The 57,671-nt window shown below is 42.8% G+C and carries 45 protein-coding genes and 1 CRISPR repeat array (2 of these 46 cut by a window edge); of the genes, 10 read left to right on the forward strand and 35 right to left on the reverse strand.

What is annotated here, in order from left to right; translation table 11 throughout:
- The 7 genes from FAY33_RS08675 to FAY33_RS08705 form a co-directional block, all read right to left on the reverse strand.
- Nucleotides 1-1,306: the 5' portion of a glycoside hydrolase family 88 protein gene (locus tag FAY33_RS08675; protein WP_143320800.1), read on the reverse strand. 860 nt of this gene lie to the left of the window's left edge; the window shows 1,306 of its 2,166 coding nt (coding positions 1-1,306); its start codon is at nt 1,304-1,306; the stop codon falls past the left edge of the window.
- A gap of 20 nt (nt 1,307-1,326) precedes the next feature.
- Complete coding sequence (locus tag FAY33_RS08680; protein WP_143320802.1) at nt 1,327-4,458, reverse strand: glycosyl hydrolase; 3,132 nt, start codon at nt 4,456-4,458, stop codon at nt 1,327-1,329.
- 12 nt (nt 4,459-4,470) lie between these two features.
- The gene (locus FAY33_RS08685; RefSeq protein WP_143320804.1) at nt 4,471-6,009 is read right to left on the reverse strand and encodes an extracellular solute-binding protein; all 1,539 of its coding nucleotides are present in this window, start codon (nt 6,007-6,009) and stop codon (nt 4,471-4,473) included.
- Between the two features lie 50 nt (nt 6,010-6,059).
- Nucleotides 6,060-6,968 carry a carbohydrate ABC transporter permease gene (locus tag FAY33_RS08690; RefSeq protein ID WP_143320806.1) on the reverse strand — a complete coding sequence of 303 codons (909 nt, stop codon included), beginning with the start codon at nt 6,966-6,968 and terminating at the stop codon, nt 6,060-6,062.
- A 17-nt stretch (nt 6,969-6,985) separates the two neighbouring features.
- Nucleotides 6,986-7,936: an ABC transporter permease subunit gene (locus FAY33_RS08695; RefSeq protein ID WP_143320808.1), complete on the reverse strand. Its 951-nt coding sequence runs from the start codon at nt 7,934-7,936 to the stop codon at nt 6,986-6,988.
- 309 nt (nt 7,937-8,245) lie between these two features.
- Nucleotides 8,246-10,558, reverse strand: a complete 2,313-nt coding sequence (locus FAY33_RS08700; RefSeq protein ID WP_143320810.1) for a helix-turn-helix transcriptional regulator — start codon at nt 10,556-10,558, stop codon at nt 8,246-8,248.
- Between the two features lie 19 nt (nt 10,559-10,577).
- Nucleotides 10,578-12,317, reverse strand: coding sequence for an ATP-binding cassette domain-containing protein (locus tag FAY33_RS08705; RefSeq protein WP_143320812.1), 1,740 nt, complete (start codon nt 12,315-12,317; stop codon nt 10,578-10,580).
- Between the two features lie 499 nt (nt 12,318-12,816).
- A CRISPR array of direct repeats spans nt 12,817-13,900; the repeat unit is 32 nt; unit sequence ATTTCAATCCACGAAGCCACGAAGGCTTCGAC.
- Between the two features lie 525 nt (nt 13,901-14,425).
- On the opposite strand from FAY33_RS08705, the gene pdxA reads away from it, so the two are divergent.
- From pdxA to FAY33_RS08725, 4 genes are all read left to right on the forward strand, one after another.
- On the forward strand, nt 14,426-15,427 hold the full coding sequence (gene pdxA / locus FAY33_RS08710) for a 4-hydroxythreonine-4-phosphate dehydrogenase PdxA (protein WP_347562675.1): 1,002 nt from the start codon (nt 14,426-14,428) through the stop codon (nt 15,425-15,427).
- A 19-nt stretch (nt 15,428-15,446) separates the two neighbouring features.
- The gene (locus tag FAY33_RS08715; protein WP_143320816.1) at nt 15,447-16,745 is read left to right on the forward strand and encodes a four-carbon acid sugar kinase family protein; all 1,299 of its coding nucleotides are present in this window, start codon (nt 15,447-15,449) and stop codon (nt 16,743-16,745) included.
- A gap of 33 nt (nt 16,746-16,778) precedes the next feature.
- A complete protein-coding gene (locus FAY33_RS08720) occupies nt 16,779-18,146 on the forward strand; it encodes a GntP family permease (RefSeq protein WP_143320818.1) in 1,368 nt (455 codons plus the stop codon).
- A gap of 69 nt (nt 18,147-18,215) precedes the next feature.
- A complete protein-coding gene (locus FAY33_RS08725; RefSeq protein ID WP_143320820.1) occupies nt 18,216-18,968 on the forward strand; it encodes a DeoR/GlpR family DNA-binding transcription regulator in 753 nt (250 codons plus the stop codon).
- 84 nt (nt 18,969-19,052) lie between these two features.
- Here FAY33_RS08725 and FAY33_RS08730 read toward each other — a convergent pair whose 3' ends face one another.
- The 8 genes from FAY33_RS08730 to FAY33_RS08765 all read right to left on the reverse strand — a co-directional run bounded on the left by FAY33_RS08730 (nt 19,053) and on the right by FAY33_RS08765 (nt 29,280).
- Entirely contained in the window at nt 19,053-21,095 is a 2,043-nt protein-coding gene (locus FAY33_RS08730) for a beta-galactosidase (RefSeq protein WP_143320822.1), read from the reverse strand.
- 44 nt (nt 21,096-21,139) lie between these two features.
- Nucleotides 21,140-21,955 (reverse strand): carbohydrate ABC transporter permease, encoded by an 816-nt coding sequence (locus FAY33_RS08735; protein ID WP_347562672.1) that lies wholly within the window; start codon nt 21,953-21,955, stop codon nt 21,140-21,142.
- Nucleotides 21,939-22,832, reverse strand: a complete 894-nt coding sequence (locus FAY33_RS08740; RefSeq protein WP_143320967.1) for a sugar ABC transporter permease — start codon at nt 22,830-22,832, stop codon at nt 21,939-21,941. The genes FAY33_RS08735 and FAY33_RS08740 overlap by 17 nt, the downstream gene beginning before the upstream one ends.
- 18 nt (nt 22,833-22,850) lie before the next feature.
- Nucleotides 22,851-24,128: an extracellular solute-binding protein gene (locus FAY33_RS08745; RefSeq protein WP_143320824.1), complete on the reverse strand. Its 1,278-nt coding sequence runs from the start codon at nt 24,126-24,128 to the stop codon at nt 22,851-22,853.
- A gap of 223 nt (nt 24,129-24,351) precedes the next feature.
- On the reverse strand, nt 24,352-24,864 hold the full coding sequence (locus FAY33_RS08750; RefSeq protein ID WP_143320826.1) for a ferritin: 513 nt from the start codon (nt 24,862-24,864) through the stop codon (nt 24,352-24,354).
- A gap of 182 nt (nt 24,865-25,046) precedes the next feature.
- A complete protein-coding gene (locus tag FAY33_RS08755; RefSeq protein WP_143320827.1) occupies nt 25,047-26,417 on the reverse strand; it encodes an aldehyde dehydrogenase family protein in 1,371 nt (456 codons plus the stop codon).
- Nucleotides 26,418-26,654: 237 nt separating this feature from the next.
- Complete coding sequence (secF, locus tag FAY33_RS08760; protein ID WP_143320829.1) at nt 26,655-28,817, reverse strand: protein translocase subunit SecF; 2,163 nt, start codon at nt 28,815-28,817, stop codon at nt 26,655-26,657.
- Nucleotides 28,818-28,836: 19 nt separating this feature from the next.
- A complete protein-coding gene (locus FAY33_RS08765; protein WP_143320831.1) occupies nt 28,837-29,280 on the reverse strand; it encodes a hypothetical protein in 444 nt (147 codons plus the stop codon).
- Between the two features lie 201 nt (nt 29,281-29,481).
- Between FAY33_RS08765 and FAY33_RS08770 the strand changes: the two genes are divergently transcribed.
- Complete coding sequence (locus FAY33_RS08770; protein WP_143320833.1) at nt 29,482-29,976, forward strand: ECF transporter S component; 495 nt, start codon at nt 29,482-29,484, stop codon at nt 29,974-29,976.
- Here the strand turns inward: FAY33_RS08770 and FAY33_RS08775 are convergent.
- The 5 genes from FAY33_RS08775 to FAY33_RS08795 form a co-directional block, all read right to left on the reverse strand.
- Nucleotides 29,971-30,927: a hydroxyacid dehydrogenase gene (locus tag FAY33_RS08775; RefSeq protein ID WP_143320835.1), complete on the reverse strand. Its 957-nt coding sequence runs from the start codon at nt 30,925-30,927 to the stop codon at nt 29,971-29,973. The genes FAY33_RS08770 and FAY33_RS08775 overlap by 6 nt on opposite strands.
- A complete protein-coding gene (locus FAY33_RS08780; protein WP_143320837.1) occupies nt 30,924-32,090 on the reverse strand; it encodes a glycerate kinase in 1,167 nt (388 codons plus the stop codon). Before FAY33_RS08780 ends, FAY33_RS08775 begins: the two co-directional genes overlap by 4 nt.
- A 98-nt stretch (nt 32,091-32,188) precedes the next feature.
- Complete coding sequence (locus FAY33_RS08785) at nt 32,189-33,088, reverse strand: dihydrodipicolinate synthase family protein (RefSeq protein WP_143320839.1); 900 nt, start codon at nt 33,086-33,088, stop codon at nt 32,189-32,191.
- Between the two features lie 19 nt (nt 33,089-33,107).
- Nucleotides 33,108-34,043 (reverse strand): 2-hydroxy-3-oxopropionate reductase, encoded by a 936-nt coding sequence (garR, locus tag FAY33_RS08790; RefSeq protein WP_279231856.1) that lies wholly within the window; start codon nt 34,041-34,043, stop codon nt 33,108-33,110.
- A gap of 150 nt (nt 34,044-34,193) precedes the next feature.
- Nucleotides 34,194-36,065, reverse strand: coding sequence for a PrpR N-terminal domain-containing protein (locus FAY33_RS08795; protein ID WP_143320843.1), 1,872 nt, complete (start codon nt 36,063-36,065; stop codon nt 34,194-34,196).
- Nucleotides 36,066-36,334: 269 nt separating this feature from the next.
- Between FAY33_RS08795 and FAY33_RS08800 the strand changes: the two genes are divergently transcribed.
- The 5 genes from FAY33_RS08800 (at nt 36,335) to FAY33_RS08820 (ending at nt 41,885) form a co-directional block, all read left to right on the forward strand.
- Nucleotides 36,335-37,009 carry a polyphosphate polymerase domain-containing protein gene (locus tag FAY33_RS08800; protein ID WP_143320845.1) on the forward strand — a complete coding sequence of 225 codons (675 nt, stop codon included), beginning with the start codon at nt 36,335-36,337 and terminating at the stop codon, nt 37,007-37,009.
- A gap of 20 nt (nt 37,010-37,029) precedes the next feature.
- A complete protein-coding gene (locus tag FAY33_RS08805; protein ID WP_143320847.1) occupies nt 37,030-37,698 on the forward strand; it encodes a DUF4956 domain-containing protein in 669 nt (222 codons plus the stop codon).
- 23 nt (nt 37,699-37,721) lie between these two features.
- Nucleotides 37,722-39,701, forward strand: coding sequence for a CotH kinase family protein (locus FAY33_RS08810; protein WP_143320849.1), 1,980 nt, complete (start codon nt 37,722-37,724; stop codon nt 39,699-39,701).
- Nucleotides 39,702-39,886: 185 nt separating this feature from the next.
- Nucleotides 39,887-40,573: a response regulator transcription factor gene (locus FAY33_RS08815; protein WP_143320851.1), complete on the forward strand. Its 687-nt coding sequence runs from the start codon at nt 39,887-39,889 to the stop codon at nt 40,571-40,573.
- Between the two features lie 4 nt (nt 40,574-40,577).
- Complete coding sequence (locus FAY33_RS08820; RefSeq protein WP_143320853.1) at nt 40,578-41,885, forward strand: HAMP domain-containing sensor histidine kinase; 1,308 nt, start codon at nt 40,578-40,580, stop codon at nt 41,883-41,885.
- Between the two features lie 168 nt (nt 41,886-42,053).
- On the opposite strand, the gene fsa is transcribed toward FAY33_RS08820, so the two are convergent.
- From fsa to FAY33_RS08895, 15 genes are all read right to left on the reverse strand, one after another.
- The gene (gene fsa / locus FAY33_RS08825) at nt 42,054-42,707 is read right to left on the reverse strand and encodes a fructose-6-phosphate aldolase (RefSeq protein WP_143320854.1); all 654 of its coding nucleotides are present in this window, start codon (nt 42,705-42,707) and stop codon (nt 42,054-42,056) included.
- Between the two features lie 33 nt (nt 42,708-42,740).
- Nucleotides 42,741-43,115: a VOC family protein gene (locus FAY33_RS08830; protein WP_143320856.1), complete on the reverse strand. Its 375-nt coding sequence runs from the start codon at nt 43,113-43,115 to the stop codon at nt 42,741-42,743.
- Nucleotides 43,116-43,125: 10 nt separating this feature from the next.
- Nucleotides 43,126-43,764: an RpiB/LacA/LacB family sugar-phosphate isomerase gene (locus FAY33_RS08835; RefSeq protein WP_143320857.1), complete on the reverse strand. Its 639-nt coding sequence runs from the start codon at nt 43,762-43,764 to the stop codon at nt 43,126-43,128.
- A complete protein-coding gene (locus FAY33_RS08840; protein ID WP_143320858.1) occupies nt 43,761-44,696 on the reverse strand; it encodes a transketolase C-terminal domain-containing protein in 936 nt (311 codons plus the stop codon). The genes FAY33_RS08835 and FAY33_RS08840 overlap by 4 nt, the downstream gene beginning before the upstream one ends.
- A 3-nt stretch (nt 44,697-44,699) precedes the next feature.
- Entirely contained in the window at nt 44,700-45,515 is an 816-nt protein-coding gene (locus FAY33_RS08845) for a transketolase (RefSeq protein ID WP_207706012.1), read from the reverse strand.
- Nucleotides 45,516-45,545: 30 nt separating this feature from the next.
- Complete coding sequence (locus FAY33_RS08850) at nt 45,546-46,553, reverse strand: ABC transporter permease (RefSeq protein WP_143320859.1); 1,008 nt, start codon at nt 46,551-46,553, stop codon at nt 45,546-45,548.
- Nucleotides 46,547-48,064, reverse strand: coding sequence for a sugar ABC transporter ATP-binding protein (locus tag FAY33_RS08855; RefSeq protein WP_347562673.1), 1,518 nt, complete (start codon nt 48,062-48,064; stop codon nt 46,547-46,549). Before FAY33_RS08855 ends, FAY33_RS08850 begins: the two co-directional genes overlap by 7 nt.
- A 43-nt stretch (nt 48,065-48,107) precedes the next feature.
- Nucleotides 48,108-49,097: a sugar ABC transporter substrate-binding protein gene (locus FAY33_RS08860; protein WP_143320860.1), complete on the reverse strand. Its 990-nt coding sequence runs from the start codon at nt 49,095-49,097 to the stop codon at nt 48,108-48,110.
- 379 nt (nt 49,098-49,476) lie between these two features.
- Nucleotides 49,477-50,232: a class B sortase gene (locus FAY33_RS08865; protein WP_143320861.1), complete on the reverse strand. Its 756-nt coding sequence runs from the start codon at nt 50,230-50,232 to the stop codon at nt 49,477-49,479.
- A gap of 10 nt (nt 50,233-50,242) precedes the next feature.
- Nucleotides 50,243-51,379, reverse strand: coding sequence for an FctA domain-containing protein (locus FAY33_RS08870; RefSeq protein WP_185967553.1), 1,137 nt, complete (start codon nt 51,377-51,379; stop codon nt 50,243-50,245).
- A gap of 52 nt (nt 51,380-51,431) precedes the next feature.
- Nucleotides 51,432-52,325, reverse strand: coding sequence for a class B sortase (gene srtB, locus FAY33_RS08875; protein WP_143320863.1), 894 nt, complete (start codon nt 52,323-52,325; stop codon nt 51,432-51,434).
- A 42-nt stretch (nt 52,326-52,367) separates the two neighbouring features.
- Nucleotides 52,368-53,660: an FctA domain-containing protein gene (locus FAY33_RS08880; protein ID WP_207706013.1), complete on the reverse strand. Its 1,293-nt coding sequence runs from the start codon at nt 53,658-53,660 to the stop codon at nt 52,368-52,370.
- Between the two features lie 75 nt (nt 53,661-53,735).
- Complete coding sequence (gene lepB / locus FAY33_RS08885; protein ID WP_143320865.1) at nt 53,736-54,245, reverse strand: signal peptidase I; 510 nt, start codon at nt 54,243-54,245, stop codon at nt 53,736-53,738.
- Nucleotide 54,246: 1 nt separating this feature from the next.
- Nucleotides 54,247-57,090, reverse strand: coding sequence for an SdrD B-like domain-containing protein (locus FAY33_RS08890; protein WP_143320866.1), 2,844 nt, complete (start codon nt 57,088-57,090; stop codon nt 54,247-54,249).
- 257 nt (nt 57,091-57,347) lie between these two features.
- Nucleotides 57,348-57,671, reverse strand: partial view of a FadR/GntR family transcriptional regulator gene (locus FAY33_RS08895; RefSeq protein WP_143320867.1) — the 3' end only. The gene runs 372 nt beyond the window's last position; only the last 324 of its 696 coding nucleotides appear in the window; its start codon lies off the right edge, out of view; the stop codon is at nt 57,348-57,350.

Here is a 57,671-nt window from a genome sequence, read left to right on the forward strand (position 1 = left end):
CCACGGTAGTAAGCTGGTTATGGAAAGGAGCTGCGCCATAAACCGACTTGTCCCACATGCAGTAATCGTAAAATCCGGTGCATTTTCTCATATGACCTGCCACATAGTCAGCCAGACTGTCATCCTTTAACAGTCTGGCAGTCTGGATCAGTCCATAAAGAGTAACGCCAAGGGGATAATTCCATTCTCCATACAGCACCCCTTCATTAAAAGGACGGATTGCTGTATCCGGCAGATCTGCCAGCCAGAACGCTTCTCCATCCATGGTTTTTACAGGAATCTGAAATGTCAGAAGGGCTTTTATATCCGGTTCTTCTCCTGCTTCAAAAGGACCGGCATAGAGCCAGGGCAGTTCCTTTTTTCGTTCCATATTTACAGGACTGAGAAAACAAAGCTCCCCTCCCCCTTCCGCTTTTAAAACCGGAGATACCTCCCAGCCGTAAAATGCAAGAGTATGATATCCCCCTGTAAGGTTCAGAGGAATATCATAACTACCAGAAAGCTCCTGTTCTTTTTCCCCATCAACATATAAAACTGCCGGATCTGTTCCTGTTCCCGAAAGAAAATACGTTCCTTGGGAAGGAATAAACACAGAGGTTACAGACAGAATACGCAGGGACCGGGCATGTGATTGCTCCTTATAAAATATCCGGCTGACAGGAGATAAGGACTGCTCCTTGTCCTTCCATTTATTTTGAGGATACCAGGTTATGGGGAAGTCTTCCTCTTTCTCATAAAGATCTGGAATCCGGTATGCTTTTGATTTCACGGGTCCGCTGTAGATGAAGCCGCTGTAATCTTTGTGCTCTCTGGTTGGACCAAAAAACTGAATCCTTCTGCCTTTATAGGAACTGCTTCCAATGGTAAATCCACAGCCCAGGGGAGTTGCAATGCACTCAAAAAACAAACTGTTATCCCCTTCCACAAGTTCCAGACAGACATCGGACAACTGGTCCGGGAAACGTTCCTGTTCGTGGCTGGTGCGAAACGCTGCAATTCCATTGACATAAATGGTCACCGGACCAAACGCACTGAACCGGAAATGAAACGGTCCTTTTTGAGAAACCCGGAGTCTTGCCCAGGCAAATGCGTAAGACTCCAGTTCTATTTGCGGAAACTTTTCATGAAATTTTATTTCTTCCATATATGTTTCCGAGATATGAAAGTTATTTCTGCTTCTTAAATAATACTGAACCGGCACCGGCGGATTGTCAGACACAAACCTGTCTGCAATGGTACGGAGCACGCTCCTGCCACTTCCCAGCCGGCAGCCGATGCTTTCCTCCTTAGGAAAATACTCACTCATGGGAATCTCCTCTTCTGTCCCTATGGGGTTATTGGAACAAGCTTATGAGCTTCATAATCAAAATAGGTGCCGTCAAGCATGTTGCCCAGGGTGTTGGTGACGGAAACCCTGATCACATTATCTTTTTCTTTGAAACAGGTGCCGGAACACAGCCACACATAGGGGGTAAACGCTTTTACTCCCAGGCTGGTTCCATTAACAGATACCTGGATACAATCGTATACAGGTGTGTCAAAGCAAAGTCTTACCTCCACAGCGTCCTCTTCCTTGCTCCATGGTTCCCCTGATAATTCTGAAAGGTCAAAGTTCTTTTCATAATCCATGGTTCCGCTGTAATAAGGAAATCCACTGCAAAATACCTGATCAGGCTCTCCCTGTTTGGGCATGGCGATGAGCACCGGCTCTTGTAAATGACTTTTTACCCCAAAATCCCCCCACAGATAAAACGGGTCCCTTAACCCCTCCTCATCTTTTCCAATCTGGGCTGTAATCTCGATCACATTCTCCCCAAGATGGAGCAGAGAGTGGATTTTGGCTGCACGGTTATTCTGGTCATTGACCCATACCGGGGAAAATGCCTGTTTCTCTAAAAGCGTTCCATTAATCCGGATCTCATGTTCTCCTGCCACTGTTTCCCGGTCCATCAAAAGGAAAATCTGGTCCGGAAAAACTTCTGCAGTAAATGTAGTCCGATACCAGCAGGTGAGGGGGTAAGAGGGGGTTATTTTTCTTGGTGTACCAAAAGTACCGCTTAAAGTCAGATGGCTTCCCCTTAAAATCTCCGTATCCCTGCACTGCTCAATAAAGGTCTTCACCTCTGCCTGTTTCCAGTTCTCATGATCTAAAGACATGGAAACGTTGGCAAACCTGTACAGATTTTTACCCTGCGGCGTCACATTCCAGGTTCCTTTCATGGGAATCGTAAGAAGTTTTTTTATAGCCTCTTTCCTGGTTTCCTCTTCCGTCTCTCCAAACGTGATCTTGACCCAGCGGCTCTCATATCCTTCCAGGTTGATAAAACCGTTGCCTTCTGTAAAATCAGCCGGTCTTGTCATGCCGGTTTCCAGATCAAAAAACTCTGCCTTTTTTATATGCTGTCCGCATCGGATGCCGACTTTCATGGGTTTCTTCCCCTGATTGGCTGTAAATACAAACAGATTTCCTTCTCCATCCACTCTGGTACAGCCTGTAAAGTCTTTCTCCGCTCCCGAAACAATCTGTATGGAAGCAGCCTGATCTATATGAGAGCGGCAAAGCGTTACCAGTTCCTCTTCCTTCTTCTCCTGTGACAGCCGGTAAGTACCTGGCTGTTCAAATAACTGGTTCCATTTCTCTAAAGTAACAGAATCCTCTTCCTCTTTCTCAATGGAAACCGAAGGGGTCTGCCCCATGGCAATCACACAACCGCCCTGGCTTACAAACTCTTTTAGAATCTCTCTGGCTTCCCGTTCCATGCAGTGGCATTCCGGTAAAATAAGAACGGTATAAGATGCCCTTCCAATGGTAATGACTCCATTCTTCACAGAAGCTTCTCTTAAAATCTCTGTATCCAGATGGTCATAATCCAACTGATGGAACAAAAGCGCTTTGCACAAGGAAACCCAGCCCTCTCGGATGGCTTCACATTCCAGCTTCTCATGGGAAGATTCCCCTTTGTAGTGGAAAGACTGGAACGGATTCCCCAGTCTGGTCCACATGGCTGCTACCGGGTCTAACACCGCAATCTTAATATCTGCTTCTGTATTGGAAAGTATCATTCCCATTCGCCCGGTATAATCTGCCAGCTTTTTATAATGCTTCCAGTAAGGATTCTGGAGAAACTGGGATGGTGGTGCATCGTGCTTGGTAATATCTGCAATGGTATAATAAAAGGCATGGAAATTGTAAAAATTAATTCCGCTGCTTCCCAGCCGGTCAATCATCCATTTGGCATCCTGCATGGTCATAGTCCAGCCAACACTGTGGAAACTTTCAATCATGGCATATTTTTTATCCAACTGTCTGGCAAGGGAACTGACTGCTTTCGCATTGCTTCTGTAACTTCCTATGTATTCATCATAGATCCATTCCAAAGGTTTTCCAAGCTTTTCATGGGCTGTGTCTCCGCCTATGATATCACTGTATCTCTGGGTGCTCATGCGCATGGAAGGCACTTCTGTTGCATAAAGCAGCTTATGGCTCTTACACCAGTCCGCCACCTGCTTATGATAGCTTTTCACAAATATCTCATGAACTGTCTGAAAGAAATCATACCGAATCCGGAACGCATCTGGAAATGTCTCATCATGAAGTGCCGGAAGGGAGGATAACAGGGAGTAATGGTTCCTTTTCTCAAATTCTCCAGGCAGAAGCTTTGACCATGGAATGGGTCCAAGCATCCCCACTTCATCGGAGAACAGCCCCCGTATGCCAGTACCAAACTGACTGCCTGATGCCTTCTCATACCGTTCATGGGTTGTCTTTAAAAAGGTTCTGACTGCCTCTGGATTACAGGGATCAAAAAATCCTCCGTAATATTTAAAATCCCCCAACGCCTTTTCCGTATAAATCTCCAGCCTCCACTCTCCGAAAGGAAGGGTTCCCTTTAAAATCTTTTTGGGCCCATAGGAAAAGAAACGTTTGCTGTTATATCTGGTCAGACCGCTTTCCTGATAGATCTTTTCTGTCTGTAGATTGCCTGCCCAGTCGCTGATGTCCATTCCCTGCTTCCAATCTGTTGTGCCGTCCTGGAGCAGGGGATATGCCCTGGCATGAAGAATCCGGCTGAAATCCAGTTCTTCCAGGAAGTCTTCTCCCCCTTTTACAAAGACTGACCGGTGCCGGAGCACCCTATGTTCTGCCTCGGGATGCTCTAAAAGCACCTCCCCGCCGCTCATCCCGCTGGGATAAGGATATTCATCGTAAAGCCAAGCTTCTAATCCCTGACGCTTTGCTTCCTCACAGGCATAATCCACCAGTTCAAACCATTCTTTTGACAGATAAGGCAGTGTCATCCCCTGTCTTGCACAGATAAACACGCCGCCCAGCCCCTTTTCCCCCATTTCCTTGATCTGATGGCTGATCTCCTCTTTTGTCATCTCTCCATTCCAGAACCAGAACGGTTTAATCCGGTACTCTGACGGAGGATTTTGAAACGCTTCCATGAACTCCATATGCTTCTCCTTTTATTTTTTTAATCCCTCGTAAGAGGCATTTACCTGCTCAATTACTTTTTCTCCCCCACTCTTTGACCACAGGTCCCACTGGGATTTTAACTGTGTTTCATCAATCTGTCCCACAATATACTGGATTCTTGCATCTTCAATAATTTTGTCCAAAGCCACTCCATTTTTAATATATTCCTCTGAGTCTCCCAGAATACCGGCTGCCGGGTTAGATACGGCATATGCCTCGTTTTCTTCAATGGTTTCCTGCTGTTTTTCGTAAAAAGGAGTTTCATTCAAAGTTACAAAAGGGTCTGTATTAGGGGCATATTCGGTATAAGAAACCAACTGGTTCATTGCCTGATACTCCTGATTTAATGTGGCATCATGACTTCTGGTAACTCTGCCGTCTTCGCCAACTGTGTAATGCACATCTTTTAACCCGTAATTAGCTACAGTCATCATGGCTTCATCATTCATCTTATCCAAAAAGTCCAGACATCTGCGGACATCTTCCTCGGTCTTTGCCGCTTTTGTAATAACAAAGAATCCCTGACAGCCTAACGTTGCCATTGTCTTTTTATCGGACTGACTGTCTGCCTGAATTGCTCCCACAAAATCCATCTCTGGTCCACTGATGTTCTGGTTCTGGAAATAATCCATGACCCGGCGTCCATCATCCAGGGCATCTACCATCATACCTGCTTTCTGAGTCTTTAAATCATCTGCTTTTGTAGCTACATCCCTGGTAGGAAAATCTTTTTTAATCAGCCCTTCTTCGCATAATTTTCGAAACCACTGCAGCGCTTCTAAATATTCTTCTGTCTGATGAGCCGGAACCAGCTTTCCATCCCGTTCTCCCCAGCCGTTTGGTGCGCCGAACCAGGTTGACATAATATCCAGTGGAACGGTTGCCTTTGTAAGAGCCAGACCATAGGTGTCATTTTCTCCATTTCCATCCGGATCATCATAGGTAAAGGCACGAAGCATCTGGTATACGTCGTCAATGGTCTGAGGTGCCGAAAGGCCCAATTTATCCGCCCAGTCCTTGCGGTAAGAAAGACCGTTCCGTCCAAGGGCCCGCCCTCTGTATATACCGTAAAGCCTGCCATTAATCCGGATATTGTCATTTACCACTTCTCTGGAATTCTTTAAGTGAGGATAATCCTTTAAGAAAGGCTCCAGATCCCACAAAGCTCCTGCCCGTGCCGCATTGATAATGGCGGGGGATTTTGTCTCGGTTGCAATAATCTGGGGCATATCAGCCCCTCCCCCTGCCAGCACAAGATTAAGCTTGTCCTCATATCCATCCTTTGGGGTCCACATCACATCAAGACTGACATTTGTATAATCTTCCACCATTTTAACAATCTTCTCTCCATTTTCCCCTTTCATGGGATTGCCAAAATGATCGTATGCCATGGCTTTTAAATGGTATCTGCCGTCCTCATCCACGGAACCGGTGACAGTCTTTCCACAACCGGTGATTCCTCCTGCTGTTACAATCATTGCAAGGGCAAGTGCCGCCGCCCGTTTTCCATAATTATATCTGCTCTTCATTTATTTTCCTCCACAATATTATTTCTGTCAATACACCCGGGGCGGTTTTCTTATCCTTTTACCGCTCCTACCATAACACCCTGCTCAAAATATTTCTGCACAAAGGGATAAACACACAAAATCGGAATGGTTGCAGCTACGGTTGCCGCCATTTTCACTGCCTGTTCCGGCGGAACCCCTCCGGCACCAAAGTCAATGGCATTTCCATCTGCACTGGCTCCCTGTGCCAGCAGCACAATCTGGCGCAGAATAATCTGGACCGGAAACTTCCTTGTACTGTTTAAATAGATCAGAGAGTTGAAAAAGTCATTCCAGTGGGACACCGCATAAAATAAACCTACGGAAGCCAGTGCCGGTTTTGATAAGGGCAGCACGATCTTTGCAAAGATTCCTGCATCCGTACAGCCGTCAATTCTTGCTGCTTCCTCCAGTTCTTCCGGAAGTTCCTGAAAAAAGTTCTTCACAATAATCAAGTTAAAGGCGCTGACTGCTCCCGGCAGAATCAGTGCCAGATAGCTGTCTAACAGATGCAGACTCTTCACCACCAGATAGTTTGGTATCATACCACCGGAAAAGAGCATGGTAACAATGATCACATTTAACACCACATTTCTGCCCCTTAACCAGCTTTTTGACAAAGGATACGCCAGTGTGGTAGTAAAAAGCATATTTACAAAGGTTCCTGCTATCATTATGAAGAAGGAATTACCAAGTCCCCGGAAAATTCCTCCGTCAGCCAATATGTACTTGTATGCGTTGGCTGAAAATGTATGGGGAATAATGAAAAAGGACCGTTCCACCAGTTCTTTTTCTGTAGCAAAGGAGCCTGCAATTACATATAGGAAAGGCAGTATGGTAAATGCACCTGCCAGAATACAGATAACGTAAACCAGAACCATGCCAATGGTTTCTCCGGCACTTTTCTTTTTTCTTCTTGTTCTCTGAAACACTGTCAACATATTTTTCCTGCCTTTCTTTAATATAAACCGGTTTCCCCGCATTTTTTACAGATCCAGTTGGTGGACAGAACCATAACCGTTGCAACCACAGACTTAAACAGTCCGACTGCCGTACTGTAAGAAAATGCCCCCTGTGAGATTCCCAGGGTATAGACATAGGTGTCAAACACTTCTGCTACAGAGGAATTTAAAGAGTTTTTCATCAGAAAAATCTGTTCAAAACCAGTATTTAAAAGGGTTCCAACCTTTAAAATCAACATAATGATTATGGTGCTTTTAATGGCTGGAAGGGTAATGTGCCACATCTGTTTCAGTTTTCCCGCACCATCCATCTGAGCCGCTTCATAAAGCTGAGTATCCACTCCGGCAAGTGCCGCTAAAAATATAATCATTCCCCAGCCGGTCTCTTTCCAGATATTCTGAATGACAATAATAAAGCGGAAATACTTTGGATCGGATAAGAATTCCGGCTTGTGACCTGTAAGAGCGAACGCAATCTGGGTAATGGCTCCATTTTCCGTGTTCAGTAATGTAAAGGTCAGACTTGCCACAATTACCATGGAGATAAAGTGGGGTATGTAAATCATGGTCTGAATGGACTTTTTTACTGCCTTGTTCTTTAATTCATTCAAAAGCAATGCCAGAATAATCGGCATGGGAAAGAAAAAAACAAGGTTAAGAATTGCAATGGAAAATGTGTTGACAAAAAGCATCCGGAAATCAGGATTCATAAAAAATGTCCGAAAATGTTCCACTCCTACCCATTGGCTTTTTGCAATCCCAAGATATGGGCTGTAATTCTGAAATGAAATCACAAGACCTGCCATTGGAACATATTTGAAAATAATAAAATAAAGAACTCCCGGAAGCATCAGAAGATACATCCATTTGTGCCTTAGCATGTACGGAAGAAACGACTCTTGTCTCTCCTTTACCGAAACCGTACCAGCACCTTTTATTTTTGCCATAAGCGAACCTCCCTCTTAATTTTTTGTAACTTGTGTCTGCTTATGGCATCATCTTACCTGATTTCGAATATTTTTCAACAATCATTACATATACATATATTTTACCATATTATCAGATATTATTTGTGCACTTTTTATAATTATATCATAATATCGACAAATTTTCTTCGGAAATAATCGGATTATTGCATAGATTCTTTGGAACGTTCTCTTCTTTGATCAGACTTCCTTTGCTATACTTATGTTTTTATAATCTTTTTTCTCAGAAAAGCATAAAAAACCTGGAGGGGAAATCTCCCACTCCAGGTTTTAACCTCTATTTTGCTTCCGGAACTGCCCCGGAGTAATATCCATATGCTTTTTAAACAGGCGGATAAAATTCTGGGCATTGCTGTAACTTAACTGACTGGCGATTTCCGCCACAGAAAGATCTGTTTCCACTAACATTTTCTTGGCAAGTTCCAGTTTCTGCTTTGCAATATAATCCGTAAAGGTAATATCCTTTGTATTCTTTAACACCCGCCAGATATAACTGGGGTGATATCCAAGCCTTTCCGCACACTCTGCCAGAGTCAAATCCCCTTTTTCTTCTTCAATCAGTCCCATAATCTTTTCCAGAACCATCTCAGAACTGCTTTTACGAAACTGCTTCATTCTGGCAATCACAGGCTCGATTACTTTCCCTTCGAAAAAAGCCCGAATGGTCTGGGAATCGTATAGCTGGTTAAACTCTCCGAAAAGATTATCTTCGCCTTCGGGAAATATATCATGAATGGGAATTCCTGCATCGGCAGGAACTGACAAAATGGCAAGCAAAAAGCGGTGAAGATAATACTGCTGTTCATAAAGCACCACTCCGCTCTTGTTTAAATCCCGGAGAAATTCATCTGTAATGGCAAATGCCCCATTTTGGTCCGAAGCATCCACCGCCTTTTTGATCTCCCCATCCAAAACCAGATTATATCCACTTTTCCCCGTCTTTTGTCCCGCCAGATCTCCATAATAAGTAACAGAGCTGTCTTCCATGGAGATTCCTTCCGTATCCTCATCCCGGTCAGAATGTTCATTGATCTTTAAGGCTTCAATGCTTTCCTTATAAGCTCTTTCACCACCTGTTGGTTCCGTAAATATCCGGCTTACTCCCATGTCCACATAACCGCTGCAGGCCTTAGCAGCAAAGATGGAAAGGCAGTTGCGAAGGGCAAGAATCTTTTGTTCCACCCGCTGTCTTGTTTCCCCGTCTATCATCATCACAATCGCTCTTGTATGAATAAATGCCGGGAACAGCAAAATATCGTTGATCTCTTCCGGCAGATTCTTTAACAGAGCCAGATTCAAAGCATCCTGCTCCATCTGTTCCCGCTCTTTTCCGCTTTTCTTGCAAAAAATGACAGAAACCACGCAGAGATTGGGAAGAAATAAAATCTTTAGCCGTTCCCCAGTCTGCTGGATTTCAGCTTTCGATAAGCTTCCCCGGATCAGGCGAAAGGCAAATAATTCTGCAAGCTGGTTCTTCTGCCGGTCAATCATATTCATCAGCTCTTCATTGTGATCTGCCAGTGTATGAAGCCCCTGATTAATCAGGGAAAATTCATCGGAGCTGTTCCCAGATTTTCCATTGGAGGGAACCATATCCGTGATCTGGTTAACCAGATTCTTTACGGGCTGGTAAACATGACGGGTACTGTATACGCTGATTAATCCGCTGACCACCAGCACTATCCCAATAATTCCTGCCATGGTTATGGGAATCTGCTTTAACTGCCCGTCTGCCAGTGCCGGATCATATCCTGCAATAAAAGTCCAGCCGCTAATAACCGCCTGCCGTTTTACAATATCAAAGGAACCTGTTTTTGTATGAATCACAGTTTCCTCGTCCTGTTTCAATTTCTCGGGATGCTGTTCATAATAGTCTGCTACTTCCTGACTTTCTGAACATACAAGTTTTCCATGATTATCAAATACAACCAGTGCTCCAGTTCCAAGGCTCTTTTTTAACATTCCTTCAAACGCATTCCGGTTTAAGTTAAACAAAAACGCCGCATCCGTAGTCTCCGTATAGGTTGGAACCTTTACAACAAAGGTGAGATAATTATCATTGACATAATCCGGCTGAATCAACTGGCTGCTGTCCTCTTTATTGGTTTGATTGACCCAGAACATCTTTCTTCTGTCTGCATTCAGTTCTTTTATCCACTGGACATTCTTAATCCGGTTAAGGGGAACCATTCCTTTATTGCTAAGCAGCCAGCCTTTTTTATAATTAATAAAACTATAACCGCTGACATAATTAAGATATACCTCATCACCAATAATTTCATCTACAAAATCCCGGACTTTCGGGTAAGGAATATCATAATACTCCTGATTTACAATCTCTCCCGCCAGACTGGAGGAAGCAAGACTTAACAGACTCTGCCTGACAGAGTCCAATACATTTTCTGCTTTATTTTCCACCTGTAATAAAGCAGTCTCGTTGGACTGCCTGATATTCTTACGCACTGCCATGGTACCGCTGTGATATGAATAAATCCCCAGAATCAGAAGAGGAACAATGGCAATTGCCATAAAATAAGCAAAGATTCTCTTCCGATATGTGAAACCCCTTTTTTTATTCCCCATAATACCCTCTTTTAAGCAATTAAAGCATCTTGATTACTTCTTCCAGTTGTTGTGCTAACCCCTTTGCCAGTTCAAAATCTTCATTTTTTAAAGCTGTTTCAATTCTTGTTTCAATGGTTTTCTTTTTATCTTCTATTTCCAGATAGTTTTTATTAAAATACCTGGCATAAATCATCTTTCGAAATGCCCGTATACTCATTCTACGAATATTTTTATCTTCAATGAGAAACACATAATCCGCACAGTTGGCAATGGTATTAAAATCGTGAGATACCATTAACACCGCACCATGATAGTCTCTGATTGCATGTTCAAGAGCAATCTGTGAATAGGTATCCAGATGACTGGTAGGCTCATCGAGAAGAAGAAAATCAGCCTCAGTAGCAGAAATCTTAGCCAACTGCAAAAGATTCTTCTCTCCGCCCGACAGGGAGCCGATCTTTTGCACCAGCACCTCTTCCTCAAAACCATATTTTTTTAAATGCTTTATAATATCATCATAGGTCTGGAATCCTGCATTAAAAAATTCATCCTGCACCGTACCGTCTTCAAAAAGCATCTCCCCCTGGTTCTGAGACAAAAACGCCATAGTTACCCCATCTTCCACAACCAAGGACTCACTGCTTTTTTTATAAATTTCACGAAGCAGTGTTGTCTTCCCTGTCCCATTGGGTCCGATCAGAGCTGCTTTGTCGCCGGATTTCATCTCGAAACTTATATTATCCAATAAGACATGGTCAAATGCCACTCCATAACCATTCACATGAAGGATGGTGTGTTCTTCCGTCTTCTCCTTTTGAGGCAGTGCGATTTCCGGTTCTTTGATATCCACAAAAGGTGCCTTTACTCTGCGGGCTTCCAGCCTTTCCAACACTTTTTCTCTGGCATGAAGAGATTTTCCTCTTGACGCTTCTGTGTGTTTGGTGGCAGCAATTCTTAAATTATTGACAATGACCTTATTTCTCTCAATCTCCAGAGTATCCGCCACTGCCAGTTCCTGAAGTTCAATCTTGGTCTGGAGAAGAAAGCATTTATATTCCATAAATCTTCCATCGAATTCCTGAAGTTCTTTATTTTCCAAATGCAGTATTTTATTAAAACAATGATCTAATAAATATCTGTTATGGGTAATTACTAATATCATTCCTTTATGGGCATTAATCAGATTTTTCAAAGAATTAAGATTTTCAAAATCCAGAAATACATCCGGCTCATCCATAATAATAAGGTGAGGATTGGTCAGCATAACCTGAATCACCTGAATCAGTTTAAATTCTCCTCCGCTTAAATGAGATACAAAGGAGTTTTTCCGGCTGCTCAAACCTGCAAGATTCAGTTTCTTATCAATGTTATTCTCAAAATCATCACCGCCTATGGCTTCAAATTCATCGAATGCTTCCTGATAGCGTTCCAGTAAAGCTTCCATTTCCAAAGAAGTCTCCATCTCCTTACAGATTGATGCAATTTTATTCTGTGCTTTTCTAAAATCATTGGCAATATATTCAAATACGGTAATTTCACCGGTCTGATCCTGCTGAGAAAACTGACTAACATATCCAATCCGGTATCCCGGATCTATCTCCACCTTTCCTTCAAATGAGAAACGGTCTGGGTCCATCAAAAGATCCGTTAACGTGCTTTTCCCAATTCCACTTGCCCCGATCAAGGCACCATGCTGTCCTTCTTCTATGGTAAATGAAATATTTCTATATAATTCCTTCTCTGGAAAAGAAAAGGAAAGGTTGTCTACTTTTATCATTACTGCTCCTGTCCGTGTACTGTATACACTGAAAACTCTGCTTTAAAAGATAAAAAAGAGCCTATATCCATAAGCCCTTTCTATGTCCCGTTTCTGCGATCTTATGATGACTGAATTTATTGAATCCAATATTCTTTCTTAACGTTGGTAGCATATCATTATTTTCGATTTATTTCAACTATTTCATTTTGGGATATGTCTCTCCAACCGATGACAAATTCTCTGCTTGATCTGTTTTTCCAGCCAAAGCAGTTGTTATAAGATTTGCAACAACTGAATTTCCAATCAATTTACCTTCATTAAAATCTGTTTCATATGTCTTGAACTTATAGACTTATTTCTCCCAGATAAATCGGATCTCTGATCAATGGACAGGCATATTGTTTGGTTTTGCGTATTTATATTGATCTTTATAAGACTATCCGATATCTGGCAAAGTGTGATTTTGAGTTGGGAAGGATTCACGAGCTGTCTATTGATTTCCCGGAAACAATCATAGATTTCAATCCACGAAGCCACGAAGGCTTCGACATACTATTGCACTACCTAAGGAGGTTATAGGCATATTTCAATCCACGAAGCCACGAAGGCTTCGACAATTTCATTGAGTATCCACTCACCCAATTAGTCCATTTCAATCCACGAAGCCACGAAGGCTTCGACAGTCGATTCCAATGCCCTACCCACTGGAATAATAATTTCAATCCACGAAGCCACGAAGGCTTCGACGCCAAAGTTAAAACTTTCGGAATATGAACAAAAATTTCAATCCACGAAGGCTTCGACGGGGATATGAAGATAAAATATATAAAATACAAAAATTTCAATCCACGAAGCCACGAAGGCTTCGACGAGGACGCAGAAAGAATTATAACAAACTATTTAAATTTCAATCCACGAAGCCACGAAGGCTTCGACGAGGAAACAGGATGGCATATCTACATGAAAATGTGATTTCAATCCACGAAGCCACGAAGGCTTCGACCCCCATTGTATAGTACTGGGAAATCCCTTTAATAATTTCAATCCACGAAGCCACGAAGGCTTCGACGGATATTGCTATGGAACGGCTACCGGATACAGACATTTCAATCCACGAAGCCACGAAGGCTTCGACCGGAAATATAAAGCGGATGCAAGTAATCTAAACTATTTCAATCCACGAAGCCACGAAGGCTTCGACTATTGCATCTTTGGCTGGTAGGGCAGCAGGAAGGGATATTTCAATCCACGAAGCCACGAAGGCTTCGACATGATAAGGCCAGGGCAGTGGCACAGAATAAATGATTTCAATCCACGAAGCCACGAAGGCTTCGACATAACAGAGGGTACGCAGTTAGTAGGCGGTATATAATTTCAATCCACGAAGCCACGAAGGCTTCGACCAAAAGGAGGGAAATGGAATGGATGAGCAGAAAAAATTTCAATCCACGAAGCCACGAAGGCTTCGACAGTACAATGTAAGTCCTGGACAGATTGGAAGAATATTTCAATCCACGAAGCCACGAAGGCTTCGACGTGTCAGTCAGTCACACAACAATCCTTATAGGCATTTCAATCCACGAAGCCACGAAGGCTTCGACAGCAAACTTTCACAAATAATCCAAATACATTAATGAAAATCTTATCACAATTATATAATACATTCCCATGTATGACAATTACTATTTCCATAACCAAGATTTTTTCATCTTATACAGGTTAAAAAAAAGTGCGAATCCTCCAGCGATTTCATGTTCACTTCCGATTCGCACATACCTGCATACATAACCGATAGATTTTAAATTTATCATTACTACATGTTAGCAATCTGACTTTTCTATGATTCATCTACCTTTTACCATTCTCATTTCCCTATGAACAACACTTATATTTTATAACCCCATTTTACAAATAATCCCTTCTATCGTCAACCATCTATATTCAAACACATTCAAACACTCCTTCCTAACATTGTGTTTATTTTAACAATTGTTTTCATCACTTTTATATATTTATACCAATCATTTTAAATATATAAACATTTTATTGACATTTTCAAACAAATATTATACTATAACAACATATTCAAACATAAATTAAAGCATAAAACGAACAAGAAAGGATGAATTATTATGAAAAAGCCACTAATAGCCATTCCCATCGGAGATCCTGCAGGAGTTGGTCCGGAGATTACTGTCATGGCAGTTGCAGACAAGGCTGTTTTCGATCAGGCAGATACCATTATTGTGGGAGATAAAAAGATTATGGAACTAGCCATTGAAATCGTGGGAGCAGACGTAACCATTCACCTTGTAAACGACCCTTCCGAGGGAAAATTTGAACCGGGTATTTTAAATCTGATTGACCTTGACAACATTGATATGAACCAGTTTGAATTTGGCAAAGTATCCGGCATGTGTGGAAAGGCGGCGTATGAATACATTGCCAAAAGCGTTGAACTGGCTAATAAGAAAAAAGTTTCCGCTGTAGCCACCACACCCATTAACAAGGAATCTTTAAGAGCCGGAAATATCAATTTCATTGGACACACAGAGATCTTTGGAGCACTGACTAATACGCCTGATCCTCTGACCATGTTTGAGGTTCATGGTATGCGGGTGTTTTTCTTAAGCCGCCATGTACCTTTACGAAAAGCCTGTGATATGGTGAAAAAGGACCGTCTGATTGATTATGTGCACCGTTGTACCGAAGCATTAAAAAAACTGGGAATTACAGAAGGTACCATGGCAATTGCCGGATTAAATCCTCACAGCGGAGAACACGGACTTTTTGGAAATGAAGAAGAAGAGATTTATGCTGCCGTGGAAGTATTGCAGAAAGAAGGTTATCAGGTGGTAGGTCCTATTGGCGCTGATTCTGTATTCCATCAGGCTTTACAGGGGAGATACAGCAGTGTTTTATCCCTTTATCACGATCAGGGACACATTGCAACAAAAACCCTTGACTTTGAACGAACCATCGCCATAACAGGAGGAATGCCTATCCTGCGCACTTCTGTTGACCATGGAACTGCATTTGACATTGCCGGGACAGGAAAAGTAAGTGCCGTCAGCATGGTGGAGGCAATCCTGCTGGCAGCCAAATACTCACCAAATTTTAACCAGTAATGATGAAGGAGGAGGTATTATGTTAAAAACGGTAATTATTGCGGACGATTTAACAGGGGCAAATGATACGGGGGCGATCATTGCAAAAGACGGGTTCCAGGTGGGAACCATTCTGGATCTAAAGAATCTGGAGAATTTTAAAGATTTTGATGTTCTTTGTATCAGCACAGACAGCAGAGGTCTTTCAAAAGAGGAGGCTTACAAAGAAGTCGCACTGGCAGCCAGCTATTTTAAAGACAAAGAAAACATCTTTTTCAGCAAACGGTGCGATTCCACTCTTCGTGGAAACGTTGGTGCTGAAATCGACAGTATTTTAGATGCTCTGGGGCAAGACACTACTGCAATTGTAGTTGCTTCTTTCCCGTCTTCCGGACGTACCTGTATTGGAGACCATCTCCTGGTTCATCAGATTCCATTAGAAAAAACAGAGGTGGCAAAAGATCCCATTTCCCCTGTAACCCTTTCAAGAGTGACGGAAATTGTTAAAAAACAAAGCGGTTACCCGGTGGGATATCTTCCACTTTCCCAAGTGTTAAAAGGGTGGGAAGCCATCAGCTCTTCTTTAAAAGAACTTTCCAAGACCAATCGGATTCTGGTTGTTGATGCAAGAACCAATGATGATATATCAGCCATTGCAGCAGGATGCATTGCCTCAGGTCTAAAGATTGTTGCCATTGATCCAGGATCCTTTACTGCCGCCATGACCCGTCAGCTCTATGGTGAAAAGAGAGAAAAGACCAGCAAAAAAAAGATTCTATGTGGAATCGGAAGCGCTTCTGCCTTAACAAGAAGGCAGGTTAAGAACCTAAAAGACGGCCGGAATCCACTGATTGTTAAAACAGATGCCTCCCGCTTCTTTTATAAGGAAGAAAGAGAAGCAGAAATCCAGAGAGTCGCCGCAGAAGTAATCAGAAAACAGGACACTGCTGATATTCTGGCTGTGGTAACAACCATGGAAGAAAATGATGTTTTAAACCTTTCTGAAATTGCCAAAAAGACCGGAAAGACAACCAGTGAATGTGCCGATGCCATCACCTATGGTGTTGCGGAAATCATTTATACCATAAAAGCACAGCTTAACGAAGAAATCCAGGGGATTTACACCTCTGGCGGTGATATTGCCGCAGCATTTTGTGACCGGATCGGAGCAGTTGGATTTGATGTAAAGGACGAAGTAGTTCCGCTTGCCATTTACAGTAAAGTTCTTGGCGGTGATTTTGACGGAATCTCCATGATCACAAAAGGTGGTTTAGTTGGAGATGATTCCACCCTTACCACATGCCTTGACTACCTGATGGATCAGATCAAATCTTTTTAACCAAACAAATCACAAGAAAGTTGAGGGTCTTTTATGAATGCTGAAATGCAAATGGTATCAGGTCTTATCCTCGGTATGATTTTATTAATCTTCCTTGTTACCAAAACGAAAGTTCATGTATTCTTAGCAATTATTATCAGTGCGGTTATCATTGGTATTCTTGGCGGTATGAATCTGGCTGATGTGGCTTCTGCCATTCCAGAAGGATTTGGCGGAACCCTTAAAAGCATTGGTATTATTATCGGATTTGGGGTCATGCTTGGAAAACTGCTGGAGGATTCAAAGGCAACTAAAGTAATGGCGAATGCCTTAATCCGACTGCTTGGGAAAAACAAGGAAGAAGAAGCGATGGGAGCCGCAGGATTTATTACTTCCTTATCCATCTTTTGTACCTCCGGATTTATCATTCTGGCTCCCTTGGTAAAAGGACTTTCCAAAAAGACAAGAAAGTCTGTAGTAGCTCTTGGGATTGCCCTGGCAGGCGGTCTGGTTATGAGCCACAGCCTGGTTCCTCCTGCTGCAGGACCTATTGGCGTAGCCGGAATATTGAACGCAAACATTGGAAAAATGATGCTCTTCGGAACCCTGATCTCCATTCCCTCCCTGATTGCAGTGGTTATCTATGCAAGATACATGGGAAAGAAGATCTACCAGCTTCCCGGAGAAAATAACACCTGGATTCGTCCGGACTCATCTGCCGGAACAAATATAGAGGAAGAAACCTCAGAAACAGAGCTCCTGCCTTCTGCCTGGAAATCTTTCGCTCCGATTTTAACCCCTATTCTTCTGATCCTTATTCACAACGTGCTGGTCAATACTGGTACAGCCCAGGGATTATTGGGAGAAATAACAGGATTTTTAGGAACCCCGGTGATTGCCCTTGCCATTGGTTTACTTTTAGCTATTCTTCTGCTGACTAAAACCATGACTAAAGCCCAGACACTCAGTTCCATGGAAGAAGGATTAAAGTCTTCCGGTAAATTAATGCTTCTGGTTGGGGGCGGCGGAGCACTTGGAAAAATCATTCAGGTCAGCGGTCTTGGGGATTTTGTTGCCACAGCCATTGCAGGAACTGCAATTCCTGCCATCCTCCTGCCATTTTTAATCTCCCTGCTGCTCCGCGTAATACAAGGCTCTGGTTCTGTTGCCATGCTGACTGCTGCTTCCGTTATCTCTCCCATGCTTGGAACTTTGGGACTCGATCCGGTATTCGCAGGTCTGGCTGCCTGTACTGGCTCCCTGTTCTTTTCCTATTTTAATGACTCTTATTTCTGGGTAATCAATGAAACGCTGGGGATTGAAGATACCAAAGAACAGATGAAGATATGGTCTGTAACCTCTACCATCTGCTGCATCACAGCTTTAATCTCTTTGCTGATTCTTAACGCATTTTTCGGATAAGAGTTCCGGATTTTTATTGAACATCCATTTTGTTTCCTGTATGATAGAGAAGAGGCAGGAGGTAGAACGATGTTAATGGCACAACGTCAGTTGAAAATTATAGATTTGATACAAAAAAGGGGCAGTGTTCAGGTGGAGGAACTTGCCAGAGAACTGAAGGTCAGCACCATGACCATACGAAGGGATCTGGAAAAATTAAATGCCGAGGGCGCCATTGAACGATGCCACGGCGGTGCAGTCTACAAGCAGGAAGTCACCTATGCAGATAAGCAGATAAGCAACAGAATCATAAAGGAAGCTCTTGCCAGGATCGGCGCCGGATATGTGAAAGCAGGTGATGCCATCTTTTTAGATGCAGGAACCACAACCTATGAAATAGCAAGACGAATCATGGAGATTCCAAACATTCTGGTGCTGTCCAATGATCTGGAGATCATTAAACTTCTCATGGGCAGCGGAGTGGATCTAATGATATGCGGAGGCAATGTCCAGAAAAGCACCGGGAGCATCCATGGGTATTATGCTACACAGATGATCAGTCAGCTCCGCTTTGATATCGGTTTTTTCGGAACGGCTGCCATAGATAACCATTTAAAAGTCATGACTCCAACCACAGATAAAGCCTTTTTAAAGAGGACGGTAGTCGAGCATTGCCGGCAATCCTTTCTTTTGGCTGACCAGTCTAAATTCAATCGGACCGCATTCACTCTGGTCAATGAGTTAACCGATTACAACTATATTGTAACCGACTACCAGTTCAGTGACAGAGAACAAACGCTGCTGCAAAAGAGCGGAACGAAACTCTTAGAAGCTTCCATATAACAGAAATGCTGCAAACCGGGATTCTCATCCGATCTGCAGCATTTCTGTTTTTATACTCATATATCATTGAAGCATATCCTTATTCTATTTCTCCTCTTTTTTCTTTCTCTTCACCGTCAAAGTCTCGTAACCGCCAATTTCTCCATTTTCCGTCAGTGCTCCCAGCAGAATCGTTTCCGATGCAATCTCCCTTACCGTTTCAGGGGCAAGCGTAACCGGATCTTTGCTGAAATTCTGAATAAATAAATATTCATAACCATCAGACTGCCTGGATGTCACTTCGATATCCTGGGGAATTTTCCCCTCTATAAGAGGTGTCAGACCGCCCTCTTTTACAACCTGTTCCACAAGATCATCATAACACTTCTGCTCAACATCGGCACAGATATAATAAGCGGTTCCTTTTCCATACCGGTTCCTGGTAAGAGCAGGATATCCCTGATAGAAGTCGTCCTCATATACATACACCACCTCTGCTCCTTGAAGTTCAACCAGATCACAAAGGTTTTTGCACTCATACCGTTTCCCTTCATTTACCGCTCCAGGAGACACCATATGGTTACATTCTCCGTCATAGAGACCGTCAATCTCTGTGCTCCGGATTCCCAGGACCTCCGTCAAGTCATTGGGCACTCCCTGTAAAAAACAGCGGTCCCATTCATCTGCAATTCCAGACCAGTAAGTCATCAAAAGCTGACCTCCCTGTTCCACAAAGGTCTGAACCTTTTCCTCAATTCCACAACGGAACAGATAAAGCATGGGAGCCGCTACCAACTGATAATCCTCCAGACTGTCTTCCATGGAAATCATATCTACGTTAAAGCCCTTCTTCCTGATAGCATGGTACATCTTTACTGCCGTATCATGATAGTAAAGCCCCTTATTACGGGGACCTTCTGCATCTTCCATTGCCCACCGGTTTTCGATATCATAAATAATGGCTGCTCTTGACTGAACCGTGGTTCCTCTTACTTCTTTTAATTGTTGAAGAGAATCTGAAACACCGCAGACCTCTTTAAAAACCCTGGTGTCATCCCTGCCGGAATGGTCAATCACCGCTCCATGGAACTTTTCCGAAGACCCTCTGCTCTGGCGTATCTGAAAATACATGACACTGTCAGAGCCATGGGCAATTGCCTGGAGAGAACTGAGCCGTAACATCCCAGGCTGTTTTAACTTACTGACCCCCTGCCAGTTGGTGCTGCTGGGACAGCATTCCATCAGTAGAAAGGGCTGCTTTTTCAGACTTCTCATATGGTCATGCTGCATTCCATTGTCTCTGGCTGTGAGAATTTCTCTTTCCTTATGCCACAGAGGATAGGTATCCCAGGATACCACATCCACTTCTTCTGCCAGCCGTTTGTAATTTAACCCTTTGTAATCATACATCATGTTGGTTGTGACAGGCTGCGTGGCTCCCGCCTCTTTTAAGGATGCAATCTCCCACTTTGCAAAATCCGCAGTCTGTTCTGTAACAAACCGTTTCCATTCCAGGTTTAATCCATGAACTTTATGCTCGCCAATGGAGGAAGGGCTTTCAATCTGATCAAAAGAGGAATAGATATGGCTCCAGAATGCAGTGCACCACTTCCGGTTCAGGTCTTCAATGGAGTTATATCGTTTTCTTAACCAGTTCTGAAAAGCTTTCTGGCACAGAGGGCAGTGGCATTCCCCTCCATACTCATTGGATATATGCCACATAAGCACTGCCGGATGATTCCCAAAGCGTCTGGCAAGTTCTCCATTGATCCTGCGTACTTTTTCGCGGTACACCGGCGATGTATAACAGTGATTGTGTCTTCCTCCGAACAAGTTTCTTCTCCTGTCCTCATTTACCCGAAGCACTTCCTCATAACGGTCTGCCAGCCATTTAGGCCGTGCGGCAGAAGGCGTTGCCATAATTACAGAAATTCCATTTTCATATAGTTTGTTCACCCGTTCCATGAGCCAGTCAAATTCAAATCTGCCTTCTTCCGGCTCCAGAAATGACCAGGAGAAGATTCCTACAGTCGCCTCATTTATTCCGGCTTTTTTCATGTATTCCACATCTTTTAACAGTATTTCCGGCTGGTCCAGCCATTGTTCCGGATTATAATCACCACCATGCCACAGTTCCAGATTCTTCATACCAGTCTCCTTTCTCATAAACCACCCATCTTTTATGTACAACCTTATTTTACCGCACCTGTGATCCCTTCTGCAAAGCTTTTTTGAAGAATAAAGAAAATAATTACAGTGGGAATGGTACAAATCAAAACAGCCAGCATAAGAGTACCGTAATCCGTCACATATCCCTCCGTAAGATTTGCCACCAGCATGGGCATGGTAATGCTTTTGGCATCAGACATAATTACTTTTGGCCAGAGATAACTGTTCCAGGCATTCATAAACGTTATGGTCATGGCTGCTGCATAGTTAGAACGCATAGTGGGCACAAACATCCGGTAAAAAATCTGGAATTCCGTCAGACCGTCAAGCCTTGCCGCCTCCATAATATCAACAGGAAATGACCTGGCACTCTGCCGGAACATCATGATTAAAAACGGGGTGGAAATGGTGGGAAGAATAAAGCCCAGGGTACTGTTTAAAAGCCCCGCCTTTGAAAACATTTTATAAAGGGGAATCATGGTTGCCGCAAAGGGAACCATCATTGCCAGTAGAATCAAGGTCATAACCCGGTCCTTCGCCTTATTATGAAACACTTCAAATCCATAACCTGCAAGGGAACAGATAAATAAGGATAATGCTGTCATGGTGACAGAATACCGAAAGGAGTTAAAAAGAGCTGAACTCACATTTTGGGAAGACAGCAGTTTTTCCCCATTATCCCAAAGAGCCGTTCCAAACAGTAAGGTTCCCCGGCTTACATCCACACTCTTATTGGTTGCCGCCACCAGCATCCAGTATAAAGGAAACGCAGAGATAAAAGATACAACAATTAAAAATGTATAAGCACCAATTTTCTTTCCTTTAGTCACGTTTATCACCTACCTTTAATTGTACCCATGCAAGAACTGCTACCAACAGAAGAATTAAGTAGGACATGGCTGCCGCATAACCAAAGTTTGGTACATATTTGAAAGAAACATTGTATATATAGTGAGACATGGTAATGGTGGCATTGGCAGGTCCTCCATTGGTTAAGTTCACAGATTCATCAAATAACTGCAATGTTCCATTGGTTGACATAATCGCGGTCAGTAAAATAGTTGGCTTTAACAATGGGATGGTTATCCGTAAAAAAGACTGTACGGGAGAAGCCCCGTCAATTTTTGCCGCTTCATAAACCGTATATTCAATATTTTGCAGACCAGATAAGTAAAATACCATATTATAACCGGTCCACCTCCATATAAGTGCCAGAATTATTACAACTCTGGCACTGCCTGGATGCCCCAGAAAATTATATCCTGTAGAAAGGATTCCAAACTTGATCAACAGAACATTGACCAGCCCGTCTACCGCAAATAAAGAGCGGAAAATCACTGCATAAGACACCAGGGAAGTGGCACAGGGAAGAAAAATAGCGGTACGGAATACCCCTTTGAATCTTAAATCCTTGTGATTAAGCAGGGAAGCCAGAATTAATCCCAACATGAGCATCATGGGAACCTGAATAACCAGGTATATAAAGTTATTTTTCAGTGCCTGAATAAAAACTCCATCCTGTGCCATACGCAGGTAATTGGTTGTTCCCGCCCATCTTGTCTTAGCCCCGATTCCAGTCTGAAAGGACAGAATCAATGCCTGAATCATAGGGAGAAAGCTCATAACTGCAATCAACAATGCGGCAGGAGTTAAGAATGTCCAGCCCGCCAGACTCTGTTTCTGTCCCAGAGACAACTGCTTCTTTGAATTTCTTATCAAACTTTCACCTCCTGCCTATTGCCCCATTGCAAACCTTACCGTATCTTCTGCCGTCTTGATCTCCGCTGCAATCTCTCCTCCTGCTACAATTTTTGTAATCGCCGTAGCCACTGCATCTCTTGCTTCATAATAATAAACACCCGTGTTGTTGGATGGCGCCTTTGACGCATAATCAGTAATCATGGCATAAACAGCTTCCCCACCAAAGAATTCCTGCGGTTCCTCATACACCTTACTATCTGCTGCCGGAAGATACGTTGTCATGGCACCAGATTTGGGAAGAATGGTTTCATACAGTTCTTTGCTTCCTGCAAAGGTTTTGCTTAAAAAATCAAATGCCAGCTCTTTGTTTTTACAGGCGGACATAACCGCCCAGCTAGAGCCGCCGTTGTTGGAATAATTTGTTGCCCCATCTACCTGCTCTAAACGGGGCATGTTGGTAATTCCCCAATTTCCTGCCTGATCCTCTGCAGTCTGTATGCTTGCCATGATCCAGCATCCGTTCATGGTTCCCCCTACAGTGTCGTTGGTCATGGTTCCTACATATTGATCCCAGTCATTGACCTCCACAAGTACTCCGCTTTTCACCAGAGAAGCGTAAGTCTCCATAACCCGTTCTAAAGTCTGGTTTCCTGCCATATCTGGGTTTCCATCCTGATCAAATAAACTTCCTCCGGCAGATTGAAGCATCATCATAATCAAGTCTGACTCTCCCGCCTGGCAGGAAAGCAGAGGTTTTCCCGTCTTTGCCAAAACCTTTTCTCCCATGGTCTGATATTCTCCCCAGGTAATATCTGTAAAATCTTCTATGGTATAACCTGCCTCCTTTAAAACATCGGTACGATAACAGGCTACTACTGTTCCGTTGTCAAAAGGCACACCATAATTTTTCCCTTCCACAACAGAATAGGCTGTTTTTGCTTTTGCAAATTTAGAAAAATCAACTCCGCTTTCTGTCAGATCTTCAAATGCGTCCGGATAGCTGATGACATTTTTCTGAAACGCATTATCCTGTAACAGCAAAATATCCGGAAGGGAATCCAGATTGCCTGAGGTTGCCGCTGTAGTCAGCTTCGTCTGTACATCAGCCCACGGGGTCTCCACCACATTGACTTTAACATCCGGATGTTCCTTTTGATAGACCTTTGCTGCTTCTTCCATGGCATAGACATTAAATGCCGGGTCCCAGCACCAGACCGTCAATTCATTGGATGCCTGTAAGTCTTTCCCCGGGCTGCATGCAGTCAAAAATGCCACAGCCCCTGCCAACAGAAATAATCCAACTTTCTTCATACCAAACTCCTCCTCTATTATGATAATTTTTAAACGGACAGGAAATAATCCAATCATCTGTTTCATCTTACGATCAGATTGTCCCGAACATGCTTCTTTTTGGCATTTTACTTAATCGTTTTATCCTCAGATATAAGAAAGGGGTTAAAAAAGCTGCTCCCTATGATGCAGTTTCCTGCACCATAGAGAACAGCTTCTCTAAGTAAGATAAATTCTTATTCCATTAAAGCACCAGTGTCGGAGGTGCATAAACTCTTGCAGCCAGTTCCGAATCAATTAAATAAAGCCCTTTGGCATCGTGTCCAAATAAATCATATCGTTTAATGATATCATCCGTATTCTTCTCTTCCTCACTCTGTTCTTTTACGAACCAGTCCAGAAACTGCATGGTACGGTAATCTTTTAAATCATACGCAGCCCCATAAATATCATGGATTGCCTTGGTTACTTTCAGCTCATGCTCATAAGCTTCTACCGTCGGCTGGCGGAAATCTTCATATATATAGTGAGGAGCTTTCACATCTCCCAATTCAACTTTTGCACCATTGTTAAGAAGATAATCCATAAAGAGCAAAGCATGATCACGTTCTTCCTGGGTCTGGATCTTAAACCAGTTTGCAAATCCGTTTAAATTGTTTTCTGCATAATAGTTTGATATATCGAGATAAACATAAGCAGAATAGAATTCAAAATTAATCTGTTTATTTATTTTTTCTATAATTGTCTTATCCAACATTATCAAATACCCCTTTCTTCTCTCTGTTTTTCACACCAGATTCTTGATTTCCTCTGGTGTTACTATATTCTAACACTTTGACCATAATTTTTCAATCATATATCATAAAATAATTATTAAATATAACGTCAGACAATTAAGCACTTATCTTCTTATTTGTATATTTATCTTCTATAAGATACCTATTTGATGATCTGCTTCAGCAAGAACTCTTTTCCAGAGGTATATGGTCTGTTTCGAAGCGGATTATCCAGTCTTCCACAATTTCTCATAATACTGCGGTAATGGGTAAAGGTATCAAAACTGTATTTCCCGTGATATCCGCCCATGCCGCTGCCGCCTACACCTCCAAAAGGCATATGACCGGTTGCCAGGTGTAAGATGGTATCATTGTGACAGCCCCCGCCGAAATTACAGTGCTTTCTTAATTTAGCAAATCTTCTCCCTGATCTGGTAAAGAAATAAAGAGCCAGAGGCGTATCCTTTTCATTGATATAATCAATCACCTCATGGAAAGAACGGTATGAGGTCACCGGAAGAATCGGGCCAAAGATCTCCTCCTGCATCACAGGACTTTCTTTGCTTACATTGTCTAAAATAGCAGGTTCCAGCAAACACGTTTCCCTGTCGCTCTTTCCTCCGTAATATATATCCTGATCTTTTAATAAACTGATAAGGCGGTCAAAATGCCTCTGGCTGATGATCTTTCCATAGCTTTTATTATTCAGAACATCTTTTCCAAGATTTTTTTTCATATATGCCTTCAAATAAAACATCAGTTGATCTTTTACCGATTCCTGAACCAGAATATAATCCGGCGCCACGCAGGTCTGACCGGCATTAATAAGCTTTCCAAATACGATTCGCCTGGCTGCCAGTTTTAGATCAGCGGTTTCATCTACAATACAAGGACTTTTCCCTCCCAGTTCCAAAGTAACCGGAGTCAGATGGCGGGCTGCTTTTTCCATGACAATGGTTCCAACCGCCTTGCTTCCTGTAAAAAAGATGTAATCAAAACGGTGTTCCAATAACTCTGTATTCTCTTCTTTTCCGCCCAGAATCACATCCACATGACCCCGTTCAAACGCATCCTCAATAATGTCCTTGATTACAAGAGAGGTATGTTCGCTGTATTCACTTGGTTTTACAATGACACAGTTTCCTGCTGCCACTGCTCCCAGCAAAGGACCCATAGACAGCATAAATGGGTAGTTCCAGGGAGAGATAATCAGCACTCTTCCATAAGGGTGAGGACTTCTGTAGCACAAGGCAGGAATCTGCATCTTTGAGGGCAGAACAAGCTGATTCCTGGAAAAACGTTTTGTATTGCAGATCATCTCCGTCAACTCATTTAAGATAAATCCCACTTCCGTTAAATACGCTTCATAGGAACTCTTCCCCAGATCTGTATACAAGGCTTTTTCCAGTTGGTTCCTATGTTTTTTTATAGACTTTTTCAGCCGGATCAGACTTGCAATCCGGTATTCCGGGTTCAGAGTAATTCCTGACTTATAAAACTTTTTCTGCTTTTCTATTACCTTGTTGATGATCATCCATGCACCTCCGGTATTCTTATCAGGGTGTGTCTAAAAACTCATTGTTTCAAGATGTGCGTCACACTTCGTGGGACGTGCAGATTGGATCAATGAGTTTTCAGACACGCCCTAATTAGAATCTATAAATGTTATAGTATAGCTGCTTTTCCCTGTTTCATGCAAAATCCACTTTTACTGCAAAAGTAAAAAGCCGGAAAGCCACAACTTTTATGACTTTCCGGTTTCTTTTGTCTTTTAACGTTCTTTTCTTTTCTCCCACATTGCCCATAACGTACCGGCAACACAGATAGAGGAATAACATCCCGTAACCACACCAAACAGCATTGGCAGAGAGAATTCAATAATAGATTCAATCTGAAAATACATGGATGCAGCCAGGATAATTACCACACAGATTGTGGTTGCGAGAGAAGTATTAATGGATCTTCCAAGGGTCTGGCTGGTACTGATATCAACCAGATCCGCAACAGAAAGCTTGCTGTTGTGTTTCTTGTTCTCCCGAATTCTATCATAAATAACAATGGTATCATTGATGGAATATCCAATGATCGTAAGGACCACCGCCACAAACGCATCATTGAGCGGGATTCCAAACAACACGAATGCAAAGAACACCACCATGGTATCATGGAACAGAGCGATCATTGCCGTAACTCCTGCGGGCAGTCCGGATATGGCTGAGAATCTGATCCATACATAGACAATGACAAACAGCAATGCCAGTCCTATGGCAAGACCTGCGTTCTTTAATGCTTTCGCACCAATATAAGGCTCTACAACATAGGTTTCTGAAAGCTTTGCATTTACCTGGTCAGAAGTGCTGTTAATGGCATCTGTAATAGCTTTCTGTGCATCCGGCGACATTCCTGCATTTCCTGCAAAGGTAACAGAAAGTCTCTTTAATCCTGTCATATTATCTTCTTTAATCTGAACAGTAACCGGTCTGTTGGTCTCTTTCTCCACGGCTGCCTGGATTTTATCGGTATCCGCATCATTGGATACGGAATAGCTTAATACAGCACCTCCGGTAAACTGAGTATCTAAGGTAACGCCTTTGGTGTAGCAGCCTGCAATTCCTGCAATCGTAATAACACCGGAAATAATGGCAAAAAGATATTTCTTCTGATAAAATGGTATGGTTTTAATATCTTTTCTGACCCGGAAATGTTTCACTTCTGCCAGTTTTCCATTCTCAATAAAGGATAAAAGCAAGTGCTTTGATACAGGAATTCCAATACATAAGTTAATGATCATACCCATCATCAGTGTATAACCAAAACTCAACATGGTCCCCGAACCAAGTGCCATTAATATAGCTGCAATAATTGCTGCCGTAATATTACCGTCAAAAACAGAAGAAAAAGCATTCTTATATCCATGAGTCACAGCGCCTTTGATGGACGCACCCTGTTTTAATTCATCGGATATACGTTCTGATGTAATAATGTTGGTATCTACGGTCATTCCCAACGTCAGAATAATACCTGCAATACCTGGAAGGGTCAGGGTATACTGCGGAATGGAAAGTGCCAGTAACTGAATCACCATCTGCAAAAATAAAGTAATGCAGGCAGAGACTCCAGGCAATTTATAGACACCGATCATAAAGATACAGATAATAATAAATGCAGCAATTCCTGCATCAATCATAATCGAAAGAGCGTTATTACCGAGAGCCGGGCTGATGGTGGAGAAGTTAGAGGTTGCAAGGGAAAACGGAAGCGCTCCTGCATTGATCTTTTCTGCCAGACTTTTCGCCTCATTATAATCTCTCATTCCCGTGATAACCGCCTGACCTCCGGAGATCTTTGTCTGCACTGTTGGGCTGGAAATCAGATCTTTATCCATATAGATGCTCATTCTCTTCCCAATCAGTTTGCCAGTAGCTTCTTCAAAAAGCTTTGCACCTTCTGCAGTAAAGCTTAAGGTTACATTATAAGCCTTGACTCCTTTGTCCGAGGTGGTCTGAGGTGTTGCAGTCTTTACGTCTTTTCCCCGGATCATCACATTTCCTTCCGGATCTTTAAAGCTCAGTTCTGCCATCTGACCCAGTTCCGCAATGGCATCTTCCGGGTTAAAATCAGTTTCTCCAGACTTCCATGGGAACTGTACAATAATATAACCGGAATTTTTATCCACCGTAACTTCACGGTCAGAAATATTCTGGTTATCCATTCTGGTTTCAATGATTTCTCTTGCCGCCTGAAGCTCCTCTTCTGTTGGCTTCCGGTCCAGATTCTGGGGTTCAAAAACAGCTTCAACCCCTCCTCGTATATCAATGCCGTAACGCATCTCAAAGATGCCCTTGATATCGCTTCCAAGACCAAATACGGCAAGTGCACATACGGCTGCAAGAATAACGAAAATCAACCCAAGCATTTTCTTTCCTGGTTTCATAAAATATCCTCTTTTCTGTTTAATTTTCACACATAATTTTAGCGCATGAAAATTCTCCTTTTTCTCCATCCGAATCGTGGATAAACCGGATCAGAAACATTCTGCTGATATAGCCTGCCTGCAGCAAAACAATAATAACCGCCCATAGAATCAGCGGAACAAATAAAAGCTCTGTGCCTGCAATCAGATATTTTACCGGAGAAACTCCAATGGAGAATCTGCCGCTTGAATTCGGAATCAGTTCATTATCGGTATCATCGTCAAATGCACCTGCAATCTCTAAAAGTCCTTTTGATCCCCGATGACCTGCACCCCGCTCCGAAACCGTCTTTTTAATGGCATGAGGCAGTCTTTTTCCCACATCAACAGGGAAAATATGAAATTCTGACAACAGCAGAGCAATACAAAATATGTAGGCTAAGATTCTTCGTATTCCTTCACTGCCTTTCGTCTGGTATCCCATAGGTACCCTCCTGTAACGAATACACAAATCCATTGTTTTCCGGATTTATATTTCAAAGAGCATTGTACTACAAATTTTTTAGAAATACAACTGCGGGTTGTAACTGGTATGTACATTTTTCATTATATTGGATATTTTAGCAATGCCACTTTTGCTGTATGATTGATTGAAATCAAACATCTTTTATTTTAGGAGGAAATCATGAACAACGGAAAAATCAAAAAGATTGTCTTCACAGCCTTAATGATCTCATTGACTGCAACCGCTACAATGGTAATTCGCATTCCATCTGCTTTTCAGGGATACATCCATCTGGGAGATGGAATGGTATTGTTAAGCGGACTGCTTCTCGGACCCTTTTTAGGAGCCGCCGCCGGAGGGCTTGGCTCCATGCTGGCAGACTTGCTCTCCGGCTACGTTCTTTATGCGCCAGCCACTTTTTTTATTAAAGCACTGGCAGCTTTTTTTGCAGGATTGATCTACCGGAAGTTTTCACACCTTCCATTTCTAAGTGCAGGTATTTTATGCAGTGTTATTATTACCGGAGGATATTTTTTATTTGAACTGATTTTATATGGACTCTCCCCTGCTCTGATCAACGTTCCATTTAATATGATTCAGAACATTGCAAGTCTTGTAACAGCCGGATGTCTGCTTCCCGTTCTTAAAAACATTACGGCAAGATTTGTATCATAGAACCGGGCAGTTCACCGGCCACGATGGCCTTTTCCCAGATAGAACCAGATCTATCTGGGCTGCTGCCTGTACTGCCATTTTAATCATACATTCTTCCGTATTGGATGCCATGTGAGGAGTTACCACCACCTGTTCAAGAGAAAGAAGGGGATTGTCTTTTTGGGGTGGTTCCTGGTGAAATACATCTATAAATGCACCTGCAATCTTCCCGGACTCCACTGCTTTTGCCAGTGCCAATTCGCATACCACTTCTCCTCTGGCACAGTTAATCAGATAAGCACTCTTTTTCATTAAATCAAATTCCTTTTCCCCAACCATTTCACTGGTACCAGAGGTCAGCGGAACATGAAGAGAGATAAAGTCAGACTGCTGGAATATCTGTTCCCAGCTTGCCAGACTCACATAATCCGGTAAGGAATCTTCTGTTAAATGAGGTCCGTAAGCGATGACTTTCATATCAAAAGCAAGACTCGCCTTTTTTGCAACTTCTCTGCCAATCCGACCAAAACCAATGATTCCCAGAGTCTTCTGATACAGATCCATCCCTTTATGACTGTTCTTATAATAAAAATTACTATCAAGCATTGCCTTATGGAGCAAAACGGTTCTCTTTGCTGCAGCGGCAATGGCACCTATGGTAAACTCTGCAACAGAGGTGGTTGTAGCATCAGGAGTATTGGTAACCCATATACCAAGTTGGCTGGCTACGGCAAGATCTATATTATTATATCCTGCCCCGTGACGAGCTACAATTTTCAAATTTTTCCCTGCTTCCAGTACTGCTTTGCCCACTGGTGCGGTTCTTAAAAGAATGGCATCGCAATCTTGTACATCCCGGCCGATATCTGCCTCTGATACACCGCTTCCCATCTTGATCTCATAGCCACGCTCTGTTAAGAATTCCTTTCCCTCCAAAGCAATATCCTGAGGAATCAACACCTTACCACTCATCTTATTTCCTCCCCTTTCTCCGTCTGTCCCAGACATTTTCCCGCCCGGAGCATGCGGAAAGTCCGTTCTGCCGCATTGCGGTACAATTCCTCCGCCCGTTCCATGGCTTCTTCGATTGACATAATTCCAGAAACTGTTGTTACAATACTCTCAATTCCAAAATCATATAACTGCTCTGCTCCATCTCCCATGCCGCCTACAATGGCAATGGCAGGAATGTTCTTTGCCCGACAGCGCATACCGATACCACTTGGAACCTTTCCAAACGCGGACTGCCAGTCCATACGTCCTTCTCCGGTAATAACCAGATCCACCCCTTCCAGCATGGAATCAAATTCAATAAGGTCCAAAACGGTGTCAATTCCAGACTTCATATCCGCATGAAGGAAGACCTTAAGTGCGGCACCAAGCCCTCCTGCTGCCCCGGTTCCTTTGATCTGATTCACATCAATTCCAGTCAGTTCTTTCAACCGGAACGCATAGTTTTCCATGCCTTTTTCCAACTGAGAAAGAATCTCTGCTGTGCCTCCCTTTTGTTTTCCAAAAGTATAAGTAGCCCCATCAGGACCGGTAAGGGGATTGGTTACATCGCACATGACAGTAAACTCCGTCTCCTTTACAGCCGGATGAAGGGCACTTAAATCAATGGATTTTACATTTTCCAGATCAGACCCAAAACCAGCAAGCAGATTCCCCTCTTTATCAAGGAAACGGATTCCAAGAGCCACCATGGCTCCCATTCCTCCATCATTGGTTGCACTTCCCCCAATGGCAATCGCAATCTTTCGATATCCCCGGTCCAGAGCATCACGGATCATCTCTCCGGTGCCATAAGTGGTGGTATGAAGAGGATTTCTCTTCTCCTCCGGCACCATGGGAAGACCAGAAGCAGCCGCCATCTCAATGACGGCATGATCTCCGTGAAATACACCATAGGAACAGGATACCGGTTCCATGAAAGGACCATGGGCATCTATGGTCTGAATCTGTCCATTCATTGCCTGTACTACCGCCTCCACTGTTCCTTCCCCTCCGTCGGCAACGGAGATTCCAGTGCACTGGCAGGAGGGAAATATCTGTTTTGCCGTTTCGGTCAGAATGGCAACAATCTGTCTGGAAGTCAAAGAGCCTTTAAAGGAATCAGATGCAAATAACAGCTTCATATTTCATACCTCTTTTCTTTCTATTTATAGCGAAAACAGACTGGCGGCAACAGGCGCCACCAGTCTTGTTTCATTAAAACCACAGCAGATCATAAAAATCAAAGCAATCCCGCTGTCTTCATCTCTTTTTTAATTCGCTCCAGAACCGGACCTTCCTGGGTTGCCAGATTTGGTTTATAAGGAAGCCCTACGTTCCTTCCTCTCAGATTCGCCATATCCTTTGCCGCTACCGGGAAACTGGCAGGGTCCATGGAAAGACGGACCGGATTTAATTTAAACTGTGCCTCTAAAGACCCTTTTAAATCCCCTTCTATGTATTTATTATACACATCCGTAATCAGCTCCGGCATAAAATTAGCCGCCGTACACACTCCGCCCACGGCTCCATGACACATGGAAGCATAAAGAAGAGTATCTTTTCCTCCAAACACCTTAAATCCAAGGTGGCGGGTTCTGCGGATGAATTCCGATGTCTGGGTAATATCTCCGCTGGTGTCTTTCATTCCTACAATATTTTTGACATCCGTTGCAAGGCGTTCCACCAGATCGGCAGACATGGTGTAGTTCACTCTGCCTGGATTATTGTATAAGAGAACCGGAGTCTCTGGAACAGACTGGGCAATGGTTTTAAAATGCTCATACAGTTCTTCTTCTGTAGGCTTTAAAAACATTGGCTGTAGCACAGATATGCCGGAGGCTTTATGCTCTACTGCCATTTTGGCAAGACGGCAGCACTTCTTCGTGCTGATAGCACCGATCCCAAAGTATACGGGGACCCGTCCGGCGGACTGATCCACCATAATGTCCAGTCCACGTTCCATCTCATCTTCTTCGATCACATAGAATTCACCATTGCTTCCAAATGCCAGAATTCCAAGGACTCCGCCTTCGATCACATAATCTACCTGATCTCTTAGTCTTTTCTCATCAATCAGTTCATTTTCATCAACAGGAGTGAGGATCGGAACAATCACACCTTTTATAAAATCTGTATTCATTATGTACCCTTTCCCCTTTTTATTCGGCTGGCTTTACTGTGGTGTTGGCGATCTTCTCGTAATATTTAACAAGGCTGGAATGATCTTCTTTTTCCAATCCATCGGCTTTTAATCCCTGCATCATCTCCATTAACTGTCCGGTTAACGGAACGGGAGAACTGATGGCATGAGCTGCATTTAAGGCATTGTTTAAATCTTTGATATGAAGTTCAATCCGGAAACCAGGATTAAAGTTGCGGTTTAAAATCATAGGTGCTTTGGCGTCCATAACGGTGGAGCCTGCAAGACCGCCCCTGATTGCCTGGTATACCAGCTCAGGATCTGTACCTGCTTTTTTAGCAAAGGTTAAAGCTTCTGATACAGCGGCAATGTTCACAGCAACCACGATCTGATTGGCAAGTTTGGCAACATTACCAGAACCAAGATCGCCTACATAAACGACGGAACCTGCCATGACCATAAGCATGTCATAATATTTATCAAACAGCTCCTTTTTTCCTCCAACCATAACCGAAAGTGTTCCGTCAATGGCTTTTGGCTCTCCGCCGGATACAGGGGCGTCTAACATGTCAATTCCAAATGCTTCCAGTTCTTTTCCGATGGCTTTGCTTTCTGTTGGGTCAATGGAACTCATATCAATCACAACCGTTCCTGGTTTTGCACCTTCTGCTACTCCGTTTTCTCCAAGTACAGCCGCTCTCACATGGGGGGAATTGGGCACCATAGTAATCACGACTTCACTGACAGCAGCCACTTCCTTACCGCTGGAAGCTTCTGTTGCTCCTGCAGATACCAGTTCTTCCACCGAACTTTTTTTATGGTCAAATACAGTCAGTTCATGTCCAGCTTTTAACAAATTCTTTGCCATGGGCTTTCCCATGATTCCTAATCCAATAAATCCAATCTTCATGTTATTCATCCTCTCTTTTAATCCATTGTCAGTAACTGATGGAATCAGCCATCTATGTTGTGATTATAAGAAAATAAGGAAGAATTTACTATAGGCGGTTTTACTGAATGATCGGACAATTCTTATACAAACCGCATATGGTTTCATTATTGTTTCTAAAACGTTTCATTATCGTTTCACATTAAAAACAAAATTCTAATCCAGATGATACTTCTTCCTCTTCCGCCAAAACGTTGTTTTACTCATCCCCAGTTCCTTTGCCGCTGCCTCACGGTTTCCTCCAAAACGAACCATTGCATCCTGTATCCGAATGGCTTCTTCCGGTATCTCAGACCAGCCCTGTTCTTCCTCCATGTCTTTGTGGCACTTATCTGGATAAAGTTCTTCCAGAAGGCGTTTCACAAAAGACTCATCAAGACTCCGTTTATTCGCCGTAAGAATCATGCGTTCACAAAAATTCTCCAACTGATACAGGTTCCCGCTCCAGGAATAATCAAGCAGCAGCCCCTCTGCTCCTTTTGTGAGAACATGATATCTGGAATAATGTTCACAGCATCCTCTTATGCAATCGTTTAATCTCTGCTTTAAATCCTCTTTTCGTTCCCGCAGCGGCGGAATCGTAACAGTCAGACCGGTCAGAAGATAAAATAGTTCCTCAATCAGTATTCCTCTTTCCTTATACTCTGATAATGAAAGTCTGGAAGTAACCATGACCCGCACCCGAATCCCCTGCTGCATTGTAAAATCAGCCCCTGATATGGACTTATACCGGATAAGCTGGCATAGCCGGTGCTGATTGGCTCTGGTAAGGCTTTCAATCTCCTCCAGCAATAGAGAACCGCCGGCTGTATGAATCACGGCACCTTTGTTCCCAAATATGGCTTCATACTGAGCAGCTTCATCAAGACCTTCACAGGATACGGCAGCAAAGGGACCATCTTTATTGATTCCTGCATTGTGAATGCTCTGGGCTAAAAGCCGCTTTTCCGTCCCCGGCTCTCCCGTGATGGACAATGGCTTTTCTGATAAGGCATAGAGCTTTGATAAGCGGACGCACTCCTGCATCGCCACTGATTCCTGTAATATATCCTCAAACGCTCCAAGGGCAACAAAGCCTTTTGACTCCTTCTTTCCTCTGGAAGTCTCTTTTTTCAGTCCCCCCTTTTTCATGCGGTGACAGGTTAAGATGGCTCCTTCCACCTTTCCTTCCATGACCACAGGTGCCACAATGGCAAACAAGGATACCCGGTTGATCTGCATGAACAAAGAATAGGATTCGCTTCCATACTCCAGCACCTGATGAAACGGTTCCCCTTTCAGCTCCGGAAACACCTCATATGCCGGGCGGTGCATGAACAGATTCTTTCCATTTCCAAGAATATCTTCCATGACAGCATTCATATCCACAATGATCCCCCGGCTATCCAGTCTGGCTACTCCGTTGAAGGAATAATCCAAAAGTGTTTCAATCTGGGCTGCATTACGTTTTTCCACCTCCATGGCATAATCCACCCGCTCTGCCATGGAAAACGCATTCTTTAAAGAATCTTCCGTATTGGAAAGAAACAGGGAAGCAATAGAAGCTTCTGCGGCGATCTCAACAGCCGTATCACCGCCGATCAATAGATCCACCTGATCTTTAACCGCCTGTTTTGCCATCTCCTCCAGACGGTCCCCTTTTTCTGCAAAATAAGTCCGCAGTTCAATGTCATAAATCTCATCAAAATACGTCATATCGCAGAACATGTTCTGAAAACCTGCCACACCGATGACAGGAGTCTCTTTCTTTAGGATCTGTTTTGCTTTTCTCACAAGAAGAGCCATCTCCTGGGCGGTAATGACGATCTCCACAACCGGAATATCCGTATATTGTTTGATTAATGACGCCTGAAGCCCTCTGGCGATGATAATGGTTGCTCCGCCTGCAATGGATTGTCTTGCCTCAGAGACAGAATTCTGAGTCTTTATGACTTTCATCTCATGGATGTTATAATTTTTTTCCTGAAGGATGTTATGAGCCTGATAAAGCATTTCCTCTCTGGAAACAAGTAATGCGATCTTTCCCATGATAACTCCTTTTTCTGCTTTCTTCTGTCATTCTACTACAGGAGCCTGTGTCTGTCCATCATGAAAAAGCGGAAGAATAAGACTAAAAGCCTGATTGAAACCGGTTTAATATAAACGCAATATCTTTTCCTATACTCTCTTATAAAATTCTTATTCTGTTTAAAGCAGTACCACAATGACGCACAAGGAAAAGTTCAGCCAATGTTCAGATAAGCGACACTTGTAATTCAGAGACCTCATTTATGATATGTCTGTCAGGAGGTAACAATATGGAAGAACACGGCAGACATGAACACAAACTTTATATTAACTTGTCAGATTATATTCAACTTCGCTCAAAAATGAAGTGCATCGCAAAGCCAGATGCCAATGCTGGCAGCAATGGCAAGTATAAAATAAGAAGCCTGTATTTTGACAATTATGCCGACAAAGCTGTTGTTGAAAAACTTTCAGGTCAAAGTAAACGGGAGAAGTTCAGGATACGGTTTTACAACGATGACCCTGCATTTATCCGATTGGAAAGAAAAAGCAAAGCGAACAGGTTGTGCTACAAGCAAAGCGCAGCAATTACAGAAGAACAGTGCAGATTAATCATTGCGGGGCAGTATGATGTTTTAAAAAATATTGATTCCCCTTTGGCAATGGAGCTCTACACAAAAATTCAATACCAAAACTTGCGGCCCAAAACAATTGTGGATTATAAGCGTGAAGCCTTCGTCTATCTCGCCGGTAATGTGCGCATTACATTTGATGATGATATTCGTTCTTCAAACAACGTCCAAGGACTTTTTAATCCGGAACTTGTAACTACTCCGGCTGCAAACATGGCGGTATTAGAAGTTAAGTATGATGGCTTCATACCAGAAATCATCCGGCAGATGATACGGATAGATGGGCGGTACGAAACAGAGTTTTCAAAATATGTGGTGGCACGATTAGTATAATAATAAAAGGAGCATATATCATGTTAGAACAATTACTGAATTTTTCATTTTTAAATAAGGCGGCATCTTTTTCCATTCCAGATATACTGGCTGCATTGGCCATATCATTTGTCATTGGACTATTTATCTTTGTGGTTTACAAAAAAAACTATTATGGTGTTATGTACTCATCATCGTTTGGCATCTCGCTAATCGCCATGAACCTGATTACCACTCTTGTTATTCTTGCAGTTTCATCAAACCTGATAACATCTTTAGGTATGGTCGGCGCACTCTCTATCGTCCGTTTCAGAACGGTTGTAAAGGAACCACTTGATCTTGTGTATCTGTTTTGGTCGATTACTGTTGGAATTATCGTAGGTGTTGGGCTCATTCCGTTAGGCATTATTGGATCTGTTGTTATCGGGCTGGTATTGTTTATCTTCGTAAACCACAAAACAAACGATACACCCTATGTAATTGTAATTAACTGTGATGACGATAATGCCGAAACAAAATCACTTGACATGGTGAAAAACCTGACCAAAAAGCATATCGTGAAAGCGAAAAATGTATCAAAAAATGGAATTGAACTTACTGTTGAAGTTCGCCTTAAAGATTCTTCCGTAAAATTTGTAAATGACTTGTTGGATGTTGGCGGCGTAACCAATGCAGTATTAGTAAGCTACAATGGCGATTACTATATGTAAATAGCAAATGGAAGGTGAAAGCGATGATAAATAGCAAGCATATAACTAAAATTGCAGCCCTGCTTATCTGCCTGTCACTGCTTCTCTGTGTGGGAATTGTATATGTCGCAAACGGAAACACAAAAGCAAAGGTTGTCGAGTATAAATCACGGCTTTTTGGTGACGAAATCATTAGTCTGGATATTCAGGTGAATGAAACTGACTGGCAGGAAATGTTAGATAACGCCACCGCAAAAGAATACATATCTGCAGATTTAATGATAAATGGTGAACTGTTTACTACGGTAGGTTTACGCACAAAAGGCAATTCCAGTTTATCACAGGTATCACAGATGCAAGACAGCGACCGATATAGCATCAACATCAAGTTCAATCATTATAAAAAGGGGCAGACCTACTATGGACTTGATACCTTTTGTATCAATAACCTTGTTGGCGATACCACCTATATGAAGGACTATCTGTCCTACGACATCATGAAATACATCGGTGTAAATACACCTCTGATGAATTATGCAAGCGTAACTGTAAATGGAGAAGATTATGGCTTTTTCCTTGCCCTTGAACGTTACAATAAATCTTATCTTGATAGGATTTATGATACATCAGGCGGACAACTTTACAACGTAAAAATCTCTATGGGCAGACATGAAGATCTTACGGACGACAGTGACAACCAAAATGCTGGTGAAGCACAAAAGGCAATGAATAATACACAGAGACAGCCACCAGCTAATTCGGGAGACGGTGAGCAGGATTCACCGGACGGCGACAAGCAAAGACCGGGGGGTGGCACGGGGGGCTTTCCTATGGGGGGCATGAACAACCGAGGTGGAGGCGACCTTGTGTATGTGGATAATAAAATTAGCAGCTACAGCAGTATTTTTGAAAATGCGGAGTTTAAGTCAAACTCCGATAAAGATAAACAGCGAGTGATAAGAGCCCTTAAAAACTTAAGCGAAGGAAAGAACCTTGAAGAATATTTTAATGTAGATGAAACATTGCGGTACCTGGCGGCACACACGGTTGTTGTGAACCTTGACAGTTATTCATCCGGCATGGCACAAAACTACTACATCTACGAGCGTAATGGCAAAATAACAATTTTACCGTGGGACTATGGACTTGCCTTTGGCGGTTTCCAAAGTGAAAGTGCAGACAGTGTTGTGAATTTTCCCATTGATACGCCGGTGAGTGGTGTTACGATGGAATCCCGGCCTCTCATTGATAAGCTATTGGAAGTACCGGAATACAAAGAGAAGTATCATGAGTACTTGCAACAGATTGTGGAGGGCTATTTTGAAAGCGGTACTTTTGCACAAACGGTAATGTTGCTAGACGATAAAATAAACAGCTATGTAAAAGGAGACTCCACCTCTTTCACTACTTACGAAGCATATGAGACATCCATTCCAGTTTTAATTGACCTTGCAACACTGCGTGCGCAAAGCATTGCCGGACAGTTAGACGGCAGTATTCCATCGACCACAGACGGTCAAAATTCTGATAAAAGTTCATTAATAGATGCTTCTCACATCAATCTGTCTGCCTTAGGAAGCATGATGGGTGGTGGCAGAGACCGTGAGAAGGATGGCGGTTTTGGTGGCGGTGAGCGTGGACACGGCGGGTTCGGCGGCAATATGTTTGACCGCGAACTGTTACAGAAAATCATCCCTATTTTGCAGGAAAGCGGCGACGAAATGACCGAAGATGTTAAAGCCAAGCTTTTGGATTTAGACTTGACCGAAGAACAGATTGAACAGGCAGCGGAGCTTATGAATCAAATGGCCAATGGCGAATTTGACGTACAAAACAGACAGAGTGGCTTCCCCGGGGGCGATCAGAAAGAACGAGGACAGTTCCCCGGCAATATTCCGGCCATGCAAAGTAGCGTAGGAACTCAAAGCGCATTAAATCCTACTACTATGATTGTGACACTTGCCTTATTGCTTGTTCTAGCCGGTGCAATAGTTTTTATCGCGCGGAAGAAAAAGACTTACTAAAAGTTAACGGCTGGATATCAACTTCCAGCCGTACTTTGCTGTGATTCCATTTATTTCATGGTATAATAATCACAAAGGGCAGGGTTATGATACTGTATTCAAATGGCCCGCCTATGGCGATGGCCAATTATACCATAGCGCTTCACTTCTATGGTATAATACTTCATAACAAGGTGGTGAATTCTATGGCAAAGATATTGATTTGCGATGACGAAAGCGGTCTGCGTGCCGTAATAAAGCGTTATGCTCTTTTCGAGGGTTATGAGGTAGCAGAGGCTTCTAATGGTATGGAAGCTATTGAAGCCTGCCAGAAAGAAACATTCGACATTATCATAATGGATATTATGATGCCGGAGTTGGACGGCTTTTCGGCAGTTAAAGAAATACGTAAGATTTCCGATACACCAGTTATCATGCTATCGGCACGTAGCGAGGAGTATGACAAAGTGCTTGGTTTTGAAGTTGGTATTGACGACTATGTTGTAAAACCATTTTCTTCAAAAGAAATTATGATGCGCATAAACGCAATTCTTAGAAGAACAAGCAGAAGAGTAAATAGTGATACCAATAACGAAGGTCATGTTGTTTTTAAAATAGCTGGCTTTGAGGCTGATTTAACTGCTCACAAAGTCACTATTGACGGCGTAGTGGCAAACATGGCACCCAAAGAATATGATTTGTTGTTTTTTCTGATCCGGAACAAAAACATTGCCGTGCCACGAGAAAAAATATTAACCGAAGTATGGGGCTATGACTATTTTGGAGATGACCGAACATTAGATACCCACATAAAGCTGTTGCGAAAATCTTTGGGACAGTACGCAAACCTGATTGTAACTTTGCGCGGGCTTGGGTATCGGTTTGAGGGGTGAAACGATGAAAAAATCCGGGCGTTTGATGTGGAAAATATTTGCCTTTTTGCTTGGCTTTTGCGGCTTGCTTTTGGCAGTCTTATGGGTGTTTGAAACAGTTCTGCTTGACCGGATGTATGAGGGCATCCGTAAAAACGAAATTAACGATGCCATTGTTTTGATAGAAGAAAACATTGACAACCCAAAACTAAATCAAATCATCATGTCACTGGCTGATGATTCGGAAATTTTAGTTTCCCCGGCTCATGAATTCGCGCCGCCAGACAGACCGCGTGGTGGTATGCCTCCCATGCGGCAAACCATTACCAAAACAAAGGACTTTATCACAGCCGAGGGAAAGACGGTTACGCTGGTATTTTACGCTATCATTACGCCAGTTAGTGCAACCATATCCACAATAAAGGTTCAGCTTTATTATGTGACAGGTATCATGGTGGTTCTTTCAATTGTACTAGCTTTCATCATAGCCAAAACAGTTTCAAAACCCATTGAAAACTTGAATGAAGGCGCAAAAGTTCTTGCTGCTGGAATTTATGATGTTCATTTTTCTGGCGAGGGGTATCAAGAAATCCATGAGCTTTCCGACACACTGAATACTACTGCCTATGAACTTTCAAAGGTCGAATCACTGCGGCGGGAATTACTTGCGAATGTGTCGCACGACCTGAGAACGCCACTCAGCCTAATTTATAGCTATTCTGAAATGATGCACGATTTTCCGGGCGAGATAACACAAGAGCAAATACAAGTTATTATGGATGAAACAACCCGTCTAACATCGCTTGTAAATGATATGCTGGATATTTCAAAATTTGAAAATGGCGTTCAAACACTAAACCCGACATGGTTTAATTTGCACGATACATTGCAGCCGATCACACAGCGAATGAATGCCATTCTCAAAAAAGATGGTTATGTTGTGGAGTTTGATGGCACAGATGATGTTCTCATTTTTGCCGATAAGGTTAAATTGGAGCAGGCATTTTATAACCTTTTGACAAATGCCATCAACTACACCGGTGTTGATAAAAAAATATCTGTATGGGTGGAAGATGTACAAGATAGAGTAAAGATCAGCGTCCGGGATTTTGGCGATGGAATTGAGGCAGAGAACCTCCCATTTATTTGGGATAGATATTATAAAATTGACAAGGAACACAAAAGAGCTTTAATGGGAACAGGACTTGGACTTTCTATTGTGAAAAAAATAGTAGAGATGCACAAAGGAGAATACGGGGTAGATTCACAGGTTGGCAAAGGCAGTACGTTCTGGTTTTTTATTCCTATAGAAGCAGCGAACACGATGTTATAATTCCACATCTTGTGATTTCTGTGGCTGCTATACCCGCTGCTCCTGTAGCAAAATACGATAAACACCTTTACGTATTTTCTTGGCTTCGGCAACTTCGTCTTTCAATATTTCCTATAAAGTAAAAAAGAGGGTCTTCTCGATAGAGAAGACCCTCTTTTTCCCATGTTATTATTTCCCAAATGCTTCCCTTTCGTCTGCCAGGAATTTTTCAATTCCCTGATCCGTCAAAGGGTGTTTCATCATCTGCATCAGAACGCCATAGGGAACCGTAGCAATATCTGCCCCTGCCTTTGCGCAGTCAATGATATGAATCGGGTTGCGAATGCTTGCCGCAATAATCTCTGTTTCAATACCATGTACCTGGAAAATCTCTGTAATGTCACAGATTAAATCAATTCCCGGCATGGAGATATCGTCAAGACGACCTAAAAATGGAGATACATAAGCAGCTCCTGCTCTGGCAGCCAGAAGTGCCTGTGCCGCAGAAAAAATCAAGGTTACATTGGTCTTAATTCCCTCTGCATGTAACACCTTAACAGCCTTTAATCCCTCTGGTGTCATTGGAATCTTTACGATCATATTGGGATGAATGGCAGCGATCTGCCTGCCTTCTTCAATCATGCCTTCTGCATCTGTGGTAGAAGCTTTCACCTCACCGCTGATGGGTCCATCCACAAGGGAAGTGATCTCCTTTATTACTTCACCAAAATCACGGCCTTCTTTGGCAATTAACGATGGATTGGTAGTTACCCCGCAGATGATCCCCATATCATTTGCTTTCTTTACATCTTCCGTATTCGCTGTATCTATAAAAAATCTCATTGCAACTCTCCTTAGGTTTTCTATTCGTACCTGTTAACTGACCTTGCAAAATTCAATTTTTTCCCCATTTGGTCCTTCAAAAATAAAAAAGCGGTTATTTCTGGGAGCAAACATCTGATTGGACTCAATCCCATTGGAAATAAGCTTATGCCCCTGTTCCACAATTTCTAAAAAAGCTTCATCAAGATTGTCACAGGTTAAGGCAATATGGTCGATATTGCCCACAGGCTTCTTCTCCTGACGCCTTGGATAGAATTCAATCACACAGGTTCCGCATTGGAGCATTCCCCGGATGCCCCCATCCACCAGATAAGTAAATCCCAGATTCTCATAAAATGCCTTTGTTGTCTCTGGATCGTCGGTGGGAATTGCCACATGGGCAATTCCGGACGGTCTGTTCACCAGCATGGCAAACCTCCTATGCAAGCAGGCTCTTTACATACTCTGCGATTGCTTCATCTTTACAGTGTGCAAAGAACAGGTCTTTGAATTTCTCTCCGCTGATAGCACCTTTTAACAATTCCTGGTCAAGGCCCTTTAAGCAGGTGAGAATGTCTTTTAAGTTGTTTTCTCTTACTACATCTAAGATCTTTTTATTTCTCTGTTCCGGAACGGCTCTCTCCCTTGGATAGCCCTGTCCGCTTTCCTCTGAGAATAATTTTTCAAATACATATTCCAGGTTCAGTTCAGCACCCCAGCCAAATCCTTTTGCAAATGGCATTGCAATGGCATTGCCATCATTGATCTGTGCAAACATATATGCGTCACTTGGGTCAATAACAAGCCCGCAGATCACACCTGGAAAGCTGTTTAATGCCAGCATGGCACCTGATCCGGTTCCACATCCGGTAATTACATAATCTGCTGCACCAGAATTTAAAAGGATAGCTGCAAGAATTCCATTCTGTACATAAGTAAGGGAACAGGAATCCTCTGGGGAATACATTCCATAGTTGTCTACTTCATAGCCCTTGGTATCTGCAACTTTCTTTAAACTCTTATAGATCAATTCATTCTTAGCCGCCTGGCTGTTCTCGTTAATTAATGCGATTCTCATACTTCCAACACTCCTTTGATTTGATGATATACTTGTTCCTGGCTCAGACCGTATTCTTCCAGAAGTTCTTCTGGTTTTCCGGACTGTCCAAACCGGTCTTTTACACCGATTTTTTTGAATGTTACATGACACTGATTCTCAAGAAGAACCTCTCCCACCGCATCACCAAGTCCGCCAATGGTACTATGCTCCTCTACAGTAATAACCTTACCGCATTTTGACGAATAATGCAAGATACATTCGCGGTCAATAGGCTTTATTGTGTGCATATTCACAACTGTAATGGATTTTCCTTCTGTTTTTAGTCTTTCTGCACAATTAAGGACAGTGGCGACCATGATGCCACAGGCAAAGACTACGGCATCACTGCCTTCTTCCAGCACGTTGGCTTTTCCGATCACAAAAGGCATCTCCTTTTCAAACACAGGACTGGGAAGTCTTGCCAGACGCAGATATGCCGGTCCTTTCATCTCTGCCACTGCCTTTACTGCCCGGTGAGTCTCACTGGCATCACAGGGAACAACAACCGTCATTCCAGGAATAACACGCATCAGTGCCAGGTCTTCAATTGCCTGATGGCTTCCTCCGTCCTCTCCAAGAGTAATCCCGGAATGGGTCATACCCAGTTTTACGTTGAAATTGGGGTAAGCAACACCGTTACGAACCTGTTCATAGGCGCGTCCTGCACCAAAGATGGCAAAGGTACTGCAAAAAGGAATATATCCCATCGTAGAAAGCCCCGCGCTCATATCAACCATATTTGCTTCTGCAATTCCTGCATTGAAAAAACGATCCGGAAATTTTTCTGCGAAAGTCGCGGTCATGGTGGCATGGGCAAGATCTGCATCCATAACAACCACCTTCTCGTTTGCTGTTCCAAGCTCTGCAAGTGCTTCTCCGTATGCTACTCTGATTGCTTTTAATTCACTCATGTCTTAACCCTCCAGTTCCTTAATTGCCTTCTGTCTTTCCTCTTCGTTTGGTGCCTTTCCATGCCAGCCCACCTGGTTTTCCATAAAGGAAACGCCTTTCCCTTTCACCGTATGGGCAAGGATGCATTTAGGCTTTCCTTCCATGGTGCTGATGGAATAAGCGGCCAGAACTTCTTCTAAATTATTCCCATCCGGCAGTTCCAGCATCTGAAATCCAAATGCTTTGAACTTGGAATAAATATCTCCAAGAGACATAACCTGATCGTTGCTTCCATCAATCTGAAGTCCATTGTTGTCAATGATAATGGTCAGATTATCCAGTTTGTAATTGGCTGCAGACATACATGCCTCCCACACCTGGCCTTCCTGCAGCTCTCCATCCCCTAAAAGGGCAAACACCTTCGTATCTTTGTTCTGTGTCTTTGCACCAAGAGCCATTCCCACTGCAATGGAGATTCCCTGTCCCAGGGAACCGGTGGAAGCATCAATCCCTGGAACTTTCTTTGAATCCGGATGTCCCTGCAAAATGCTGTGAAGCTGGCGGAAATTCTTAAATTCTGCCTTGTCAAAAAATCCCATCTCCCCAAGAACTGCATAGTAACAGGGCGCCGCATGTCCTTTACTCAGTACAAAACGATCTCTGTCTTCCCAGTCAGGATTCTTAGGATCGACTCTCATCTGGGTGTAGAACAGGGCTGCCATTAACTCTACTGCGGATAGGGAACCGCCTGGATGACCGCTCGCCGCATCCGCTGTCATGTTGATAATATCTTTTCGGATATCCACACACTTTTTCTTTAATTCCATTATGTCCATCATGTTCTTATGCCTCCGTCTTAATGATTGCGGTTACTTTTTCAGTGAACCCCTCTTTTTTAGATAATCTACATATACCGCTCCAAGAATTACAATTCCTTTTACTACAAACTGCCAATAGCTGTTTATCTTAAGCAGGTTCATTCCATTATTCAGCACTCCAATGATCAGAACACCTATGACAGTGCCGCCTAAGGTGCCGATACCGCCGTTAAAACTGGTTCCTCCAAGAACTGATGCAGCAATGGCATCACGCTCAAATCCTTCTCCTACGGAAGGCTGTCCGGAATACAGTCTTGCCGCCAGCACCACACCGGCAAGGGCTGCCATCACTCCACTGATAATAAAGACTCTCACCTGAATCCATTTGGTGTCAACACCTGCATATTTTGCTGCTTCTTTATTCCCTCCAGTGGCATACACATGACGGCCAAAGGAAGTACGGTTCATGATAAAATAGAGAATAATAAACGCAGTAATTACAAATATAACCGGAATTGGAATTCCAAGAATACTGCCTACTCCCATGTTATTAAACACTTCATTGCCAGACTGGGCGGGCTGTCCCCCAGTTAATATATAACTGATTCCCCGGACAATAATCTGTGTGGACAAGGTTACAATAAAAGGTGGTAAGGTGGTATGGGAAATCACATATCCATTAAAAAATCCAATCACTGCACCAAAGAGCAATGGAACCAGAATGCACACAATCAGCGGCAATCCTGCATTCCCACAGCGTACTGCTATAACACCTGCTGCCGCAACCACAGAACCTACGGACAGATCAATCCCGCCGCAGATGAGCACGCAGGTAATGCCAAAGGCAATAAAGCAATTGACGCATACCTGGCGCAATACGCTGAAGAGGTTATTTTTAACAAGAAATGTATCGGTTGTGATGGATAATACAATACATAAAAATACCAGTGCGATCATGGCTGCCATATTTCGTTTCAGCCAGATAAAAAAAGGATTGGTTGTCCAGACACCTGGTACTTTTAACTGGGCTGTCTCTGCTTGATTTTTCCTGTTTAACATACTGAATGTTCTCCTCCTACTGCATATGACATGATGGTTTCCTGGGAAATCTCTGTTTCTTCCTGATTCAGTATCCCTGCCAGACAGCCTTCTCTCATAACTGCAATCCGGCTGGAATTATTGATGATCTCAGGAAGTTCAGAAGAAATCATGATAATTGAAACTCCCTCTTCTGCCAGGGTGTGCATAAGCTTATAGATCTCCGCTTTTGCACCTACATCAATGCCCCTGGTAGGCTCATCCAGAATTAGAACCTTTGGCTTTGCCGCCAGCCACTTGGAAATAACGATCTTTTGCTGGTTTCCGCCGGAGAGTTCTCCTGCTGACTGTTCCGTAGATGCCATCTTTATGGAAAGCTTTTGCTTAAATTCGTCTACAATCTCTGCTTCTTTTTTCCGGTCTACTTTCAGATGGTGAATGAATTCAGAAAGCACCTGAAAGGTTAAATTGGTTCCAATGCTGTGTCCCAGGAAAAGTCCCTGTTCTTTTCTCTCCTCCGGCACCAGGGCAATTCCTGCACTGATGGCATCTTTGGGACTGCGGATGGAACATTTCTTTCCTTCCAGCCAGACCTCCCCGGACTGAATGGAATCAATTCCAAAGAGAGCCAGAGCCAGTTCCGTACGTCCTGCTCCAACAAGACCGGAGAATCCAAGAATCTCACCTTTTTTCAATGTAAAACTGATATCAGATACCTTATGGTTGGTTAAATTCTTTACTTCCATAATAACCGGTCCACCAACTACCCGTTTATTTCCATAGATGTTATTGAACTCACGTCCTACCATCATACTGATCAGTTCATTTTCCGTGGTTTCCTGTGTGTTTCTGGTTCCGATGAATTTGCCATCCCGCAGTACGGTTACAGAATCACAGACCTGAAATGTCTCTTCCATCCGATGGGAAATATAGATCATGGCAACTCCCGCCTGTTTCAGTCTCTTGATCTGGGCAAATAAGTTCTCTGTCTCACTGTTTGACAGGGAAGCAGTCGGTTCGTCAAGGATAAGAATTTTTGCTCCCTCATTCACCGCTCTGGCAATCTCAATCATCTGCTGCTGTGCCACGGACAAGCCCCGGATCAGCATTCCTGCATCCAGTAAAAGTCCCAGTTCATCAAGCGCCTTCTGCGCCTCCTGCTTCATCTTTTTATAATCAACCATCTTTAACTGGTTCTTTGGTTCCCTGCCAAGAAAGATATTCTCTGCTATGGTCATCTCTGGAACATTGGTGATTTCCTGATGAATAAAACTGACGCCATATTTCCTGGCATCGTCTACACTTTTTATGGAAGCTTCTTTGCCCCCCATATAAATCGTGCCGGAATCCGCACTGAAAATGCCTCCCAGAATTTTCATCAAAGTGGATTTGCCTGCGCCATTCTCTCCCATAAGAGCCCGAATTTCTCCGGGCTTTATGGAAATACTGACTCCGTCAAGCACAACATTCCGACCAAACGCCTTGGTTATATCTTTCATTTCAAAAACATAATCCACTGACATGTCTTTCATTCCTGTTCTGCCTCCTCATTAAAAGTCAACACGTTACGGATTATTAATCTACATTTTCCTTTGTAATGATAGACATGGGAACAACAACCTTCTCTTCAACCGTCTTGCCTGTTAATAAGCGGTACGCAGTTTCAATACAGGTAGTTCCAATTCCTGCAGGATCCTGTGCAGCAGACGCTACCATCTCGCCGGAACGGATAAATCCTTTTCCTTCATCAGAACCATCAACAGAAACTACTTTTGTGTTCTCTAATCTTCCAGCTTCCTTCAATGCTGCAATGGCACCGCGGGCAGTGGGATCGTTAATGGTGAATACTCCGTCAATCACCGGGTTGGCATTGATAAAGTCAATCATAATCGGCTGGGAGTAGTCAGACTTTGGTTTCTCCACATCCTTTGTCTGAATAATCTCAATGTCCGGATATTTCTTTAACGCTTCTTCAAATCCAATCTGGCGGTCATAGCAGACTTCGGTAATACTGTAAGTAATCTCTACAACTTTTCCTTTTCCGCCAAGAGCTTCTGCCAATGCCTCTGCGCAAAGTTTTCCAGCTTCTTTATTATCTGAAACCACTGTACACTGAACCAGCTCCGGATTCTTTACTGCAGTATTAAATGCAATAACCGGAATTCCTGCTTCCCTGCATTCCTCCAGAGTAGCCCGTACTCCTTCAGAATTAATTGCTGAAATACAAATTACATCACAACCCTGATTGATCATATCGGTAACATCGTTCATCTGCTTATTCTGATCTCCGGCTGCGTCCTGTATAATCAGTTCATCGTCTGGACCTGTTAAAGCTGCTTCCATCGCTTCTTTGATCTGAATGAAAAATACATTGGTTAAATCCGGTGCCGATACCCCAATTTTAATCGGCTCTCCAGTTGCTTCCTTCTTTGTCTCCTTGACTGCATCTGCAAGGGTTTGGGCTGTTGACTCTGCCCCAGTCGTTTCCTCTTTTGCAGACCCGCAGGCTGACAAAGAAAATGCCATTAACACAGATAAGACAATTGCTGTAACTTTTTTCATCATAATCCACCTCTCAACATTTGAATTCTTACCCTATATTTTCTAAATATAGTTTGCTTTTATCCCCTATTTTTTGCCTCTAATGCCATATTATTGTATGATATCATTCTTGAATGACTTCCCGGGTTTGCATTTTTGTATGCCATCATACAATATTGGCATCCTCATAATACAACTTTACTTAATTTTTGTCAATACTATTTTTTATTTTATGCACTTTTTACAATGTGACTCTTTCTAAAACGAGAAAAAAGTCTGATGAGTAAAATTTATGCACATGAAAAAGAACCAGGTTCTCTTTGATGGGATCCTGATTCTTTTCAAATATCTTCCATTATTCTTTTAAAAATAACACTTCTGCCTTACTTTTCTGGTTCTTTTATCACTCTTTCCCCAGTCTGTTTTCCTGCCGCAATATTCCTATGACAAGATAGCGCGCATCATCAAAATCGTAGCTGCAGGTTGAAAGTACGACAAACCGGTCTTCACCGTTATACCTGGCACTGCTTAAAAAAGTAGTATTGGCATCGGCATATTCCAGCAGAGAGTCTAAGTTCCTTTCATACATAAATGCCCTGTCTCTCCACTCTCCTGCACTGACCAAACAGCCATATTTTAAGTCTATGCGATAATTCTCCTGCTCCGTATAAAGGTACAAAAAAGGGTGCTGATCAAAATATTCCTGCTTTTTATAATTGGAAATGGAACCAAACATTTTGCCGGATTTCATGTTATGCCCGTATACAATGTTTAATTTTCCGCTAAAATCCTGAGGATTGTTAAAATCAAGAAACAAAGATCCATTCTCATTATAAGTTCCATCAGGCAGATGATGAAGATACCAGTTGTAATCCTCTGCCTCCATAACCGGATAGTCAATGGGAGTATCCGGTCCGTAAAGCCAGGCACCTGCCGCCGTATTTACCTTTTGAAGCTCTGAAAAATCTACGGAAGATGGGGAATAGAATGGGGTGTTGACGGGAAGACGGACCTTGTTTTGCAGTTCTTCATAAGAGTTATCTCCCACCTTATATACCTGTGAATTCTCATGTAGCCTGTATCCGGAATAAAGAACCATAACAATGGAGACTGCCAGCAGTAACCTGGCAATTGTTCTGTGGTTTTTTTTCTTTTTCATTTCTTGCCTTTCAATACTCTTCCTGCTTCTGGTATCTGCTATACACCAGATAACCGGTGCATCCAGTCCCAATAAGAAGACCTGCTGCCATCATTGCCCGATAGAGCGTATGATCGGTATCATCCCCAGTCTTTGGTCCCATCAGTCCCTGCTCCTTGTTCTGTTCTTTATCTCCTTTTGGAACCTGATTGTCCAGATTGGAGGAGGTCTCCTCTTCTTCATCCTCTGAGCCTTTTTCTATGATTTTGGAACCGGTATCAGAATGACTGTTACCTGTACTTTTTCCTCCTCCGCTTCCTTTGTTCTCGTATTTATTTATAAAAATACAGGAGTCTATCTGTTTCTTTGCCTCATTGGTGACTACCCGGTTAACAACCAACTGTCCGTCTGCGTCCTTCACCATATCTGTAATGGTATAAATAACCGGGTCATATGTATAACGGGATTCTCCTGTATTTACTTCCGTAATTTTGTAATAATAATTTCCCTCTTTTTGATAGCTCCATGTACCAAACTCTCCTTTTCCAGAGCCGGCAATGGAAATGGTCTTAATCCCTTCCACACTTCCCTCAGGCATAGGACCGTCTGGGTCTTCTGCCTGGAGTTGAAATAAAAAAACACTGGTTTTGTGAGGATTTCCAGAGACGGTTTTATGGACCGGCGGATCAGTCATATCTTCCTTACTGCTTGGCAGCGGAGTATAGCTGTGTCCAAAGTGCAAAATTTCCGCTTTATCTCCTGTATTTTTTGATGTAATAAAATACCTTGCAGAAAGTTCTTCTCCATGACTTTCCACATAAACAGAAATAATGTAAACCTGGCTGTCATAGCTATAGCATGGAGAATCAGAGTCAGTGACTGCTTTGATCTGATATTGATACAGGCCCGTCTGCCCAAAAAGGATTTTATTCAAATCCTTATCATCTGTCCCATCAATTGCAAAGGAATAAATCCCATTTACACTTCCTTCTGGCATAGGGTTTTGCGGTAAAAGGGGAGTCAGTTCATAAGAAACTGCGGTATTTACCTGTAAAGCAGAGCTGTTCTTTACAAAAACCTGATCTGCCCTTAATTCCACTTTTACCGGTTCAGACGCCTGGCAGGAAAACACGGAAGAAGAGTTTGCCGAAAAAAGCAGCAAAAACATACACATGAAACCCATTTTTATGAAATTTATAGTTCGGAAAAAGCACATGATTTCACCTCTTTGTGCGTTTCTTTATAAGGATCAGGAACACAGGGATAATGAGAAAAAGAAATGGGATTCTTCTCCACACACTTTTCTGCGGATCCACAGAGACTTTTTTAGCCGCATGACCGCCCTCTTCATCAGAATATTCATCTGTTTTGTTTTCATCTGTAATTCTTCCAATTAAAATGTCTCTGCCATTGGTGGAATCTGAGGAACAGGTACTTAATAAAATAATACGGTCCTCCACACTTACCCCAATGTCTCTGGTATACATCGCTTTATCAAGAATATTCTGCAGATAAGCCTGCTGTGCTTCCTGCCCTTTGATACGGGGTGCAAAAATGCTTCGATCGTAAGCATCTGTATGAACAAAAGCAAAAAACTCCAGCCCATGCTGCTTACCGCCGTAGTACAGGCTTCCATAAGCACGTTCTTCAAAAAATTTCCTGTTGCCAAACTGTTCAATGGGACCGAACATTGCCTGTTTCTCCATGTGGTGCCCATATAAAATACTGTTAAAATCCTGGAATTGCTTGTCATTTAAATAATCTAAAAATATAGAGCCCGACAAAGAATAGGACCCATATACATCAGTAATCACATACTTTTCATTGTCTTCTGCCTGAGTAACGGGATAATCAATGCGGGTACCGGATACAGTGAGCCAGGCAAATACCTCTGGATTAATGTTCTGAAGTTCAGAAAAGGAGACACTTTCTTCTGAACTTGGTTTATAAACCGCGTACTGCCTGGCATCTGCTGCCCTGTATATCTGTGCGGAGTCCCATATTGCATAGAGAGCAACTGCAACCAAAGCCAGAATCATAACCAGCACGGTAAGATCAACCAGACTATTTGCTATTTTTATTGCTGTTGAGCCTGCTTTTTTTCCTGCTTCCATTGGGATAAGGGACTCCTTTCATACTGTATTTTCTGTCTGTAGTTAATAATCCGTATGGGAACGGCGTCTTCTGTTGGATTTCACAACAATAAATGCTCCGAATGCTCCCAAAGCAAGAACCAGAATCATGATAAAGGGAAGATTATCAATCATGATACCAGTAGGGGTAATGGTTCCGGTATAAGTGTTGGTAAAGTCCGCAAGGTTGGTATTTTCCCCAATCACTCTCTGCTTACTGGATGCCAGATCATTTGTAGATAAAGATTCTCCCTCTCCCGCACTGTTGGTTACCGGAGTTCCGCCATTTTCTGTAATCATAACAGCAGGTGTATATCCTGGATTGCCGCTCTCTATTGCCTCATATTTTGAGCCTACATATGGATTGATTAATACAAGCTTCTGACCATGTTTTAGTTTTACAGTTGTCTGGGTCCCTGGAACAATCTCAAAATATTTATAACCAGAACCATCGGTCTCCAGAGTTTCCTGGGTATTTTCCAAAGATGTAACAACGGTACTGCCCTCTACTACATATGCTTTATAGGTAACTGTATCTTCAACCACTTCCGGCTTTGTTACTGTTAACTGATAATCAAAGTATTTGCTCTTATCTCCGAAATCACCTGCAACGGTTTTTCCTATAGCCAGTCCCTGCTGAGACGGGTCTGTAGGATCGGTTCCTCCAGTCTGTCTGGTAAAGATATTTGTAAAAACAAGTCCGTTGGAATCTCCCGGGGTCGGATCTACCTTGTCCCCTGCCACACCTGTATTACCCGGATCTGCAACCGCTATGACTGCAGCAATTGCAGATACATAGGGACCTGATTCACTGTTTTTAACATAGAAGGTAATGGTATATTCCGCTCCGGAATAAGTCATATTTTCCCCGGATTGTAATGAATATGTATTCTGTTTCTCTTTGATATGGTAGGTGTACTGTCCTGCTCCCGGAAAGACGATTCCCTCCAGTATGTTTTCACTCTGTTTCGAGAGAACCATTGTTTCTCCATCAAGCGTTCCTGTATCCGCTGGTGCGTAAGAAATGGTCTTGTCTCCAATAACAGGCATCCGGTCCAGTTCTGTCTGGCTTGTCTCACCATTTAAACTGTCCTTTGTAAATTCAAAGATAAAATCGGCTGTAGGAGGGGTTGTTCCTTCCGGCATCTTCAGTTTCTTTGTAATGGAAGCGGTGAGAGAATTTCCAGGTGTTCCGCCTGTAACAGGTTCTCCTGCTGCCAGAGCAGAAAAAGAGGTTAAAAAGCACACCACAAAGGATAGCACCAGTGCCAGATATCTTTTTTGAATCTTTTTGTTTTTCTTCGTTTTCATTATCATATGATCCCTTTCTGCACAAGGCATCGGAAATAAAACCGCTGTGCCCTGTGTCTTGAATATTTTTCTTTTGCTTTTTTATATATTCCTGCGCCGGAAGATGCCCATAACTTTTCCCATGGTATCAGAAATGTCCACCGCACCGTAAATACGGCTGTCTGCGGCATTGGTTCTGTGGTCTCCAAGAACAAATACTTCGCCTTCTTTTAGAGTCACTGGAAATTCAACGCCCTCCTCATACCGGTTTGTGGAAACATAAATACCAGGTTCCTGCTGTATGGCTCCATTAATCATCAGACCTTCTTGTGATATGTCCACCGTATCACCTGCCAAAGCAATCACTCTGCGTACCTGGATTTTTCCCTGGTATTTTAAAACAAGCACATCCTGGGCAACGTAACGCTTATCCAGACGGTAAAAAAGCACCAGGTCTCCATCTTTTATGGCTGGATTCATAAAAGAATCCCCATTGCGGCAAAAACCAAACATAAAGGTAAACAACAGTACAAACGTAAGGCATATTGCCCCGATTTTTGCAAAGAGAAATAAAATCTCTGCAAAGAGTGAAGGGCTTTTTCTCTCTGGCATATCAGCAAATCTCCTTATATTTATGGTGAAAAATCTTTATACTTAAAAAAACAGCCAATACCATAACAGCCATTCCCAAAAACAGGAAGTATTCTTCCTTTCCTTTAGCCACTCCGGTTGGAACTACATGAAAATAATTACTTGTAAGTTCCATCTTATGAACCCCTTTCAAGGTATGGATTCCTGAATATGCAAAGATGCTTTCATGGGAATAATGATTAAGATTTCCGGTATTTAATAAGGTTGCCGAATATTCCTGGTCATTTAATCTCCATTGATGCAGAGTATCAGGGGCTGTAATATAATTATCCGTAAGCACAGGCTGATTTCCAAAATCTATGATTCCGGATATAAAAGCCTCCTCATTGGATATCCAGGAACGAAGTGCATTGGTTTTGATCTTTACCGACGCATTGGTATTACTTTTCATTACATAAGCCTCTTTGTCATTTCTGCCATTGAATAAAACAACGCTCATAGGCTTGTCAAAGGTAATGCCTGGATTGGAAACCAGGGAAGAAATCTGGATCAGAGTTTCTGCCGCCGTGTTGTTTCCAGCAATGATATTTATTTCCGAATCTTCATCAATACGGATACTGCCGGCATTCACCATGCAATTATCTGCCCTGGCGGCGGAACCTTCATAATCTGCCACATACGTCCACTTGCTCCCTCTTTCTGCCGTTATATGCTTCACCGTAAGGTAGGCTGTGTCACCTGTGTCGTTGCTCCAGAAGCTTATGTCTGCTTTTAAATCAAACACAACACTGGCATATTCACCGATTGTTAAAGCTTCAAGCCGGTTATAGTCTGTAAGAAATCCATTCCCCCCATTTACATGGTGGTATTCCAAAGTTCCATTCCGTCCCACACTCAGCTCTGCTTTACAATTCGCAATCATTCCCATAAAACCAGTTGTAAAGACTTTAGACTTGGTTCTGCCTGCTTCATCCCAGATTACAAGAGAAGCTTCCTCTTCTACTCTGATAAATCCGCTGCCTCCCCAGTAAAGATAGAAAATCGGGTCCACATCTCCTTCTGCAGGCGAGTCCTGTTTTGTAATAGTGCTATCCCCTTCAAAGGTAATAAAATTAGCAGCTACAACTTCGGAAGCATGGGTATCCTGCCACGGGGCGCCATGAGATGCCGAACCTATTTCAGGTAAGCTGCCTCCGTATCCATCAACATCAACTCCCTCACCGCCGGAACCATTCCGATAACTCATGGTAATATCACAGTCAATCAGGCGGACCTGAGGATTATAGACCGGATATATTGCAATGTCTCCCATTCCTGGTCCCTTGTATGTAACAGAGTCAAAGGTAATACTCACATTAGGGGTTACATTGCCAGCCGGGAAATAACACCCGACCTCACTGCTTCCATACCAGGTAAGGTTGCTCATGGTAAAGGATTTCACAGAATTTGTGGTGGGAAAATAGAAATTGCCTCTTTCCACAATGGTATGGGGCCAGTTGAATATAATCTTATGACCATTTCCTTCGATTAAAAAGCTGCCGTCACCTGCATTGGTCTTTGTACCTACAAAAATCCCCTGTGGCTGACCATAATAACCGGGCTGATCCTGGCTCTGATAACTGGAATTCCACCTTCCGGTTCCATTGGTCATACCATACTCAATTACAATATCTTCCTGCAGTGAAATTTCCCATACGGTATCGCTGTTCACTGCCTCAATAAAATCTTTTGCGGTATTTACGGTTACTGACATCGCCTGGGGCGGCTCTGCAAGATGGAGTGCCCCATTAATTCCGTCAATGATGACCTCCTCTTCCTCAGATACAACAAGGGGATCACTGTATGCCGCCAATAGATCCTCACTGATTTCTATCCATTCAAATTTATTATCCCCCGCAATTCCCGATACAGGGAGCAGGTATTCAATTCCTCCTATTGTTTCAGCAGTGATGCCAACTCTGTAACTGCCTGGCTGGAGATTTTCGAACCAATAAGTTCCGTCTTCTCCGGTTTTTGTAGTTTGCAGCGGATTGTCCATATCCTCATCCGGATAAAGAGAAACAGAGTAGCCAAGGATCCCTCTTTCCTCTTCATCTATGATGCTGTTGGAATTTTCATCAAGCCACAGCGTTCCACTGATTGCCTTTCCCAAAGGAGCCTGCTGTAGATTAACCGTTATAAAAACTGGTTCCCCTTCATAATCATGATGTCTGATCTCTCCATTAAAAATATAGGTTCCCGCCACTTCACTGTCATATTCATCACATGCCCAGATCACAGGAACGTCTTTGACTTTTCCATATATACTGCCGTCTTCTTCACATGCAAACCATGCAGATCTTTTGCCATTGTAAGAACCATAGATACGATACGAGACTTCTCCCCAACGATCTGTATAGGTATAAAGTCCTTCGCCTGCTGCCTCATATCCATAAAGCTTCTTTGGCTGTTTTAGAACAAAGCCGGTCTGTTCCTCCCCATCAGGAAATACATCTGCGGAGGAAGGAGTCCCAAATGTACTGTCTGATTCTTCTGGATCTGGATCTGATTCCAATGCTATCCCATCTGAGGGTGTAGCTTTGTTCTCAGGTTTTTCTAACTTCTTAGATTTATGAGGGGGATCTATTTTTTCAAACTCTTCTTCTGTTTCCTCCAGTTGTACCACTGCCCGCAAAACCTTTGGCAAGTCTGGTTGTTTTGTACCTTTTGGCACAGCCACTTCCTTTGCCATATCTGCAGTTTCGAGAGAGAGAATGGTCAATTGTGAAACCGATGTCTGTGCTTTTGCTGTAATAAAAAACAATGAAAATGCGGAAATAGCTGCCGTAAGGTACCATACTTTTTTTAAATTCCTGAATCTGTTCATCTTTCACCTCCTTCCACACAAAATCCTTATCTTCTGGTTCACAATTTTTATCTTTTCTCTCTCATGATTGATTGGAAATACTTTACTTTTTTAGTGTAGTATAAAAGTGTTTTATTTTGTAATTCCATGTACTGAATCAATAAATTTATGTACTGAATACCTGTCCATTTATATCCCAGCCATCAGAATAGATACAAAAAGACCAGGTCCCGTTCATGTTCCGGTTCCTGGTCTTTTTCAATCCGTATTGCTATATATTACCGTCTGATAATCACATTCAGATCTATATTAATCAGATTAATATGTCTTTTTGCATAAAGCTCTGCCACTTCTTCATCCCGTGCCTTCAGCGCATCCACAATATCCTGATGAGCTTTAATGGCATTTTTTGCATTCTGGGGTACCTGAAAGGTTTTTAAACGAAAATCCCTGATACATTCGTCGATCTTCTTACAAATGAAAATCATCATCTTATTTTTGCTGCATTCCACAATCTGTCTGTGAAGCTTTTCATCATACTTCGCCATAGCTGCAATGTCTTCTTCCTCCACAGCCCGGATAAAACGCTGATGAATCCGCTC

The organism is Clostridium sp. HBUAS56010 (genome assembly GCF_007115105.1).
GTDB lineage: Bacteria > Bacillota > Clostridia > Lachnospirales > Lachnospiraceae > Lacrimispora.

Coding starts and splice junctions, on each gene's coding strand:
- FAY33_RS08775 (WP_143320835.1), bottom strand. CDS start 30,927: ATGAGTGGTAAGGTGTTGATTCCTCAGGATATTGCTTTGGAGGGAAAG.
- FAY33_RS08705 (WP_143320812.1), bottom strand. CDS start 12,317: ATGATAAAAGTAGACAACCTTTCCTTTTCTTTTCCAGAGAAGGAATTA.
- lepB (WP_143320865.1), bottom strand. CDS start 54,245: ATGCCAGAGAGAAAAAGCCCTTCACTCTTTGCAGAGATTTTATTTCTC.
- FAY33_RS08805 (WP_143320847.1), top strand. CDS start 37,030: ATGTTAGAACAATTACTGAATTTTTCATTTTTAAATAAGGCGGCATCT.
- FAY33_RS08730 (WP_143320822.1), bottom strand. CDS start 21,095: ATGAAGAATCTGGAACTGTGGCATGGTGGTGATTATAATCCGGAACAA.
- FAY33_RS08835 (WP_143320857.1), bottom strand. CDS start 43,764: ATGAGAATCGCATTAATTAACGAGAACAGCCAGGCGGCTAAGAATGAA.
- FAY33_RS08770 (WP_143320833.1), top strand. CDS start 29,482: ATGAACAACGGAAAAATCAAAAAGATTGTCTTCACAGCCTTAATGATC.
- srtB (WP_143320863.1), bottom strand. CDS start 52,325: ATGGAAGCAGGAAAAAAAGCAGGCTCAACAGCAATAAAAATAGCAAAT.
- FAY33_RS08695 (WP_143320808.1), bottom strand. CDS start 7,936: ATGGCAAAAATAAAAGGTGCTGGTACGGTTTCGGTAAAGGAGAGACAA.
- FAY33_RS08845 (WP_207706012.1), bottom strand. CDS start 45,515: ATGATGGACATAATGGAATTAAAGAAAAAGTGTGTGGATATCCGAAAA.
- FAY33_RS08870 (WP_185967553.1), bottom strand. CDS start 51,379: ATGTTTTTGCTGCTTTTTTCGGCAAACTCTTCTTCCGTGTTTTCCTGC.
- FAY33_RS08680 (WP_143320802.1), bottom strand. CDS start 4,458: ATGGAGTTCATGGAAGCGTTTCAAAATCCTCCGTCAGAGTACCGGATT.
- FAY33_RS08860 (WP_143320860.1), bottom strand. CDS start 49,097: ATGATGAAAAAAGTTACAGCAATTGTCTTATCTGTGTTAATGGCATTT.
- FAY33_RS08850 (WP_143320859.1), bottom strand. CDS start 46,553: ATGTTAAACAGGAAAAATCAAGCAGAGACAGCCCAGTTAAAAGTACCA.
- FAY33_RS08725 (WP_143320820.1), top strand. CDS start 18,216: ATGTTAATGGCACAACGTCAGTTGAAAATTATAGATTTGATACAAAAA.
- FAY33_RS08700 (WP_143320810.1), bottom strand. CDS start 10,558: ATGGGGAATAAAAAAAGGGGTTTCACATATCGGAAGAGAATCTTTGCT.
- FAY33_RS08855 (WP_347562673.1), bottom strand. CDS start 48,064: ATGAAAGACATGTCAGTGGATTATGTTTTTGAAATGAAAGATATAACC.
- FAY33_RS08690 (WP_143320806.1), bottom strand. CDS start 6,968: ATGTTGACAGTGTTTCAGAGAACAAGAAGAAAAAAGAAAAGTGCCGGA.
- FAY33_RS08745 (WP_143320824.1), bottom strand. CDS start 24,128: ATGAAGAAAGTTGGATTATTTCTGTTGGCAGGGGCTGTGGCATTTTTG.
- FAY33_RS08890 (WP_143320866.1), bottom strand. CDS start 57,090: ATGAACAGATTCAGGAATTTAAAAAAAGTATGGTACCTTACGGCAGCT.
- fsa (WP_143320854.1), bottom strand. CDS start 42,707: ATGAGATTTTTTATAGATACAGCGAATACGGAAGATGTAAAGAAAGCA.
- FAY33_RS08810 (WP_143320849.1), top strand. CDS start 37,722: ATGATAAATAGCAAGCATATAACTAAAATTGCAGCCCTGCTTATCTGC.
- FAY33_RS08800 (WP_143320845.1), top strand. CDS start 36,335: ATGGAAGAACACGGCAGACATGAACACAAACTTTATATTAACTTGTCA.
- FAY33_RS08765 (WP_143320831.1), bottom strand. CDS start 29,280: ATGGGATACCAGACGAAAGGCAGTGAAGGAATACGAAGAATCTTAGCC.
- FAY33_RS08865 (WP_143320861.1), bottom strand. CDS start 50,232: ATGAAAAAGAAAAAAAACCACAGAACAATTGCCAGGTTACTGCTGGCA.
- FAY33_RS08685 (WP_143320804.1), bottom strand. CDS start 6,009: ATGAAGAGCAGATATAATTATGGAAAACGGGCGGCGGCACTTGCCCTT.
- FAY33_RS08795 (WP_143320843.1), bottom strand. CDS start 36,065: ATGGGAAAGATCGCATTACTTGTTTCCAGAGAGGAAATGCTTTATCAG.
- FAY33_RS08780 (WP_143320837.1), bottom strand. CDS start 32,090: ATGAAGCTGTTATTTGCATCTGATTCCTTTAAAGGCTCTTTGACTTCC.
- FAY33_RS08785 (WP_143320839.1), bottom strand. CDS start 33,088: ATGAATACAGATTTTATAAAAGGTGTGATTGTTCCGATCCTCACTCCT.
- FAY33_RS08720 (WP_143320818.1), top strand. CDS start 16,779: ATGAATGCTGAAATGCAAATGGTATCAGGTCTTATCCTCGGTATGATT.
- FAY33_RS08715 (WP_143320816.1), top strand. CDS start 15,447: ATGTTAAAAACGGTAATTATTGCGGACGATTTAACAGGGGCAAATGAT.
- secF (WP_143320829.1), bottom strand. CDS start 28,817: ATGAAACCAGGAAAGAAAATGCTTGGGTTGATTTTCGTTATTCTTGCA.
- FAY33_RS08830 (WP_143320856.1), bottom strand. CDS start 43,115: ATGCTGGTGAACAGACCGTCCGGAATTGCCCATGTGGCAATTCCCACC.
- FAY33_RS08755 (WP_143320827.1), bottom strand. CDS start 26,417: ATGATCATCAACAAGGTAATAGAAAAGCAGAAAAAGTTTTATAAGTCA.
- FAY33_RS08820 (WP_143320853.1), top strand. CDS start 40,578: ATGAAAAAATCCGGGCGTTTGATGTGGAAAATATTTGCCTTTTTGCTT.
- FAY33_RS08840 (WP_143320858.1), bottom strand. CDS start 44,696: ATGAGTGAATTAAAAGCAATCAGAGTAGCATACGGAGAAGCACTTGCA.
- FAY33_RS08750 (WP_143320826.1), bottom strand. CDS start 24,864: ATGTTGGATAAGACAATTATAGAAAAAATAAATAAACAGATTAATTTT.
- FAY33_RS08815 (WP_143320851.1), top strand. CDS start 39,887: ATGGCAAAGATATTGATTTGCGATGACGAAAGCGGTCTGCGTGCCGTA.
- FAY33_RS08880 (WP_207706013.1), bottom strand. CDS start 53,660: ATGATAATGAAAACGAAGAAAAACAAAAAGATTCAAAAAAGATATCTG.